Source organism: Streptococcus sp. W151 (assembly GCF_053010205.1).
The window spans coordinates 862,121-919,791 of sequence record NZ_JBRKNT010000001.1 but is presented as its reverse complement, the minus strand read 5'-3'; the positions used below and the strand labels follow the sequence as shown (position 1 = coordinate 919,791).

Here is a 57,671-nt window from a genome sequence, read left to right as displayed (position 1 = left end):
CGAAGATCACGAATTTATTGATCGTTGTATTGAATTGTCAGAAAGAGTAATTGAACGCTATTCTGTTGAAGTGACGGGTTTTTTAAACCCTCATCAGGTCGCTATTTTACGAAATGTTGCGGCTAGCTATCAATTACAGGTCTTTGCTTCCAGTGATGAGCAGAAAATGGAGTATGCCAAGGTCATTGTGGCTCCGGATTATTATCAATTGGATCCAAGTGACTTTGATCTGACCTTAATAGAGATGGTCTATGCTTCCAAATTTCATCACTTGACCCATTCCCAGGTTCTGGGGACCATTGTTCACCAATTAGGAGTGGAGCGCAAGTCTTTTGGAGATATTCTAACGAGTGAAGGAAAGATCCAAGTATTTGTTGAACAGCGTTTTGTTCCCTATTTCATGGATCACATCCAGATAATTTCTCGTGTCCCTGTTAAGCTTAGGGAAGTTCCTCTATCTGAACAGATTGTTATAGAGGAAGAAAGCCAGCAGCGAGATATTCTCGTGTCAAGTTTTCGGTTAGACAAGGTGATTGCTGGAACCTTCAGGCTCTCGCGCTCACAAGCCAGTCAGTTGATTAGTTCTGGCTTGGTGAAAGTTAATTATGCGACAACTTCCAATGTTAGCTATACTGTAAGTTTGAATGATTTAGTCAGTGTTCGACGCTTTGGGCGTCTTAAAATTGTTTCTGAAAATGGTATTTCAAAGAGTGGAAAATATAAAGTAACTGTTGAAGTACTCTTAAGTAAAAAATGAGGAGGAGTTATGGCTCTTACTGCTTTAGAAATTAAAGATAAAACTTTTGGCGTTAAATTTAGAGGGTATGATGCGAACGAAGTAGAAGAATTTCTAGATATCGTTGTTCGCGATTATGAAGATCTTGTTCGTTTAAATCATGATCAAGAAGCAAAAATTCAAGCTCTTGAAGAACGCTTAAACTATTTTGATGAAATGAAAGATTCATTGAGTCAATCTGTTTTGATTGCACAAGATACTGCTGAACGTGTAAAACAAGCAGCTAACGAACGTTCTGAAAATATTGTTCGTCAAGCTGAACAAGATGCACAACATTTAGTAGATGAAGCAAAACAAAAAGCAAATGAAATCCTTCGTCATGCAACGGATAACGCCAAGAAGGTTGCCGTTGAAACAGAGGAGTTGAAGAACAAGACACGCGTCTTCCATCAACGTTTGAAATCAACAATCGAAAGCCAATTGAGCATTATCGATACGCCTGAATGGGATGAAATTCTTCGCCCAACAGCTATGTATATTCAAACAAGTGATGAAGCTTTCCGTGAAATTGTTGAGAAAGCTTTGGGTGAATCTGTTCACCATCATCATGCAGAAGATGAGAACATTGATTTGACTCGTCAATTCTCTCCAGCTGAAATCGAAGAATTGCAAAAACGCATTGAAGCAGCTAACTTAGAATTGGGTGCGACACAAGCGTTTGAAGGTTTGAATGAAAAAGTTCAATCCGCTTTAGAAGAAGCAGAGCACGCTCGTTATGAAAATGAGGAAGTTGTTGCGGTTGAAGAAACTGTTCAACCTGAAGATAATACAAATCGTGAATCTGTCAATATTTTATAATTTTGTAAAAACAGGTCCATTAATGATAGGTCTAGCGAGCAGATGATGGTGGAAGATCTGAACTCCCTCTTAATGGATGATCCTTTTACAGTATTCGTTCTGAATCATTGAGTAAGAACGAACGTTTCCCTCGTTACGGGATGAGAGGAGAAAGTCGCTTGCGACTTCTCGAACAAAGGTGGTACCACGAGCAATCGTCCTTTTTAGGATGCTCGTGTTTTTTTTATAGCTTTTTAAATCAATAAGGAGACACAATGAAACTTAAAGAAACATTGAATCTTGGGAAAACAGCCTTTCCAATGCGGGCTGGTCTTCCAACGAAAGAACCTGTTTGGCAAAAAGAATGGGAAGATGCAAAATTGTATCAACGCCGTCAAGAGTTGAATGAAGGAAAACCGCATTTTACACTTCATGATGGCCCTCCATATGCTAACGGAAACATTCACGTAGGGCATGCCATGAACAAGATTTCAAAAGATATCATTGTTCGTTCTAAGTCTATGTCAGGATTTTACGCCCCTTATATCCCAGGTTGGGATACCCATGGTTTGCCAATTGAGCAAGTCTTGGCGAAACAAGGTGTGAAACGCAAAGAAATGGACTTGGTTGAGTACTTGAAACTCTGCCGTGAATACGCTCTTTCTCAAGTAGATAAACAACGCGAAGACTTCAAACGCTTAGGTGTTTCTGGGGACTGGAAAAATCCTTATGTCACCTTGACGCCTGACTATGAAGCAGCACAAATTCGTGTCTTCGGTGAAATGGCTAATAAAGGCTATATCTACCGCGGAGCGAAGCCAGTTTACTGGTCTTGGTCTTCTGAATCAGCCCTTGCTGAAGCAGAGATTGAATACCATGATTTGGTATCAACTTCTCTATACTATGCTAACAAAGTTAAAGATGGCAAAGGTATTCTAGATACAGACACTTACATCGTTGTCTGGACAACAACTCCATTTACTGTTACAGCTTCTCGCGGTTTGACTGTTGGTGCAGAGTTTGATTATGTCGTAGTGAAACCTGCTGGATCTGATCGTAAATATGTCGTAGCATCTGAGCTTTTGTCAAGCCTTTCTGAAAAATTTGGTTGGGAAAATGTTGAAGTCCTTGCTACTTACCAAGGGAAAGAATTGAACCATATTATCACAGAGCACCCATGGGATACGGAAGTTGATGAATTGGTGATCCTTGGTGAGCATGTAACCCTTGATTCAGGTACCGGTATCGTCCATACGGCTCCTGGTTTTGGTGAGGATGACTACAATGTAGGGATTGCAAATGGTCTCGAAGTAGCCGTTACGGTTAACGAACGCGGTATTATGATGGAGAATGCTGGACCTGACTTTGCAGGTCAGTTCTATGACAAGGTTGTTCCAACTGTTATTGAAAAACTTGGTGATTTGCTTCTTGCTCAAGAAGAAATCTCTCACTCCTACCCATTTGACTGGCGGACGAAAAAACCAATCATCTGGCGTGCCGTGCCACAATGGTTTGCTTCTGTATCAAAATTCCGCCAAGAAATCTTGGATGAAATTGAAAAAGTAAAATTCCACTCAGAATGGGGGAAAGTCCGTCTTTACAACATGATTCGTGACCGTGGTGACTGGGTCATCTCTCGTCAACGTGCATGGGGAGTTCCACTTCCAATCTTCTACGCTGAAGATGGTACACCAATCATGACAGCTGAAACCATCGAACATGTAGCGCAACTCTTTGAAGAGCACGGATCAATCGTTTGGTGGGAACGTGATGCCAAAGACCTCTTGCCAGAAGGATTTACCCATCCAGGTTCACCAAATGGTGAGTTCAAAAAAGAAACAGATATCATGGACGTCTGGTTCGACTCAGGTTCATCATGGAATGGGGTCGTGGTTAACCGTCCAGAACTCAAATACCCAGCAGATCTTTACCTAGAAGGTTCAGACCAATACCGTGGTTGGTTCAACTCATCACTCATCACATCTGTGGCGAACCATGGCGTAGCGCCTTATAAACAAATCTTGTCACAAGGTTTCGCCTTGGATGGTAAAGGTGAGAAGATGTCTAAATCTCTTGGGAATACCATTGCTCCAAGCGATGTTGAAAAGCAATTTGGTGCTGAAATCTTGCGTCTCTGGGTGACTAGTGTAGACTCAAGCAACGATGTGCGTATCTCAATGGATATCTTGAGTCAAGTCTCTGAAACTTATCGTAAGATCCGTAACACGCTTCGTTTCTTGATTGCTAACACATCTGACTTTAACCCAGCTGAGGATGCAGTCGCTTACGAAGAACTTCGTTCTGTTGATAAGTACATGACCATCCGCTTTAACCAACTTGTTAAGACGATTCGTGACGCTTATGCAAACTTCGAATTCTTGACGATTTATAAGGCTTTGGTTAACTTTATCAATGTTGATCTGTCAGCCTTCTACCTTGATTTTGCAAAAGATGTTGTCTACATCGAAGGTGCGAAATCTCTTGAACGCCGTCAGATGCAAACTGTCTTCTATGATATTTTGGTGAAAATCACTAAACTCTTGACGCCAATTCTTCCTCACACTGCTGAAGAAATCTGGTCATACCTTGAGTTTGAAGCAGAGGATTTTGTTCAATTATCAGAATTGCCAGAAGCAGAAACGTTTGTCAACCAAGAAGAAATCTTGGAAACTTGGTCAGCCTTCATGGACTTCCGTGGTCAAGCTCAAAAAGCCTTGGAAGAAGCACGTAATGAAAAAGTGATTGGTAAATCACTAGAAGCTCACTTGACAGTTTATCCAAATGAAGTGGTGAAAACACTTCTTGGAGCTGTTGATAGCAATGTCGCTCAACTCTTGATTGTTTCTGAGTTGACCATTGCAGAAGGACCAGCCCCAGAAGGTGCAGTGGCCTTCGAAGATGTTGCCTTCACTGTTGAACGTGCAGCTGGTGAAGTTTGTGACCGTTGCCGTCGTATCGATCCATCAACTGCAGAACGCCACTACCACGCAACCATCTGTGATCACTGTGCAAGCATTGTCGAAGAGAACTTTGCGGACGCAGTCGCAGAAGGATTTGAAGCAAAATAATAAGAAGTGAAAAATCGCAGGGAGAGAGTCTCCTTGCGACTTTTCAATAAAGAGGAAGTTATGTGGTACCAGAAAGAATTTAAGGAACTAGAACTGAAAGAGTTTTACGAGATCGTTCAGCTGCGATTAGAGACCTTTGTCGTGGAACAAACTAGGATCTACAATGATCTCGATGATGTTGATTATCGATCTATCCATCTTTTTCATCAAAATAGGGAAGGACGTGTGGATGCTTATGCTCGCATATTCGCAACGGGACTGACGATTCATTTTGGCAGAGTGGCTGTTTCCAAAGGTAGACGTGGTCAAGGACTGGGAAAAGACATGGTAGAGCAGATTTTGGACCTGTGTGAACAGAGATTTCCTGGACGGACCATTGAAATTGAGGCTCAAGAACAGGTGGTGGGCTTGTATGAAAAATTAGGTTTTCAAACGGTGAGCGAGCCCTTTATCTTGGCTTCTACCCCTCACGTAAAAATGATCTTTCAGAAATAAAGAATCCTTTCATCTCATAATCGAGGTGAAAGGATTTTTTTTGGAAAAAGATACCAAAGAAAAAAGCAAGGCAAATTGGCCTTACTTAGTAATTGGAAAGGAAATTTCGATTAGTTTATCAGAGTAGAGGGTTTTAATAGCGGATTGGTCAATGTTTTGAAGATCAATCTTACGTTTTAAAAAGAACTCACGAATTAATTCTACTTCAGTTTCACGAATAGCACGGTGTTTGTTACTGATCAATAATTCATAGTGAGTTGGGGCTTGTGTAAAAATAACATCAGTATTGCCCGCGGAATAAACCTCGACAAGCAAGGCGTCAGTGCTGGCAAGTTGGCTCTTGACCAGTGCAGCATGACTATTGGTGGTATTAATAAGCTTCATATGAGTTCCTCCTGACCTCTATCTTCATTTATTATAGCACTTTTTTTTATTTTGTGAAAGAAGTCCTTTAGTTTTTATGGGCAATTTTCCACTGTTCAATGCCCCATTTATGGCTGCCTCGTTTCAGTTTTTCAATCGCTTCCTCTACTGGGAACCAAGAGAGATTGTTAAAATCTTCCAGTGGTTTTTGAGTTTCTGTGTAGTCGACAACTTCATAAATATAGGCAGGATTGTAGTAGTAGGTATCCCGGTGGCTAGAATAAAAATACTCGTCTGCTTGGCCATAGTATTGCCCTAAAATAGCGGTAAAGCCTAATTCTTCGATCAGTTCCCGTTTCAGAGCTTGCAAGTGATCTTCACCCGCCTCGATTTCCCCGCCAGGTAAGAACCAAGCCCCATTTGGAGCTTGAACGAGGATGATCTGATCCTGGTCCTTATTGGGAATAACAGCGTAGACACCGTATCGGTTCACATACGCAACATCTTGTTTCTTTTCACCAAAACTTGGAATGGTCATGGTTTTCTCTTTTCTTATTTTTTCATCATTATATCATATTTTTTATCAAAAATCTGGAGGAACAAAAGAAAGAGACTGGATTTTCCAGTCTCTGAATGTACATTTACTGATTATGATTCTGAAGTCTGTTCAACTGGTTTGTGAGCAGACTTGATAGAGATTTTCCCATTGCTGGTCATGACGGCTTTGAGTTGTTTTTCACTTGGATGTTCCAGGTAATAATCGGTAATAGCATCTTCGATATGGTCTTGGATAGTACGACGGAGTGGGCGGGCCCCCATTTTTGGATCGTATCCCAGATCGACCAATTTTTCTTTCACCTTCTCTGTCACGTCCAGATGAATCTCATTTTGTGCGAGACGTTGATTGACTTCATCGAGCATGAGGGTAACGATTTGAAGTAAGTTTTCTTTTGATAGAGGTTGGAATTCAATGATGCCATCAAAACGGTTCATGAATTCGGGGCTAAAGAAGTTACCGAGTTCTCCAAGTACAGAGTTGGTGCGTCCTTCTCGAGCCGCTCCAAAACCAACATTGGCCTCAGCTTTGCCGGTTCCAGCATTAGAGGTCATGATGATAATGGTATCTTTAAAGCTGACCGTACGGCCTTGACCATCTGTCAGACGGCCATCATCCAAGACTTGCAGGAACATGTGCATGACGTCTGGATGGGCTTTTTCAACTTCATCTAGCAAAACGAGAGAGTATGGATTGCGGCGGACCTTTTCAGTTAGTTGTCCAGCTTCATCGTAGCCCACATAGCCCGGAGGAGCTCCGACTAGTTTCGCTACGCTGTGTTTTTCCATGTATTCGCTCATATCAAAGCGGATCATATTGTCTGCAGAACCAAAGAGTTCAATCGCCAATTGTTTAGACAATTCGGTCTTCCCGACACCGGTTGGTCCGACAAAAAGGAAGCTTCCGATTGGACGATTTGGCGATCCTAGGCCGACACGATTGCGTCGAATGGCTTTCGCAATTTTATCCACTGCATCATCTTGACCGATCACATGGGCTTTCAAATCAGAAGCCAGATTGATCAATTGAGACTGTTCCTTTTCTTTCAAATCACCAACAGGAATATTGGTCTTTTGTTCAACGATGTGCTCAATGGTTTTTTCGCTGATGACAGGAGTCTCCTGATTTGTGACATGTTGCCCTTGCATTTCCTTGTATTTCGCGATTTGGTCACGGAAGTAGGCTGCTTTTTCAAAGTCTTCTTCGCGGGTTGCTTGAGCTTTGAGGTTTTCAGCTTCAATCAAGCGCTGATCGATAACTTTTGGATCCACAAAGTTCAGAGTCAGGTTCATTTTAGACCCGGCTTCATCCAACAAATCAATGGCCTTGTCTGGTAGAAAGCGATCTTGGATGTAGCGGTTTGAAAGAATAGCTGCCGCTTCGATGGCCCCGTCTGTATAGTGAACGTGGTGGTAGTCTTCGTATTTTTTCTGGATGCCTTTGAGGATGGTGATGGTTTCTTCAACCGTTGGTTCATCGACCTTAACGGGTTGCATCCGACGTTCCAAGGCCGCATCTTTTTCAATAATGCGGTATTCATTGAGGGTAGTAGCACCGACCAATTGGAGTTCACCGCGCGCTAAGGCTGGTTTGAGGATATTTCCAGCGTCCATATTGCCTTCGCCAGCAGATCCTGCGCCAACAATTTCATGGATTTCGTCGATGAAAAGAATCACATCTTCACGTTGACGAATTTCATCCATTAATTTTTGCATGCGTTCTTCGAATTGACCACGAATACCTGTGCCTTGAACGAGGCTGACGACGTCTAGGCGGATGACTTCTTTTCCTTGCAATTTATGAGGAACGTCTCCATCGACGATTTTTTGGGCCAAGCCTTCCACAACGGCAGTTTTTCCGACCCCAGGTTCTCCGATCAGAACCGGATTGTTCTTGGTTCGACGGTTGAGAATTTCGATGACACGGATAATTTCTTCATCACGGCCGATGACAGGGTCAATATCCCCTTTGCGGGCAATTTCTGTGACATTGATGCCGAACTCTTCTAACAGTCCTTTAGGCTTTTGAGGGCGAGCTTGACGTGGGTCTTGACCGCCACCACGGTTATTGTTTTGACCGTAGCCGCCACCTCCATAGCTTCCTCCAGATTGAGTTGGAGGTGTTTGAGGTTCTTGCGGACTTTGGAAGTTTCCAAGGTTATTGAAAAAATCTTCGAAAGGGTCTCCGGTGAGTTGACTCCGTTGGGTCATACCTTTCAAGAAGCTGTTATTTGGGTCCGTTTTCATAATTTTATAGCAATTTTGACAGAGGTCTACTTGCTGCTGACGTCCATTTACATTTGTATATAAATGGATGGTTGATTCATTTATTTTACAATTTTGACAAAGCATATACATACCTCACAGTAGGGTTTTGATGGTTTTCCATCAAGAGACGAGCGCTATTTCTGAAAGGTCAAAAATAGTCAAAGTTTTTATAATTTCATTATATCAGTATTCTAGAAGTTTGCAAGAATTTGCTACGAAATGTCGCTTAGGAATACTGAAGAAAGCAAATCAATGGAAAAATGTGAATTTTTATTGGAAGAGCTTTCTCTTTTATGATAAAATAGGAGAGTAGAAAGTAAAGAGGAGAAATAAAATGGAATCACATTTAGTACGGATTATCAACCGTTTGGAGACGATGACAAAAGACGGTGGAAACTTAAAACGTAATTTTGAACGTGACGGTGTTGTTGTCGCTGAAGTAGCCTACAACCACAATGAAGAAGAAGGTTCAACCTTTACACTTCGTGATGTTGAAGCGCGTGAAACCTATACTTTTGACAGCATTGATTTAATTGCAATGGAAATTTATGAATTGCTTTACTAAGCAACTGAGTGGATGAGTTTGGGGTGGTCTCAAGCTCATTTTTTGTCCATCTGGCTATAGTTTGCGTCTATAAGAAATTCTAAATAGGAACAGTTAGGTTTGAGACTTGAAATCTGCTATAATAGAGAGGACTATTTTCATTACTTGACTAGAAAGAGAATTGACATGACGACAATCATTGATGGGAAGGCGCTCGCTACAAAATTACAGGGTGAGATTGCAGAGAAAACAGTACGATTAAAAGAAGAGACAGGGGTTGTACCTGGCCTTGTTGTAATCGTGGTAGGAGATAATCCAGCCAGCAAGATTTATGTAAGAAATAAAGAGCGTTCTGCTATTGCGGCAGGCTTTCGCAGTGAAGTGAGACAACTTCCTGAAAATATCAGCCAAGATGAATTATTAGAAGTGATCGAACACTACAATCAAGATCCTCTTTGGCATGGAATCTTAGTGCAGTTGCCACTGCCTAAGCATATCGATGCGGATGCGGTTCTTTTAGCGATTGATCCGACCAAGGATGTGGATGGCTTTCATCCATTGAATATGGGGCGTTTATGGGCTGGAAATCCTATTATGGTGCCATCGACGCCTGCTGGGATCATGGAGATGTTTAAAGAATATGGGATTGATCTAGAAGGGAAGCGTGCAGTCGTGATTGGTCGTTCCAATATCGTTGGAAAACCCATGGCGCAGTTGCTCCTCGCCAAAAATGCCACGGTAACCTTGACCCATTCCCGGACCCATCATCTGCCTAAAATCGCTAAAAGAGCGGATATCCTGGTTGTGGCGATCGGTCGTGCAAAATTTGTAACAGCAGACTTCGTGAAAGAAGGCGCAGTCGTCATTGACGTCGGGATGAATCGCGATGAGAATGGCAAATTGTGTGGGGATGTCGATTTTGACTCCGTTGCCCCTTTGGCCAGTCATATTACTCCGGTACCAGGAGGGGTTGGTCCTATGACCGTTACCATGTTGATGGAGCAGACCTACGAAGCAGCTGTTCGTACCTTAAAAAAATGAAAGTGTGAGCGAGATGAAGTTTGTCTTTGATTTAGATGGAACCTTGTCATTCGATGGTGTTACAATCGATGATGAAATTAAACAGGTCTTATTGAGAGCAGAAGAATTTGGTCATGAAGTCGCCTTTGCTTCTGCACGTTCTTATCGGGATTGCTTAGGCCTTTTAGGGGAGCAACTGAGCCATCAACTCGTGATTGGCTTAAATGGTGGGCTAGCTTATCGTCAGGGGCAACTGGTTTATGAGGATCAATTGGACAAGGATGTATATCGAGAAGTCCTTGGTTTTTGTCGCCATTACAATCTACCATTTTTTGTGGACGATACCTTTGATTATAGTGGTCAGATTTTGGAAAAGATTCCTTTTATTGCGAATGTGGATCCCCTCAAAAAAGCCCAGTATCGTTCTTTAGAGGACCTGACGAACCCGATTAAGATTGTGATCTATATGGGGGGCCATGAGGAATTGGTAGATGAGATCATCGAGCGAATTGAACAGACCAATAAGGCCCACATTCGTTATCATGCTCATGAAAAATGTATCTATCTCAATCCAGCAAACACTCATAAAGCGACAACAGTCGAAGAACTCTGTGGAGAAAATTTCGTGGCTTTTGGTAATGATCAAAACGATATTGAGCTCTTTGAAAAAGCTATTTATGCAGTTCAAATTGGCGATTTTCCATCCCTTCGGCCTTATGCTGATGATCAATTAGTGGCCAAGCAAAATCATCCACAAGCTGTTGCTGCTAAGATCTTGCAAGTCTTCGCAGAATTTAGAGGAAAATAAAAGAAGGAGGGGGAGTCGTGGCTTCTCCTTTTTCGCTAGAAATGAGGAAGGTATGAAAAGAGTTCAGAAAGAAGAGATCCAGCGCGTCATTGTGAAGCGCCCAATGACGTCATATAAGGGAGATTTTGGTCGTCTGCTCCTGATTGGAGGAACCTATCCCTATGGGGGAGCCATCATTATGGCAGCGATCGCTGCGGTTCATAGTGGGGCGGGGTTAGTCACTGTTGCAACAGATCCTGACAATCTGATGGCCCTTCATAGCCATCTTCCTGAAGCCATGGGCTTTGATCTAGCGGATCATGAACTCCTTTGTGAGCAATTGCAAAAAGCTAGCGTGATTTTAGTAGGGCCGGGCTTAAAGGAATCTAATGAAAACCAAGGAGTCTTACAAATGATTTTTGAGCAGGTCTCTAGGCATCAGGTTCTGATTTTAGATGGAGGTGCTATTAGTCTTTTTGCAACCTCTCAATTTGACTTGCCAGAAGCTCAGTTGGTCTTTACCCCTCATCAAAAAGAATGGGAAAAACTATCGGGACTTGATCTAGCAAGCCAGACAGAAGAAAAGAGCCAAAGAGCAGTACAGAACTTTCCTGAAGGGACTGTCATAGTAGAAAAGGGGCCTCACACACGAATTTGGACAAGTGGGCAAGAAGTGGGCTATCAGCTAGATGTTGGTGGTCCCTACCAAGCAACAGGTGGCATGGGGGATACCTTGGCAGGAATGATCGCGGGGTTTGCAGGTCAATTTCCACAGGTTGGACTCTATGAGCGCGTGGCAGTCGCGACCTACCTTCATTCAGCGATTGCTGAAGACTTGAGCAAGGAGGCTTATGTGGTTTTACCAACAACCATCAGCAAAGAAATTCCCAAGTGGATGAAGAAGTGGAGTGACAATTTAAACGAAAATGTTGAAAATGAAACGTTTTCATGATAGTATTTAAGAAAAGGAGGTGAAAAAATGAAAGAAAAGAAAAAATCCATTACCATGAAGGATGTTGCTTTAGAAGCTGGTGTCAGTGTTGGAACAGTTTCACGAGTTATTAACAAAGAACAAGGGATAAAAGAAGTTACCCTGAAGAAGGTTCAACAGGCCATTGAAAAATTATCATATGTTCCGGATCATTATGCGAGAGGAATGAAAAAAAATCGCACGGAGACAATAGCTTTAATCCTTCCCACCATTTGGCATCCCTTCTTTTCTGAATTTGCAATGTTTGTAGAACGAGAAGTTTCTCGACGAGGGAATAAGTTATTGGTTTCTTCTGTAGATGGTCTGAGCAAGGAACAAGAAGTACTCAGTATGCTACGACAAAATAAGGTAGATGGGATTGTTGCCATCACCTATAATCCGATTGAGGATTATATGAGTGTTGGTATTCCCTTTGTTAGTGTGGACCGGATTTACCCTGGTTTAGAGATTCCATGTGTTACTTCTGACAATGAGGCAGGAGGAAGAGAAGCAGCACGCCAATTAATAAACAAGGGTTGTCAACACATTGCTTTTGTTGGAAATCATAATGATACATTTAATGAAACGAAGAAAAGACGTCAATCATTTGAAAACTATGCTAAATCTTGTGAGCATCCATATAGCTTATTTGACTGGGATGAATCGGACTCAAATTTTCGTGGAGAACTGACAAAATTTTTAAAAGAAAACGTTCAAATCGATGGGATTTTTGCGATTAATGATTTTACAGCCTTGGATGCAATTGAAATCTTAGGTGAATTAAAACGAAGTGTTCCAAAAGATGTCCAAGTCATTGGTTATGACGGTATTCGGATGGCGCGGGATCGTAATTATATTATTTCTACAATTAAGCAACCTTTGGAAGAAATGGCAAAAGTAGCAGTCTCAGCTTTATTTAATATGATTGAGAGCAAACCGGTAGTTTTACAGACTATTTTACCAATTACGTATGTAGATGGAAAAACAACAAAAAAATAAAAAATAAGCTTGACAGAAAACGGTTACAATGATAAAATAAAATCAGTTAAAGCGATATTTTATTTTTTTAACAAAAAATTGAAACGTTTCATTTTTAGAATAGCTTGCCTATTCTTTAAAATACTCATATTTTTGAAACGTTTCAAAAAGGAGGAGAGCCATGAATAGTGGTGTGAAACAAGTTTCCCTTATAGAACGCATTAGAAAGCAGAAGTTGTTATTACTAATGTTGGTTCCAGGTTTAGTCTTAACCTTTATATTTAAATATATCCCCATGTATGGTGTATTGATTGCATTTAAAGACTATAATCCGTTAAAAGGAATAATGGGGAGTCAATGGATTGGATTTACTGAATTTACTAAATTTCTTTCCTCACCGAACTTTGGAATCCTATTAAACAATACTTTAAAATTGAGTATTTATGGATTACTTCTAGGTTTCTTGCCTCCTATCATTCTTTCGATTATGTTGAACCAATTGTTGAGTGAGAAAGCAAAGAAACGGATTCAATTGATCTTATATGCACCAAACTTCATCTCAGTTGTCGTGATTGTCGGGATGATCTTTCTCTTCTTTTCTGTTGGAGGTCCGATAAATAACTTCTTATCAATGTTTGGAATAAAGGCAAACTTTTTAACCGATCCGGATTTCTTCCGTCCACTTTACATTTTGAGTGGTATTTGGCAAGGAATGGGTTGGGCTTCAACCCTGTATACAGCGACCCTAGTCAATGTAGATCCAGCCTTGGTAGAAGCAGCAAAATTGGATGGCGCAAACATTTTCCAACGGATTTGGCATATTGATCTTCCTGCTCTTCGACCAATTATGGTGATTCAATTCGTCTTGGCAGCTGGAGGCATTATGAATGTCGGGTATGAAAAAGCCTTCTTGATGCAAACCTCATTGAACCTACCAGCATCTGAAATTATATCAACCTACGTTTATAAAGTCGGTTTGGTTTCAGGGAATTACTCGTATTCAACAGCAGTTGGCTTATTCAATGCCTTGATTAATGTCATCCTACTTGTTGCGGTAAACCAAGTGGTGAAACGAATGAATAATGGAGAAGGAATCTAAGGAGATGCTATGAAAGACTCAGCTATGTATACACAATTTGATAGAAGAATGCTTCTATTGAATAAAATTATTATTGGTTTTATTGTTTTAATTACATTGGTTCCAATGCTCTATATCTTGGTTGCTTCCTTTATGGATCCGAAAGCTCTAGTCAGTAAGGGAATTAGTTTTAATCCTTCAGATTGGACAGTGGAGGGCTATCAAAGGGTCTTCAGTGACAAATCCATTCTTCGGGGATTCTTAAATTCCTTACTTTATTCCTTTGGATTTGCCTTTCTTACGGTAATGGTTTCAGTATTTACTGCTTATCCGCTTGCTAAGAAAGACCTTGTTGGAAGAAGATGGATTAATTATTTCCTTATTTTCACGATGTTCTTTGGAGGTGGACTTGTTCCAACTTATCTTTTGGTCAAAGACTTAGGGATGATTAACACACCTTGGGCCATTATTATCCCAGGAGCCGTAAACGTATGGAACATCATTTTAGCTCGTGCGTATTTCCAAGGTTTACCAGAAGAATTAGTAGAAGCAGCTGTTATTGATGGAGCAAATGACTTACAAATTTTCTTCAAAATTATGTTGCCGTTGGCTAAACCAATTATGTTTGTTCTATTCCTTTATGCTTTTGTTGGCCAATGGAATTCATATTTCGATGCCATGATCTATATTAAAGATCCAAATCTAGAGCCTTTGCAACTTGTATTGAGAAAGATCTTGATTCAAAGCACACCTGCAAAGGATATGATTGGAGCTCAAGCTGCAATGAATGAAATGAAACGCTTGGCCGAAATGATTAAATACGCAACAATCGTTATTTCAAGTTTACCATTGATTGTAATGTACCCATTCTTCCAAAAATACTTTGATAAAGGAATTATGGCTGGTTCACTTAAAGGATAATTAAAAATATATAAATAATAAAAGGAGTTCAATTATGAATAAAAAAATTGTAACAAAAGGAATGTTGGTATTGGGGGCAAGCCTCGCTGTTCTTGCTGGATGTGGCTCAAAAAATGAAGCCTCTAGCCCAGACTATGAATTAAAAAATGTCAAATTCCCATTGAAGGATACGAAAACATTAAAATTCATGACGAGTAGTTCTACCTTAGCACCAAAAGATCCAAATGAAAAATTAATTTTGAAACGTTTGGAAAAAGAAACAGGCGTGCATATTGATTGGACAAACTACCAATCTGATTTTGCTGAAAAACGGAATTTGGATATTTCATCTGGAGATTTACCAGATGCTATTCATAATGATAATGCTTCAGATGTAGATTTGATGAACTGGGCTAAAAAAGGCGTGATTGTCCCAGTAGAAGATTTGATTGATAAATACATGCCTAATTTGAAGAAAGTTTTAGATGAAAAGCCTGAATACAAAGCTATGATGACAGCACCGGATGGACACATTTATTCATTCCCGTGGATTGAAGAATTGGGTCAAGGTAAAGAATCGATCCATAGCGTCAATGATATGGCTTGGATTAACAAAGAATGGTTGGATAAATTAGGTCTTAAAATGCCTCAAACAACAGACGAGTTAGTTGATGTCCTAGAAGCATTTAAAACAAAAGATCCAAACGGCAATGGTAAAGCAGATGAAATTCCGATTTCTTTCGTAAATGGTGCAGGAAACGAAGACTTTAAACTCTTGTTTGGTGCCTTTGGAGCAGGGGATAATGATGATCACCTTGTTGTAGGAAATGACGGGAAAGTGGACTTCACAGCAGATAATGATGACTACAAAGAAGCAATTAAATTTATGCGCAAATTGCAAGAAAAAGGTCTCATTGACAAAGAAGCTTTTGAACAAGATTGGAACACCTATCTTGCAAAAGGAAGTGAAAATAAATACGGTGTTTACTTTACTTGGGATAAGGCGAATGTTACCGGCGCAAACGATAAATACGATGTTTTGCCAGTGCTAGCAGGACCAAGTGGTAAGAAACATGTAGCACGTACGAATGGTATGGGATTCTCACGTGACCGTATGGTCATCACAAGTGCAAATAAAAACTTGGAATTGACTGCTAAATGGATCGATGCTCAATATGCTCCGCTTCAATCAGTTCAAAACAACTGGGGAACATATGGAGATAAGAAACAACAAAATATCTTCGAATTTGACAAGGCTTCAAATAGCTTGAAGCACTTGCCGCTAAACGGAACTTCTCCAGCAGAATTGCGTCAAAAGACAGAAGTTGGTGGACCACTTGCAATCTTGGATTCCTACTATGGAAAAGTTACAACGATGCCGGATGATGCTAAATGGCGTTTAGATCTTTTAAAAGAAACTTATGTTCCATACATGGATAACGACAACATTTATCCACGTGTCTTTATGAAGGAAGAAGATTTGGATAAGATTGCTCAAGTGGAAGCTGATATGAATGACTATATCTATCGCAAACGTGCAGAGTGGATTGTCAATGGTAAAATCGATCAAGAGTGGGATAGCTATAAGAAAGAATTGGAAAAATATGGTCTATCAGATTGGTTAGCAATTAAGCAAAAATACTATGATGAATACAAAAAGAGTGCCAAAAATTAGGATAATGTTATGAAATATTCAGTAGAAAATGCCAATCAATATGTAAAGGAACGAATGTCGGATGTTGATCAAACCTACAAACCGGACCACCATGTGACAGCTCCGATTGGTTGGATTAATGATCCAAATGGATTTGTCTATTTCCGAGGCGAGTACCATTTGTTTTACCAGTACTATCCATATGATAGTGTCTGGGGACCAATGCATTGGGGACATGCAAAAAGCAAGGACTTGGTCAACTGGGAACATCTCCCAGTTGCCTTAGCTCCTGATCAGGAATACGATCGCAATGGTTGTTTCTCTGGTTCTGCTATTGTGAAGGATGATCAACTTTGGCTCATGTATACTGGTCACATTGAGGAAGAAGATGGTGTACGCCAGGTTCAAAATATGGCTTATTCAGAGGATGGGATTCATTTCACAAAAATCAAGCAAAATCCAGTTGCGACAGGCGAAATGTTACCAGAAGAAGTTTCTTTCCGAGATTTTCGTGATCCAAAAGTGTTTGAAAAAGATGGGCGTTACTATTCAGTGGTTGCGAGTCAACACAAGGATAAGGTCGGTTGCATTGTATTACTGGGCTCTGATGATTTAGTTGATTGGCATTTTGAATCCATTTTCCTTAAGGGGGAAGCACATCAAGGACATGTATTTGAGTGTCCAGACTTCTTTGAACTAGATGGGAAAGAGTGCTTGATTGTTTCACCTATGCGATATGAAAGAGAGGGTGATTCTTTCCACAATATCAACTCTTCTGTATTATTTACAGGGAAAGTAGATTGGGATAGCAAGCAATTTATCCCAGATTCAGTCGAAGAAATTGATCATGGTCAGGACTTTTATGCTCCACAGACCTTGGTGGATGATCAAGGAAGACGGATTATGGTAGCTTGGATGCAAATGTGGGGGCGCAATATTCCTTCTCACGAATTGGGTCATAAATGGGCAGGAGCTATGACATTGCCAAGACAATTAGAGTTAATAGATGGAAAACTCTACCAACGAATTCTTCCGTCAACAGAAACTGCAATGACACCTGTCTATTTAAATGAACCAATAAGAGGATTTTCACGCTTTCAGGTTGAAGTCATTGAAGGAGTGCATTACCAACTTGGAACAACAGAAGATTTCTTATCTTTTGGATATGACGCTGATGCTGAGGAAGTCTATATTGATCGTAGTCACTTAAAACAAGCAATTTCAGGTGAAGAAACAATCTCAACATCTCGTCGTTTTGTTTCCTGTCGAGCTGAGAAATTGGATGTCGTCTTTGATTGTAACTCCATAGAGATTTTTGTAAATGATGGTCGTGAAGTATTGTCTGCAACTTATTACCTAACAGGTGAAAAGTATTTAACAAACGTTTCTTAGATATTTGAAGCTTTACAAAAACCTCCTAAAGAACAAAAAGACAAGTCGCAGGACTTGTCTTTTTGTTTTAGGATAGGATGGAAGCGAGGAGTCCTCCAAGAATGAGGATGATAGCCCCGCTCAGTCGGTTGGCCATTTGGGCGAAGGCGATCATTTCCATTCGATCAGATGCAGAGAGAACGGCGATATTTCCAGTTCCTCCCATAGAGTTAATGAAGGGGAGCCCCAGACGCTTCTTAGCTCCTTTATTGAGCAGTTAGAGAAGTGTGAAAAATAAGGAAGCTGGTCTAAAACAGACAAGTAGAAACTAGCTTGAATAAAATGAGGCTTGTAGAGAAAGGAAATTCATGATTTCGCTTTGTCTGCCAGCCTTTTTTGGTGTTTTTTGGTATAATTAAACTTGATCATATTCTGCAGAAAGGAGTTCCTATGTCCAACTATTTATCCGTATCAAGTTTGACCAAATACCTCAAGTTAAAATTTGATAAGGACCCCTATTTGGAGCGGGTCTATTTGACAGGCCAGGTCTCGAATTTTCGGAGGCGTCCCAATCACCAGTATTTCTCTCTAAAGGATGAAAAGGCTGTGATTCAGGTGACTGTTTGGGCTGGGATCTATAAGAGTTTTGGCTTTGAGCTAGAAGAAGGCATGAAAATCAATGTCATTGGTCGGATCCAACTCTATGAGCCAAGTGGGAGTTATTCCATTGTCATCGAAAAGGCGGAGCCAGATGGGGTAGGGGCCTTAGCCATCCAATTTGAGCAACTCAAGAAAAAGCTGACCGAAGAAGGGCTTTTTCAGGATCGGTGGAAGCAAGCTTTGCCACAATTCCCAAGAAAGATCGGGGTGGTCACTAGTCAAAGTGGGGCCGTGATTCGCGATATTATCACAACGGTGAGCCGTCGTTTTCCTGGTGTGGACATCGTGCTCTACCCGACCAAGGTCCAGGGAGAAGGCGCTGCAAGTGAGGTGGTTGCTAATATCCAGAAGGCCAATGCTCGGACGGACCTAGATGTCTTGATCATCGGTCGTGGGGGTGGTTCGATTGAAGACCTCTGGGCCTTTAATGAAGAGCCGGTTGTGCGGGCTATTTTTGAGTCTAGAATTCCCATTATTTCCAGTGTGGGACATGAGACAGACACGACTCTAGCAGATTTTGTAGCGGACCGACGAGCCGCTACTCCGACAGCAGCAGCTGAATTAGCTACTCCGGTGACGAAATTAGATCTCTTGTCGCATTTACAAAAGCAGGAGAATCGCATGGCAACAGCCATGTCCAATCGTTTGGCCTATAATCGTGAACGTTTGGCCAAATTAAGTCAATCGGTTATTTTTAGACAGCCCGAGAGACTCTATGATGGCTACCTGCAAAAGATTGACCAGTTGCAATTGCGATTGAAGCAAGGGATGCGCGAAGTTTATGGACAAGGGGACAATCAGCTACAAGGTCTGCGTCATCGCTTAGAAGCTATGTCTCCTTTGCATCGTATCGAGCGTTATCAAGACCGTGTTCTCCAAGATAAGAGGATCTTAACCAGTCGAATGGAACAAGTCCTAAAAGAGCAAAAGGTCAAGGTGCAAGGTTTATCAGAAGCCCTCTTGATGCTGGATACCAGTCGGATTATTGCGCGTGGTTATGCCATGGTCAAGCAAGACGATCAGGTCTTGGATTCGGTTGCGAAAGTAAAAGAAGGAGACCCGCTGTCACTCATTATGAGAGATGGCCAGTTAGAAGTAGAGGTAAAACATGTCGAAAGAAAAGAAATTTGAAGAAAATTTAGCAGATTTGGAAGCCATCGTTCAAAAATTGGAGAGTGGGGATGTGGCTCTTGAAGAAGCCATTACAGAATTCCAAAAAGGAATGAAGTTGTCAAAAGAATTGCAAGATACCTTGGATCAAGCAGAGAAAACCTTGGTTAAAGTCATGCAAGCAGATGGTACTGAAGTGGATCTAGCATGAGACAAGAAGAAAAACGACATAGAGTAGAGCAAGCGGTTCGCTCTTTTTATGAGGAAAAATCCATCGCCCCCCATTTAGTGGACTCGGTCCTTTATTCGATCCAAGCAGGTGGAAAACGCCTGCGCCCCTTGCTTCTTCTAGAATTGTTAGAAGCCTTCGGACAGGAATTGACAGAAGCCCATTTTCAGGTGGCAGGGGCTCTGGAAATGATCCACACAGGAAGCCTCATACACGATGATCTACCAGCTATGGACAATGACGATTATCGTCGGGGGCAATTGACCAATCATAAGAAATTTGGAGAAGATTTGGCAATTTTAGCAGGGGATGCGCTTTTTCTCGATCCTTTTGGGCTGATAGCTGCGAGTGACCTTTCAGATGCGGTCAAGGTCTCTTTGATCCTTGAATTGTCAGATGCTTCTGGTAGTCGCGGAATGGTAGCTGGCCAAGTCCTTGACATGGAAGGGGAGCACAAGCAGCTCACGCTAGCAGAATTGCAGACGATCCATGCCAATAAGACGGGACGACTCCTTTCTTATCCATTCATCGCAGCAACCTCGATTTTAGAGTTGCAAGCAGACATTGGTCAGCTTCTAGAAACAATTGGGAAAAAATTAGGCCTGGCTTTTCAAGTGCGGGATGATATTTTGGATTTGGTAGCTGATTTTGAAGCTCTGGGTAAGACTCCTCAAAAGGACTTAGTGGCAGAAAAATCAACCTATCCAGCCCTCTTGGGATTGGAAGAATCAAAAGCTTTGCTGGCAAGTGAATTAGATGCTTGCGAGTATTTGTTAGATCAGATTACAGTTGCTTGCGACTTTGATCCGCAAGCGATCAAGAAATTAATAGAAGGATTACGAATAGATGGCTAAGGAAAGAGTAGATGTATTAGCCTACAAACAAGGCCTATTTGACACCCGCGAACAAGCCAAAAGAGGGGTGATGGCCGGCCTCGTAGTTGCCGTTATCAATGGCGAGCGCTTCGATAAACCGGGGGAAAAAATTGATGAAGCAACCGAGTTGAAATTAAAGGGTGAAAAGCTCAAATATGTCAGCCGGGGCGGTCTTAAATTAGAAAAAGCACTGAACCAATTTGGTTTATCTGTAGAGGGTAAAATTACGATTGATATTGGAGCTTCTACAGGTGGCTTTACAGATGTCATGCTGCAAAACGGAGCCAGCCAGGTCTTTTCGGTGGATGTCGGGACCAATCAGTTGGCCTGGAAATTGCGCAATGATCCTCGGGTGGTCTCGATGGAGCAGTTCAATTTCCGCTATGCCGAGCCAGATGATTTTGAAGCGACACCGAGCTTTGCGAGTATCGATGTCAGCTTTATTTCCTTGGACTTGATTCTGCCAGCCCTTCACCGGATTTTGGCAGAAAATGGACAAGTCGTGGCCTTGGTGAAACCTCAGTTTGAGGCAGGACGCGAGCAGATCGGGAAAAATGGGATCATTAAGGATCCTAAGATTCATTTAGCCGTTCTTGAAAAGGTCGCTGCTTTTGCAGGGACACATGGCTTTGCGGTAATGGGAGTAGATTATTCCCCTATCCAAGGAGGCCATGGCAACATCGAATTTTTGATGTATCTAGAAAAAAAAGAAGAGAAAACAAAGCCAACTACAGAGCAGCTGGAGGCTGTTGTGGAGCTGGCACACAAGGAATTTAAACATGAAGAGTAAGAATATTAGATTAGAAAAAATTCGCCGCTTCATTCGCGATCATGAAGTGGGGACGCAAGAAGAGATCGTCGAACATTTGAAAGAAGAAGGCATCTCAGCAACCCAAGCGACGGTGTCACGGGATATCAAAGAATTGGGCATCGTAAAACGCCCTCTAAAAGACATGACCTATGTCTATGAATTGCCGCGTAAGCACCACCAAGGGATCGGGATGATCGAAAGCAATATCTTGTCTCATCGTCGGATGGGAGAATATGTCAATTTCACCATGGTTCCAGGTACGGCTCCTTTAGTCAAACGTCGCTTGCGAGAGATTTATAAGGATCATATCTTTAGTATTGTTGCAGATGATGATACAATCTTGCTGATCGCCTATTCAGCTCCAGAAGCAGAGAATATCCTCAAATCAATCTTTGGGTGGTAAGAGCCTATGCTATTAGAAATTTCGATTAAGAACTTTGCCATTATCGAAGAGATTTCCTTAAATTTTGAAAAGGGAATGACGGTACTGACAGGGGAAACAGGTGCAGGGAAATCCATCATTATCGATGCCATGAACATGATGCTGGGAAGCCGTGCAACGACGGATGTCATTCGACACGGAGCCCCAAAAGCAGAAATCGAAGGTCTCTTCACCGTTGAGAACAATCGCCACTTGACGGCTCTCTTTGAAGAACAAGGACTAGAGTGGACCGATGAATTGATCATTCGCCGAGAGATCTTGCAAAATGGACGAAGTGTCAGCCGGATCAATGGTCAGATGGTGAATTTATCGGTCTTAAAGGCAGTCGGCCAACATTTGGTGGACATTCATGGCCAGCATGATCAGGAAGAACTTATGCGGCCCCAACTGCATATCGCTATGCTGGATGAATTTGGAGATGCAGCCTTTTTCCAAACCAAAGACGCGTATCGTCAAACCTTTGAAGACTACAAACGCCTGCGCAAACAAGTAGTGGAACTCCAGCGCAACCAGCAGGAAAATAAGGCCCGTATTGAGATGTTGGAGTTTCAAATTGCAGAGATTGAGGCAGCTGCCTTGGAAGTGGATGAGGACCTGCGTCTGGAGCAAGAACGCCAACGTCTGCTCAATCACAAGATGATTGCTGATACCCTAACCAATGCCTATACCATGCTGGATGCAGAAGAGTTTTCGAGCCTCTCCAATGTTCGCTCAGCCATGAATGATCTGGAGAGCATCGAGGAATATGATCCCAGCTACAAAGAGCTCTCAAGCCAGTTATCGGAAACCTTCTATGCCCTCGAGGACATTACCAAGCGCTTAGAAGATGTGGTCGATGGTCTGGAGTTTGATGGTAATCGCCTCATGCAGGTGGAATCGCGTTTGGATTTGATCCACTCCATCACGCGCAAGTATGGTGGCCAAGTCAAGGACGTTTTGGAGTACCTGGCACAAATCACCAAAGAATATAACCTCCTCACCGGAAGTGACCTCTCGTCTGAGGACTTGGAAAAAGAACTCAAACGTTTGGAAAAGAGTTTGGTCACCTTGGCTCAAGATTTGAGTGATCAGCGGCATGCCCTGGCCCAAGCTTTGGAAAATGAAATCCAGCAAGAATTGGCAGATCTCTACATGGACAAGGCGCGTTTCCAAGTACGTTTTAGCAAGGCTAAGTTTAATCGTGAGGGAAATGAAGCTGTCGAATTTTATATTTCGACCAACCCAGGTGAGGACTTTAAACCCCTTGTCAAGGTAGCATCCGGCGGAGAATTGTCACGCTTGATGTTGGCCATTAAGTCGGCTTTTTCTCGAAAAGAAGGAAAAACCAGTATTGTCTTTGACGAGGTAGATACAGGAGTCTCTGGGCGCGTGGCTCAAGCCATCGCAGCGAAAATTCATAAGATTGGTCAAAATGGCCAAGTGCTTGCCATTTCTCACCTGCCTCAAGTCATCGCTGCAGCAGATTATCAATTCTATATTGAGAAAATCAGTGATGAACACTCAACCGTATCCACAGTACGTTTGCTCAATAGAGAAGAACGAATCGAAGAAATTGCCAAGATGCTCGCAGGAGAGGATTTAACGGAGGCTGCCCGTCAACAAGCAGAGCAACTTCTCAAGCGTTAAGAGAAAGAAGGTTTGAAACAATGTCAACATACTTTGTAGTCGGAGATATTCACGGGAAAGCACAAATGCTAGAAGAGCTCATGACAGAGTGGGATGGAAAAGCTCAATTGGTCTTTTTAGGGGATTTGATGGATCGAGGCGAAAACAGCAAACGATCGATTGAAATCGTAAAAGACTACGTAGACCATCACGGAGCTGTTTGCCTTTCCGGGAATCACGAGTACATGTTTTTAGCTTGGTTGGACAATCCAGAAGAGCGTTATGACCACTACCGAAGAAATGGTGGCGATACGACCATCAACTCTTTGTTAGGACGGCCACTCGATGCTCCTGTAGATGGCATTGCGGATGCGCAAGCAGTAGAAAATGCCGTTCCTGACTTGGTGGCCTTCATCCGCAGTCTGCCCTTTGACTACGAGACAGAGACCTATTATTTTGTCCATGCTGGTGTGGATCTAACCCTTGAAAATTGGCGGGAAACCAGTGATTACCAAAAAGTCTGGATCCGAAAACCATTCCATGAAGCGGAGAATCATACAGGCAAATGGATCGTCTTTGGCCATACACCGATTTATGGACTGCTCAATGAGCCGGTCGGTACCGAAAATCTTTGGATTTCAGATCAGAAAATGGGCGTTGATGGAGGCGCTGTCTATGGTGGAGTCCTCCATGGATTGCTCTTGGATGATCAAGGTATCGTCCATGACCATGTCCTTCATAATACAGGTTTTTCTGCCGCAGACGACTGAGGAAGCAGGAATGGATATCTTTCACTGCAAAACCCCGTGTTTTTTGATATAATGAAAGCAAAACATTCTTAGGAAGAGTATAGAAATATATGGCAAATATTAAAATAGTTACAGACTCATCTATTACAATTGAGCCTGAAGTAGTTAAAGAATATGGCATCACCATTGTGCCACTTTCTGTTATGGTGGATGGAGTCCTTTATTCTGACAGTGAGTTGGGTGAAGGGGACTTCTTGCGCTTAATGCAGTCTAGCAAAAATCTTCCAAAGACCAGCCAACCACCCGTTGGAGTTTTTGCGGAAATTTATGAAAAGTTAGCAGCAGACGGAGCTCATATCGTTTCGATTCATATGTCTCATGCCTTGTCAGGAACAGTAGAGGCGGCACGTCAAGGAGCAACCTTGTCAGGAGCAGAAGTGACTGTGATTGATAGTGGCTTTACAGACCAAGCCATGAAGTTCCAAGTCGTTGAAGCAGCCAAGTTGGCCAAAGAAGGAGCTGATTTAGACACTGTCTTGGCCCGCATTGAAGAAGTTAAAGAAAAGACAGAGTTGTATATCGGCGTTTCTACCTTGGAAAATCTGGTGAAAGGTGGTCGCATTGGCCGTGTAACAGGCCTTTTGAGCTCCCTTCTCAATATCCGTGTCGTGATGCAAATGAAGGACCATCAGTTAGAACCGATCGTCAAAGGGCGTGGGAACAAGACCTTTAAGAAGTGGGTGGATGAATTGGTAGAAAAACTATCCCACAAGAAAGTAGCTGAGATCGGAATCTCTTATGCAGGAACACCAGAGTGGGCCAATGAAATGAAAGCTCAATTGCAATCGCTCGTTGAAAATGCGATCCCAGTTCTCGAAACTGGATCGATTATCCAAACCCATACAGGTGAGAATGCATTTGCAGTTTTGGTGCGCTACGAATAAGCTGAATAAATGTTTGAAAAAACAGGTTTAGTACTTGACCTAAAGGCTTTTTTTAGATATTATAGTACTGTTAAGGCGTAAAGCCTAAAAAAAATTGGAGGATTTGTTAAATGGCTAACAAACAAGATTTGATCGCAAAAGTGGCAGAAGCTACAGAATTGACTAAAAAAGATTCAGCAGCAGCTGTAGATGCTGTATTTGCAGCAGTTTCAGAATACCTTTCAAAAGGTGAAAAAGTTCAATTGATCGGTTTTGGTAACTTCGAAGTTCGTGAACGTGCAGCTCGTAAAGGTCGCAACCCACAAACTGGTAAAGAAATTGAAATCGCAGCTTCTAAAGTTCCAGCGTTCAAAGCTGGTAAAGCTCTTAAAGAAGCAGTTAAATAATTGCATTTTGAAAAGCCATCCTAGATTTCTAGGGTGGTTTTTTTGTTGGACAGCTCTACAGGATAAGGATATAATAGGAAAAAAAAGAGAGAGAAAAGACCATGCGATTCATTTTAGGACTCTTTGCCTTGTTGTTTATCCGGCCTATTTTCTATCTACTGAAAGGGCTGTGGTTTGTACTGGAATTTTGCTTTATGATCCTCGTGGTTAAGATGATCCTAGGAACCGTACGCTGGATGACCAGTTGGATGGGCTGAGCGGGGAGAGAGGAATTTATTAAATGTTACGTTACGTAGTAGAATTAAGTTTGATGCTTAATTCTTTTTTTATAAAAAATTTCACTAAATAAGAATTATTTTCAAAAAATACTTTTTTTTTTAGCAACCATAGTATAATACTGTGGAGCATGAAAGTAAAGTAGGAAAGGGAGCAATTAAGAAAAGTTTATATTGGTTGTCTGTATTACTATATGTAATTTGGAAATGTTCAAATTAATACTTGTATATAAGATATTTTGGTAACCATGTAGGACATATATTATATAATCAATAGAATTTAGTTAGTTCTAAATGTATAAAATAGGAGAAAAGTAAGATGAAAACAAAAACTTTGGCACTTTTTAGCGGAATTGTTGGTTTAGTTGGTGGTATTTTACTATTAGTTGGGCCATTCTTTATTCTTGGTACTGCAGCTGCTACAGCTAGTTCAGATGCAACTGCTGGATCAATTCTTTTATTAAATGCTTTGAAAATTGCAAATCTAGTATTGGGAATTATTGCAATTGTTTATTACAAAGGTGATGAGCGAGTAGGTGTTGCTCCTTCAGTGCTACTGATTGTAGGTGGATCTGTTGCGATTATCCCATTCTTAGGATGGATTGGTGGTATCATCGTATTGATTGGTGGTTCATTATTCCTCGGTTCTCTTAAAAAATTTAAAACTAATTAATTAGTTTTATTTTTGAGATAAAAAGTCGTATATAGACACGTGAATCAATGTCCGCTGGACATGAACTTGCTTCTCCGTTTTCAGGCTCGTGAAAAAAATGTCCCCCGGACATTTTTTTAATTAAAAGCATTCTAAATAGTGATTTATTTTGAAACATGCTATAATAGGAGTAACGAATCGATTAAATCATATTGGAAAGGGGGAATCATAGTGAACGCATTGCATCGTCATGAACAAGAGCGCGTGGAAGAAGTCTTGCAAAATTTGCGTGCTAAGGGCATTCGGATTACTGATACCCGCAGAGCAGTTCTTTCCTATTTAGTGGCGAGTCATGAACATCCAAGCGCTGAGAAGATCTATCGCGATTTATTGCCTCAGTTTCCAAGCATGAGTTTAGCAACTGTCTACAACAATATCAAGTTTTTGATTGATGAGGGTGTCGTTTCTGAGATTAAGGTTCGCAATGATACCACGACCTATTTTGATTTCATGGGGCATGACCATTTGAATGTGGTGTGTGAAAAATGTGGCCGTATCGCAGATGTGGACATTGAAGTTCCAGATCTTCGCGAAGAAGCAGCCAGTCAAAGTGGTTACCAGATCACCAAGACCCAGATGACCGTCTATGGTATTTGCCCAGACTGTCAAAAACAATGATAAAGACATTCCATTAGAGCCGTCAGGCTCTTTTTTGTGAGAAATTGCACTTTTCTATGGTCGCCACTAGATTTTTTACTGAAAATCTAGTAGAATAAAATAGATAAACGGGGGAAACCTCGGAGAATAAAAAGGAGATCCATCTAATGGTAAAATTGGTTTTTGCTCGCCACGGTGAGTCTGAATGGAACAAAGCTAACCTTTTCACTGGTTGGGCTGATGTTGATTTGTCTGAAAAAGGTACACAACAAGCGATCGACGCTGGTAAATTGATCAAAGAAGCTGGTATCGAATTTGACCAAGCTTATACTTCAGTATTGAAACGTGCGATCAAAACTACTAACTTGGCTCTTGAAGCTTCTGACCAATTGTGGGTTCCAGTTGAAAAATCATGGCGCTTGAACGAACGTCACTACGGTGGTTTGACTGGTAAAAACAAAGCAGAAGCTGCTGAACAATTTGGTGATGAACAAGTTCACATCTGGCGTCGTTCTTACGATGTATTGCCTCCTGCAATGGACCGTGATGATGAACACTCAGCACACACTGACCGTCGTTACGCTTCACTTGACGATTCAGTGATCCCAGATGCTGAAAACTTGAAAGTTACTTTGGAACGTGCCCTTCCATTCTGGGAAGATAAAATCGCTCCAGCTCTTAAAGACGGTAAAAACGTATTCGTAGGAGCACACGGTAACTCAATCCGTGCCCTTGTTAAACACATCAAACAATTGTCAGACGACGAAATCATGGATGTGGAAATCCCTAACTTCCCACCATTGGTATTCGAATTTGACGAAAAATTGAACGTTGTAAAAGAATACTATCTTGGAAAATAAAAATATCCAGTGGATATTTTTATCCCGAGCCTGAAAACGCAAAAGCGAGGCTTATCCAGTGGATATTTTTATCCCGAGCCTAGAAACGCCAAAGTGAGGCAATTCTATCGGGATTTGTTATCCATACAAAAAGCTGACTTCGGTCAGCTTTTTTGCTTGCCTTCCTTAGATCCTAGCTGGTTTTTGGTTTTCAGGGACTCCTAAAAATGATATAATGAAGTGTTATTACATAAGGTTTCATTAGCCTTGAAAGGAAAAGAAAATGACAAAATCATTCTACATCACAACCCCTATCTATTACCCATCTGGTAAATTGCATATTGGTTCAGCTTATACAACTATTGCCTGTGACGTCTTGGCGCGTTACAAACGCATGATGAACTACGATGTCTTCTACCTGACTGGTCTCGATGAGCATGGTCAAAAGATCCAGCAAAAAGCAGAAGAAGCTGGGATTACGCCACAAGCTTATGTAGATGGGATGGCAGTTGGAGTGAAAGAACTCTGGCAATTACTCGATATCTCATACGATAAATTCATCCGTACAACAGACGATTTCCATGAAAAAGTGGTAGCCCAAGTCTTCGAACGCTTGCTGGCGCAAGATGACATCTATCTGGGTGAATACTCTGGTTGGTACTCCGTCTCTGATGAAGAGTTCTTTACAGAAAGCCAATTGGCTGAGGTTTACCGTGATGAGAATGGCAAGGTCATCGGTGGGGTAGCCCCATCAGGCCATGAAGTAGAATGGGTTTCTGAAGAATCTTATTTCCTACGCCTCAGTAAATACCAAGACCGCTTGGTCGAATTTTTCAAATCCCAACCGGATTTCATCACTCCAGATGGCCGTCTTAATGAAATGTTGAAAAATTTTATCGAGCCTGGTTTGGAAGATTTGGCGGTATCTCGGACCACCTTTACTTGGGGAGTTCCAGTCCCATCCAATCCAAAACACGTAGTCTATGTATGGATTGACGCCCTGCTCAACTATGTGACGGCACTTGGTTATGGTCAAGATGAACATGGTAATTTTGACAAATTCTGGAACGGAACGGTCTTCCACATGGTTGGAAAAGATATCCTTCGTTTCCACTCGATCTACTGGCCAATCCTTCTTATGATGTTGGATATCAAATTGCCAGAACGATTGATTGCCCATGGTTGGTTTGTCATGAAAGACGGCAAGATGTCTAAGTCTAAAGGGAATGTCATCTACCCAGAAATGTTGGTGGAACGCTTCGGCTTGGATCCACTTCGTTACTACCTCATGCGTAGCCTTCCAGTTGGTTCTGATGGGACTTTTACACCAGAAGACTACGTGGCACGCATCAACTATGAATTGGCCAATGACCTTGGAAACCTCCTTAACCGGACGGTAGCCATGATCAACAAGTACTTTGGTGGTCAAGTTCCTGCTTATGTCGAAAATGTTACCGCATTTGATGCTGATTTGGCTAAGGTAGTTGAAGAAAACATCGCTGAATACCACAAGCAAATGAACGCGGTTGATTACCCACGCGCTTTGGAGGCGGTTTGGAACATCATCTCTCGTACCAACAAGTACATCGATGAGACAGCTCCTTGGGTCCTCGCTAAAGAAGACGGTGACAAGGAACAATTGGCAGCGGTCATGGCTCACTTGGCAGCTAGTCTTCGTGTCGTGGCTCATTTGATCCAACCATTCATGATGAACACCTCAAATGCCATCATGGAGCAACTTGGCTTGGGCTTGGACTTCGATCTTGAAAACTTGACTCTAGCAGGCTTCCCTGAAAATGTCACAGTGGTTGCCAAAGGAACTCCAATCTTCCCACGTCTCGATATGGAAGAAGAAATTGCCTACATCCAATCGCAAATGACTGCTGGAAAACCACAAGAAAAAGAATGGATTCCAGAAGAAGTTGAACTCAAGTCTGAAAAAGATGAGATCAAATTTGAAGACTTTGACAAGGTTGAAATCCGTGTAGCAGAAGTCAAAGAAGTGGAACGCGTCGAAGGATCAGACAAATTGCTTCGCTTCCGCCTAGATGCAGGAGATGGCGAAGACCGTCAAATCCTCTCTGGTATCGCGAAATTCTATCCAAATGAACAAGAATTGGTCGGCAAGAAACTTCAAATCGTGGCCAACCTCAAACCACGTAAGATGATGAAAAAATACGTCAGCCAAGGCATGATTCTTTCCGCAGAACATGGAGATCAATTAACGGTCCTAACTGTTGATCCATCTGTACCAAATGGAAGCATCATCGGCTAAATGATAGACAAAGAAAAAGCTCTCCTGGAAGGGAGGGCTTTTGTTGTGACGATATAGTTCCCATCATTGAGTTTTACAAGGATGGTATTTGAGTCCTATTAGTAATGAATATTAATGGAGACTTCCGCAGTGAGAAAAGAGTCTGAAACGGTATCATTTCAGACTTTCGGGAGATTTGAGACAGTAGGCTCAAATCTTAGGTATGGAATCCCAAAGGGATTCGCTACCGTCCGTCCTCACCTAAGGAAAGTCTCCAATTATATTTTTAAATATATGTCCTATTCATCCGGCCGGTATTCTAGGATATCTCCTGGCTGGCAGTCGAGTTCTTTGCAGATGGCTTCTAGAGTGGTGAAGCGGATGGCTTTGGCCTTGCCGGTTTTGAGGATGGAGAGGTTGGCTGTGGTGATGCCGATTTTGTCGGCTAGCTCGTTGGATTTCATCTTTCGCTTGGCCAGCATGACATCTAGATTGACGATAATCATGGCACCCTCCTTAAATGGTTAGCTCATTTTCTTCAGCAATCTCAATACCTCTCTCTAAAATCTTGCCAGAGACCCAGACGATTGGAACGGCAAGGAGAAGCCCTGTGTTAAAGGTAAATTGGAAAGTGAAGGGAAGGAGATAAGCATTTCCACTGGTTTCAAGTGTGCCAGACATAAAGGACAAGACCAAGAGAATCTTCCAAGCTCGGTTGCAAAGATTAATGTTGGAGTGAGAAAAGATCTTTTCTTGGTAGAGATTTTGGAGGAAGCTGCGAATGGTGAGGAGAAGGTAAATATAGATAGCGCTTGAGGCTAGTGGGAAGAGCAGCTGCCAGAGAGGTTGTGGATGTTGGGGAAAGAGCTGGATGCCATTCGCATCAAAGGACAAGCGACCTGATTGAATGAGATCTTTGAAAAGGCCCATGCGGGAAAGCAGATGGACGACTAATGCAGCCACGGTCATAAAGCCACAGAAGTAAATGAAAGCCGTTAAGACTTCAATGACATTTTTTAAGGTTTTTGAGTTTTTCATCGCAAGCCTCCTTGAAGTTTATTTATTTTTCACTTATAGTATACTCCTTATAAAAAATTAGTTAATAAAAAAGTATCGAAAAACGATAAAAAAATAACGATAAACAAAATATTGTTTTTGAAAAACAGGTATTTTCTACTAAAACTAGTCAGTTCAAACCTGGAAAACCACTACATAGAGGGGAATTTTACTATACTTTCGATTTAGGGTATACTAGTGTAAAGATCTTATTCCATGGAGGTAGTAAAATGAATCTTAAGTGGAAGAAAAAATACCTGGGGCCGATTTTGGGACTTGTTGGAGCAGCTGTTCTGATCGGAGGAGTCTATCTCTACTCTAGCTCCAACATCCAACCAGACCATCAAAAGGAATTTAAGCAGACTAGCAAGAAGGTCACCAAGCCAAAGGAAAAAGCTATTGATTTGAGTGGTGACTATGTCTCTAATGAACGGGATGAAGCCAAAATCGAGAAAAAAGGCAAGGCCTGGAAGATCGATTACCAAACGGCTGACGGCAAGGTATCCGCTGAATTTAGTACGGATTGGAAGGTCGAAGGGTCTAATAAAGTTTCGACAGGCAAGATGAAAAAGTCCGATGGCAATACAGACTTTACAGTCACTGTTCGTGTCTTCAAATACAAGACGGATAAGAAACCTTTGATTACGGTCACCATGTCTGACAAAAATCCCGACCACGAGATGGTCTTTGCCAATCGGGAGGATTTTTTCAAATCGACAGATCCAAATGATGTCGTCCTTGATGGCAATCTCTCACCGTTTGAAGGTGCTTATTCCAATGATACCTATGAAAAGGAAATCGCCGATTCCGGTTTTAAACTTTATGGCTATACTCCAGAAGAATATTACCAAAACAAGACCAATGCCTTTCCAAGTATTGTAAATGGGGAGACTGGCTGGACTTTCTGGAGTGGAGGCACTCGGGCAAGTTACTTGTTCAATAAAGAAAAAGAGCCCAAGAAGCGAAAAGGCTATTATGAAGTTTATTTCACAGGGGCAAATGGGACTGCAATCCAAGGGCAAGAGCAAACCTTGTACTTGATCCCAGCAGGTGTGACAGGTCCGGATGGAGTGGCTTCTCAAGAACGTCGGATTCTCTTTGGTGACGTGGCCTACCGAGATTACCACCTAGAGTGGTGGAAAGCTTATCCGCAACCGAAAAAAGAGAAAGACTTGGATATTGCGGCCATTAACGGAGGCGACTTCTCAAGCTTAGCTGGAACTTGGCGCAATGGCAAGGGTGCTGAAATCGTCATCCAAGCAGACGGAAAAGTTAAGGGCCAAGGTAGCCTCAAGGCTGTTGCGGACTCGGATAAGAAGAGCAAGATCCCTTATGTTGAGATGAAGATGGGTGAGACTGGTGCTGCGATTGGACTTCTGAAAATCGGTTTCCAAAATCCAGATGGAGACCAGTCTGATACCAGCAAGCCACGTCTAGTGGTCACTCAATCTGCAGGCAACTACCCGGCTGATCAATATTTCTACCGTCAATAAAAGAGAGTGGGATAGAAATCGGTCATTCGTTAGAATTTGATTTCGTCGTCCCACCTCCGCACAGTTGAGTAGGGCTGTAAAAGCTCATAAAATCAGCGTAGTAGAGCCCACTCAACTACTGCGTCTTGCTCGACAATCCAAAGACAATTGAGAGGTTAGGACTTTTGTCCCAGCCTCTTTTTTACTGCAAGGAAGGCTCCTAGAGTATCGTAAAATACTAAGTCCCGATCATTAAAAGGAAAAAAATGTAAAAAAAGGCTTGACAAAGTAACTCATTAGCAGTATTATTAACTAGTTAATTAACTGATTAATAAACTGGTTAATAAATCGAAATAGAGGTGAAGGATAATGAAGAGAAAAATGAAGGTGCTGGGACTCTTGTTCCTCAGTTTCTTTCTGCTGACAGCTTGTGCTAGTCAAGGAAATGCAAAAAAGCCCCCTTCTAGAAAAGGCCTTAAAATTGTCACGAGTTTTTATCCAATCTATGCCCTGGTCAAGGAAATCTCTGGAGACCAAAATGACATCTGGATGGTTCAGTCAGGTGCAGGGATTCATGATTACGAACCCTCAACCAAGGAAGTGGCACAGATCTATGATGCAGATATATTTGTCTACCATTCTCAGACCCTGGAATCATGGGCCGGTCGTTTAGATCCTAACCTACAAGGTTCCAAGTTGCAGGTGATCGAAGGTAGCCAAGGAATGACCCTCGATAAGGTGGCTGGCTTAGAGGATGTCGAGGCCGGTCAGGGAAAGGAAGCCAAGCACTTGTATGATCCGCATACCTGGTTGGACCCTGCGAAAATCGCAGAAGAAGGAAAGATCATCGCTCAACGCTTGGGAGAGATTGATCCCAAGAATAGGAAGCTCTATCAGGCCAATGCTCAACAGCTTGAAAAGCGCTGTGAGGAACTAGTAGCCCACTACCAGCCTATCTTTGACAAGGCCAAGCAAAAGACCTTTGTAACCCAGCACACGGCCTTTTCTTATCTGGCCAAACGCTTTGGACTCAAGCAGTTAGGGATTGCAGGGATTTCCCCTGAGCAAGAACCAACCGCCCGGCAATTGGCGGAGATCCAGCAGTTTGTCAAAGATTATCAGGTGAAAACGATCTTTGTGGAGAAGCATACGTCATCAAAGGTGGCAGATAGTATTGCCAAAGCAACAGGGGCGCGTGTCAAGGTATTGGATCCTCTGGAAGCCGATCCGCAAAACGATAAAGATCTATTAGAAAATTTAGAAGGAAATATGGCGAGTTTAGCCAAAGAATTAGAGGAGTAAATCAAGAATGAAGAAAAAGGGAACGATTGGAATTGTAGCGACTTTGGGACTGGGACTCTGTGCCTATGCACTCAGTCAGCATCCACAAGCCAAGGAAGAGAAAAAGAATCAGATTCAGTATCTACACGCAGAAAAGAAACCGTCATCGACTGCTTCCAGTAAAAAGGAAGACAGCATCCAAGCAGTCAATGCCAAGGAAAAAACGCAGGCGGAGCAGATTGTCATCAAAATTACGGATGAAGGCTTTGTCACTTCTCATGGGGATCATTTTCATTACTATAGTGGCAAGGTTCCGTTTGATGCAATCTTCAGTGAGGAGTTAATTTTGCGAGATCCCACCTATCAGCTCCAAGAAGCTGATATTGTCAGCAAAGTCAAGGATGGCTATATCATTAAACGCGCCGGTAAATACTATCTCTACTTAAAGGATGCTCAGCATACGGTTAATGTGCGCTCGATCGAAGAGATCGCTCAACAACAAAAAGGCGGCGCTAAAGAAGAAGGAGAAACGGGATCGGTACAGGCAGGCTCCTCGCACAAAGGGGTAAAAACCCGAGATTTTCGTCAGCCAAGTCAAGCGCTAAAAGAGGGGAAGACCCTTGAAACGCTGACTGCTAAGAACCATTCAGGAGGAGGCTATCGTACGGACGATGGGTATGTCTTTAGCCCTGGAGATGTTATTTCAGATACAGGGGATGGCTTCATTGTGCCCCATGGCGGACATTACCATTATATTCCAAAGAGTGCCTTATCTGCTGGCGAGTTAGCAGCAGCCCTTTCGGCCTTAGGTGGTCAAGCTGGCCATCAGGCTGGAGGCTCGTACTTAGCTAGCCCAAGTGTAGAAGCAGGTAAGAATCAAGGGACTCCAAATCAAGCCTCTCCAAACTTAGGAAAACAAGCTAGCAACCAGGTGTCACCAAGTCCAACCAATTCCCATGTGACACCAACGACTTCTAAACCGGCTACTTCAAAACCGAGTCCAACGCTCAGCAATCTAATGGAAGAATTGCAGAAAACTCCTCTGACTTCTCGTCATGTGGAATCGGATGGGTCTGTCTTTGATCCGAGTAAGATTACCAAGTGGACCGATCAAGGAATTGTCTACCCTCACGGGGATCATTTCCACTTTATCCCTTACAGCTCCCTATCTCCTTTAGAACGTGAGCTGGCACGGCAATTCCAACTGCTTCGGGCCCAAGGTGCTACTACACCTGCTGAAATAAGTCCAAACCGGCCTTCAAGTCCAAGTACAAAACCAATTGACCATAGTCACGAGCATGAACATGGAGATAGTCACGAGCATGAACATGGGGATAGTCATGATCACGAGCACGAAGAGGAGCACGATCATGGTTTCCATGCAGACATGGTCATCAGTAAGGACGAGGACGGTTACATGGTCGCTCATGGCAACCACGCTCATTATTTCTACAAGAAGGACCTCTCTCCTCAAGAGATTGCAGCAGCAGAGGCAACTCTGGCAGGTAAGAAAGAAGAGGACAAGGGACAGCCACTGACAGATGATGTCGCCAGTTATTCTCGCGATGCCTCAGATGAGGAAAAGATCCAGTACATCAGCAAGACCTACGGTGTCCCCCGTGAGGCCATTAAGATTTCCAATGGTTTCTTTGTCTTTAACAATCCAGACCAAGAATACGACCCAACTCACATCCACCCTTATGCAGTACGGAAGGAACACGTTCGGATTCCACTTGAGACGGGCAATCCTGAACTAGACTTTATCAATGAACTCTATGCAACAGCCCTTCGCTCGGGGATTTCTCCTTATAGCCTCCAGATTGAAAATGGTCAGTTTGTCATCCCACATGGCGATCACAACCACTACATCAAGGTGCGATCAGCGGGACTAGCAGACTATTTAGCCCATCGCCTTCCTACCATCCAATCGCCTTACAAAAAAGGAGACTTGAATAAAAAAGCAGTAGAGGACAGGGTCAACCAACTTTTAGCAGAAAGCAGGACTCTTTACGCTTCTGATCCATTGCAGCAACGACGGATTGAGCTCATCTTGGGCCACTTCTTGGAAAATGTCAAGAGTTTCCCAAGCAACTCGACGGAAGGCTACCTGGCCAGTCTCAACCAGGTTGACCAGCAATACATCCATGCGACTCAAGCGATCAAACCAAAAGAAGAGACAGCCCTCGATCGTCGATACCAGGAATTGCTGGAACAAGTGCGCTTGCTAGACACAGAAGCCTTCCAACTGAAGAAGGAAGGGTTGGTCTCACAACTGCAGGAAGCCTATGCTGCCAAGGACAGCAAGCGTTTAGAGCAGGAAGGGAAGCTATTAGAAGCTGTTCAGGAGATGCAAGATCGGACGGGTGTGACATCGGTCGACTATCTCAAGTACTTCTACCAAAGCTTGAGCGATGCGCGCTTGACACCAGAAATGCGCACCAAGGCGGCAGATCTAGCTTTGAAACTCTATCGGGCCCAAGCCTTTGAAGAAGCCTGGGATGCTAAGGCTCACTTTATGGAACTCTACCAAACCAAGCAGGCAATTGACCAGCTCTTCTCTCAAGAGAAAGGCCAAACCTATCCTATTGAAAAAACAGTTTTGGATCAAAAAGGAAGTCAGTCCCCATCTTATAACTTAGCGGTCTATGATTTCCTCAAGGGCTTATATGGAGAGTTGGACAAGGCGACAGAATCCCGTCAACGAACTAGCATCCTGACAGGGCTCTTAGAGCAAATCCAGTCGCTCTTGCCACAAGTCGAAGACCAGGCCAAACGAACTGCCTTTGAAGCAAGTTTGGCTCAACTTGGAAATGAGACGGATCCAGACAAGGCTATTGCAAGTGGACAAGCTCTGTTACGCGAAATCAGTGACACCATTGAAAAGAAAAAACAAAAGCAAACAGAAGAGCCTAAGATTGGGGATGTCGCCCTTTATCAACAGCTCTATAACCAATTGATGGCGCTTCACCAACAATTGCAGGAAAAGGGGGCTAGTGATGCTGTATTTGATCGCTTAGAAGCTCTCTTTGACCAATTGGCTAATCCAAAGAGTGACAAGGCAGCCTTACTACAGGCTATCCAAGCCTTTCAGGCAGAGTTAGCAGCGGTGCCATCTGCAAGCGAAGTGACCGAACCAGCTAGCACGGTCGAAACGCCTGTAGCTACAGAAACTCCGGTAGAAAAAGAAGCAGCAGCTTCAGCAGGGAACAACACTACCACAACTGAGACAGAAACAGAGCCTGCAAGCCCAGCTTCCATAGAAGAAGGCACACTAGATGCTCCATCTTCTCAGGACCAATAGAAAATAGAAAAGCATCTGAAAACTTTCAGATGCTTTTTGAGTTCTAGTGAATAGAAGAGGTGGGATCTTTTTTCAGTTGTTGAGTCTCACTCCTTGTGCTCAAGGAGCAGAGGTGAGGAGGACTCGACTGCTTTTTTGCGCTTGAAAAATGCAGTCATTTGAACCAGAATACGGGGAACCGTCTGCCATTTTTTCCAAGCTTGGACACGGGTATCGAGGAGTTGCTTGGCTAGACGTTCCAGCATTTCCCTTTCTGTAGGATCTAGGTCTTGAGCATTTTGAAAGATCTCTTTGATCTTGGAGAAATTTTTCAAGTTCCTCAAATCATTGATTGAAGTAATGCCTGCATCTAAGAAGAGGCCGAAGAAGGTATCAAAGAACTTCTTTCGATCATCCGCCGATGTTTCGCGAACCCACTGCTTCAAGGTCTCGTCGGTCTGCTGGCTATCGGGACTGGTTTGATCCAGGGTCACAAATTTATCTTTCTCAATCATCCAAGTAAAAGCGTCATGCTGGACAAAGCCACCAAAAGCTCGGCTTTTTACGATTGTAGCAGGCTCAGGGACTTCTAGCATCATGCCGACGATGGAACCTTGAGGAACAAAGCGAAGAATGTTTGGGGACGTCCGCTGGTAGCCTTCGGTCTCGATAATGGCCCTGTTGAGGCCAGGAGCATCGTAGCTGTAGATGGCATCGACCCGTTCAAACAGATGATTTGGAAGGTAAGAGCAGGCATAGGTTGCGAGATTGCCCCCTTTGGAGTGACCGGCTACTAAGAAGCGCCCTTTAGGAAATTCCTTCATGACGTTTTGCAGGTAGCTGGCTGCGCGCCTCTGAGCTGGGACATGGTCCATATAGGTCATGTGGAAGTCTTCCTTCCAGCCGATCAAGGTGTCATCCGTCCCTCTGAAGACAACTAAATAAACATCCATGGTAAGACGATAGGTCATAGCCGCAAATTGTTTTTGCACATCCTGATCGTACTCGTCGACATAGTTGAGGAGTTTGATGTTTTTAAAACGCTTTGAACTAGCTAAGTCATCGACTAATTGCAGGTGTTGGTCTGTCACGATGAAATCGGTGGTTCGATCGACTAGCTCTGCTGCATCAGATAAGCGGACTTCAATATTGGTCGTATCCCCTTGGGGCACGATCCGATCAAAAGGAAGATAGGTCAGCTCTGTCAGTGCCAGGACATCCAGTTCATTGAAAGGACGGTCGTATATGGAATCGTAGGTCACTTCTTTTAGGTAATCAAAAATAGTTGACATCTGTGCCTCCCGTGTCTTATTTCTTTCAGTATAGCACAAAAATGGATGGAGAAAAAGCGCCTTCCATCAAGACAGTAGGAGTGAGATCTTCTTTCCCTCTGAAACAGTCTTTTTCTCTGCTTCTTAATCTGTTATAATAGGAAGAAGAAAAAAGAAGGAAAGAAAGCCATGCATAAAATTCTTTTAGTGGAAGATGATGAAATTATTCGTCAACAGGTCAAACAATTATTGGAACAATGGGGCTATGAAGTAGTCGCAGTAGAGGATTTTATGGATGTCCTTGGGATCTTTGTCGAAACCGACCCCCACTTGATCCTCATGGATATTGGATTGCCTCTCTACAATGGGTACCACTGGTGCCAGGAGATTCGCAAGGTTTCAAAGGTTCCGATTATGTTTCTTTCCTCACGGGATCAAGCCATGGATATTGTCATGGCCATCAATATGGGTGGAGACGACTTTGTCACCAAGCCTTTTGATCAAAATGTGCTCCTTGCTAAGGTCCAAGGACTCTTGCGCCGCTCTTATGAATTTGGGACAGATCAAAATCTGCTGGAACACCGGGGAGCCATCCTCAATCTCAAGTCCACGGACTTGGTGTATGAAGGGGAAGTCATCAAGTTGACCAAGAATGAATTTCAGATCCTGCGCGTCCTGTTTGAGCATGCGGGCAGTATCGTGGCGCGCGATGATATGATGAAAGAGCTCTGGAATAGCGACTTCTTTATTGATGACAATACCTTGTCTGTCAATGTGGCCCGGCTACGCAAGAAACTAGAAGAGGCTGGCTTGTCAAACTTCATTGAAACCAAGAAAGGCATCGGTTATGGGTTGATCCATGAATAAATATGGAAACATCTTTTGGCAGTATGTGGTATCCCGCAGGCGCCTGCTCTATCTAGTGGTCATCTTTTTGATGGTCGATTTGGTCTTTGCCATTCTCTTTCCAGAGACGGGGACGGTTTTCCTCTATGCGACTCTGATGCTAGGATTTTTTACCCTCTGTATCTTGATCTGGGATTTCGCTATGACCTTTCAGGAGTACCGCAAAGCCTTGCTGTATGAGGAAATAGAGCTTGCCTCACCACTGGAACATCTCCTTTATGAAAAATATACAGAAGAACAACAGGCGCGCCTGGAGCAAGGCAAAGTAGCCCAGGCCAAGTTCAATGACCTGATGGATTACTACACCCTCTGGGTTCACCAGATTAAGACGCCCATTGCAGCTAGCCAGCTCTTGGTCCAAGATGTCGAGACACCTATTGTCAAGCAGCAGATGGAGCAGGAGCTTTTCAAGATTGACTCCTATGCCAATCTGGTTCTGCAGTACCTGCGGCTGGAGAGTTTTCATGACGATCTGGTCTTAAAGCGCGTGTCGCTAGAGGACTTGGTCAAAGAAGTGGTCCGCAAATATGCCCTCTTTTTTATCCAAAAGAACTTGACAGTGAACCTGCATGATTTGGATGTCGCCGTCATTACCGATCGAAAGTGGCTCTTGGTCATCATCGAGCAACTCTTGTCCAATAGCCTCAAGTACACCAGTACAGGTGGAATTGAGATCTATTTCAAAGACCAGACCCTCTATATAAAAGACAGCGGGATTGGAATCAAAAATAGCGATGTCCTCCGCGTATTTGAGCGGGGCTTCTCCGGTTACAATGGCCACATGACCCAGCAATCCTCAGGTCTGGGGCTCTATCTGTCTAAGAAAATCGCAGAGCAATTAGGCCACAAGATTAGCCTCCACTCAGAGGTTGGCCAAGGCACAACCGTCGCTATTCGCTTTGAAGAGAAGAAGTTGGTCATGGATTAGTTTTTTCCATCTTACAAAAATGTAAGAAATAAACGGTAAAATGAAAGGTTAGGTTATGGTAGCCGCCTTTTATTTTTTATACAATAGTCTCATCAAATGAAGGAGGTCAAGAAAATGAAACTCTTGAAATGGATGAAACAACCCAAAAAGATTAAGAAACCAAATGAGCAAACCGATCTGGAAAAGACGGAATTTGGTCTCCAAGTCCTGCAACAAACCCAAGAATTTTTCTTGATCTACTAGTAAAAGGAGAAAAGTATGTCATTGCTAGACGTTCAACACATCAAAAAAATCTACAAAACCCGCTTTCAAGGGACGCAAGTTGAAGCCCTAAAGGACATTCATTTTACCGTGGAAAATGGCGAATACGTCGCCATCATGGGGGAATCAGGGTCCGGGAAATCGACCCTCCTCAATATCCTAGCCATGCTGGATCAGCCGACCGAAGGACGAGTCTACCTCAACGGCACTGATACTTCGACCATCAAGAACAAGGATGCGTCCAGCTTCCGTCGCGAAAAACTAGGCTTTGTCTTTCAAGACTTTAACCTGCTGGATACCTTGTCTGTCAAGGACAATATCCTCCTCCCTCTAGTCCTTTCTCGCAGACCCGTCAAGGAAATGATGACGAAGGTAGATAGCGTGAGTCGGGAATTGGGCATTCACCAGCTTCTTGAAAAATACCCTTACGAAATCTCTGGTGGGCAAAAACAACGGGTGGCCGTAGCACGGGCTATCATCACCTCACCTGAAATCCTCCTTGCCGATGAGCCAACAGGGGCGTTGGATTCCAAGTCTTCGGCTGCGTTGCTCGACGTCTTTGAAGATATCAATAGCATGGGTCAAACCATTCTCATGGTAACCCACTCGACCGCCGCGGCAGCTCGGGCCAAGCGCGTGCTCTTTATCAAGGACGGAATTCTTTACAACCAGATCTTCCGTGGGGAAAAGACAGAGCGTCAGATGTTCCAAGAAATCTCGGATACCTTGACGGTCATGGCAAGTGAGGTGGAGTAGATGTTACGATTAACCACTAAATTAGCTTGCTCCAATCTGATCAAGAACCGCAAGCTCTATTATCCCTTTGCGATTGCGGTCATTCTCGCAGTGACCATCGCCTACCTCTTTGACTCCCTGACCTTTAATCCCCACATTTCTCAGCTTCGAGGGGGATCTCCCATGCTCTTCACCCTTGGCTTGGGACTGTTCGTGGTCAATGTTGCGGGGGCTATCATCGTGCTCTATGCCAATAGCTTTGTCATGAAAAACCGCTCCAAGGAGCTGGGAATCTACAGCATGCTCGGCCTTGAAAAGCGCCATCTCATCAGTATGATTTTCAAGGAGCTCTTGATTTTTGGTTTTGTGACTATCTCAAGCGGTGTCTTGATCGGAGCCCTCTTTGACAAGCTGATCTTTGCCTTTCTCTTGAAACTGATGAAGATGAAGGTCCAGCTGGTATCCACCTTCCAACCTATGATTGTAGTCTTGGTCTTTGTCACCTTTGGTCTCATCTTTGCCCTCTTGGTTCTTCTCAACGCTTGGCGCATTCTTCGATTGAATGCTCTGCAATTGACGCGTGAAAAGGCCAGTGGTGAAAAGAAAGCCCGCTTCTTGTGGCCCCAAACCATCCTGGGCTTAGCCTCTCTCGGTTTTGGCTACTACCTAGCTTTGTCTGTCAAAGACCCCATGTCTGCGATTTTGATCTTCTTTTTAGCCGTTGTCTTGGTTATGATTGGGACCTACTTGCTCTTTAATGCAGGGATCACCGTCTTCTTGCACCTACTCAAGAAAAAGAAGGGGTATTATTACCAACCCAACAACATGATTTCGGTCTCTAACCTCATCTATCGCATGAAGAAAAATGCGGTGGGGCTTGCGACTATAGCCATCCTCTCAACCATGGTATTGGTAACGATCTCTGCTGCCACTAACATCTATGTTGGTGGTGAAATGTTCAAGAAAATCATGCCTCCACATGATTTCTCTGTTCAAGGAAAAGGGGTAGATCTGGAGCTAATCAATCAGAAATTTGATGAATTTGCCTCTGAGCACCAGCTTGAGATCAAGAATCGCGACCTGATGACCTATGCCAACTTTGGGGTTAAATCACAAAAGGGTACGGATTTCACCGTCTATCCAGCTGATGAACGCAGCGTCACTCCTAAAACCGTCTTTATGGTCTTTGATGCAGCTAGCTATGAGCAGATGACAGGGGAACACGTCGATCTGACCGGCAATCAAGTCCTTCTCTTTGCCCACAACAAGGCTCTTAAAGGGCAAAAGCAGTTGACCATCAATGGGCAAGACTTCCAAGTCAAGGAAGAAGTGAGCAAGGATTTTATCACCGATCATGTTCCAAATCAGTTTAATATGCTGACGGAGGATTTCAATTACCTGGTCGTGCCAGACCTTTCAGCCTTTGTCGCTCAGTTTCCGGATCTTGCCATCTATACCAATATCTATGGTGGCTTCAATGTCAATGTTGGTGAAGACCAGCAGCTCAAACTGGCAGCCAGCTATGACAAGATGATCGATGAATTGAGTAGCCAACAGGCCCAAGGAACATATATCTATGGGGGTAACCGTGCCACTGATGACGCGGAGGTAAATAGTCTCTTTGGTGGCATCTTCTTTATCGGGATTTTCTTGTCACTGATCTTTATGGTCGGAACGGTCATCGTCATCTACTACAAGCAAATCTCGGAAGGTTATGAAGACCGTGACCGCTTCGTCATCCTCCAACAGGTGGGGCTTGATGAAAACGAGGTCAAACGGACCATCAACCGTCAAGTGCGGACCGTCTTCTTCCTTCCCCTCGTCTTTGCCTTTGTCCACCTGGCCTTTGCCTACCATATGATTCGCCTGATTCTCAAAGTCCTCGGTGTCATCAATAGTGGCCAAGTCCTCGTCGTGACCCTCAGTGTCTGTGCTGTCTTTCTCATCACCTACCTGATCGTCTTTTGGATCACCTCTCGGAGTTACCGCAAGATTGTGCAGATTTAGGAAAAAGAAGCTCAAAACTCCCGAGTTCCTGAAACAATCGTGTTTCAGGAACTTTTCTCACGGCGGAAAGTTTCAATATAGATTATGAATAATTAGAAATCATATTGATTTTTTGCACAATAGCCCAACTTAGCTTATTCAAAGAAAAAAATTGTAAACTTTTTAAGCTCGCTCATGGCGGGCTTTTTGTTCAAAATCCGATCGCAATTGTCTTTTGGTTGTTTAAAGGAATACACAAAAAAAGACCGAACCAGTAGAGTTCAGTCGTTGTTCGATTTCTATTAAAGTGATGTTAGGAAAGTCAATCCACCTAGGATGACACCTGCCGAATTCGGAATAATCAAAATCCAGTCTTTTTTAGGTTCCTTTGTCCAACCATATATGACCCAAATCAAGCAAGATATAGCTGCTGACAAGGGTTGGAAAGGTTGGGCCTTGTTTCCCTGTAAATTAGCAATAATTTGTGGAATGTAAGCAATGAAAACGATAATACCAATAAAGGCACCGATCGAGCCAACGATTTGGTTTATTTTTTGTTTATTCATCTATTTCTACCTCTAATCGTCATTTTACCATAAGAACAGGTCTTGAGCAATAAACTTGCACAAGATTTCGCTTGAAAACTATTACATTTTGAAAAAACTAGACAATGTGTCTTTTTTAAAATCTTAGAAACAAGAAAAAATCATGGTTAAGAAATGGTTTTTTGTGCCCTTCAAAATCACAAGATTGTGACACTTTACAGTTTGGTAACAGTTGATAAAAGACTTGAATTTTAAGAGGGGAAGAGGTAGAATAGTGCGTACTTAAAAAATGAAAGGCATCATGAAAATGAATGAAAAACAAATGAAAATCCTTGGTTGGGTTGCAACCTTTATGTCTGTTATGATGTATGTCTCTTACTTCCCACAAATTATGGATAATCTCGCTGGTCACAAAGGAAACTTTGTTCAACCCCTTGTCGCAGCCATCAACTGTAGTCTTTGGGTCTACTACGGACTCTTCAAAAAAGAACGTGATATCCCACTTGCTGCAGCCAATGCTCCAGGGATCGTCTTTGGTTTGATCACTGCCATCACAGCCTTGTAATCAAGAAAAGAAGCTGGACAAAAAGTCTAGCTTTTTTTGATGAAAGGAAGCTTTTCCATGGTATAATGGGAGGACTATTTAGAGAGAAGAACTAAAGGAGACAAGAGTGGATCAAAAACATCACTGCCAAGTCCTATGGGCGAAAAATAAATACCTGGTGCTGAGTCGTTCGAGTAATATCTACAAGGAAATCCGAGAATACCCCAAACAAGACCAGGTGGAGGTCAGCTATGTCGAGGGCCTGATCCAGCAAGCGCTAGCCTTGCCGGAAAATCGTGGCCAAGTCTCCAATGCCTTCCAGCATATCTGGGGCTATTTCAAAAAGCAGGCGACTGCAGAGGAAAAGGCAGACTTTATGTTGCTACTTGAGAAGTATCAGCATGGACAAGCCCAGCAAGAGGATCTTATCAAGGGAATCCAGACCCTCCTTGAGCGCTACCCTAATCGCTACTTACAAGATTCGACGCTGCTAGGAGGGCAATAGATGAGACTCTGGCACCAAGACTTGATTCCCAAACTCCCTCGTCCCCAGCTCCTGGGCCAACACCGGGAATGCTGCGCCCTAAGGGGTAATGGCTGGGGCAAGAAGCACGCGACGGTCAACTATGTCTTTGACTACTCGCCCTATCGCCTCTATGCCTATCACCGCCTGATCATGGAGGAGATGACCGCTCGTGGCTACAAGGTCAGTCCAGTGGTGGGAGCCGACCTACCGAGGCAAGACCTGCCCAGCCTATCCAGAACTGGAAGAGGAAGCTTTGAGCACCCCTATCTATCCCGAGCACCGGGTTACTTACCTTCGTGAATGCCTGGAGAATCTAGCAGAAAAAGGGATTCAACTAGACTAATCATTGATTAAGTAAAAATGTAAGCTAAACCATTCGTACTCAAATTATTACGAATGGTTTTTAGTATCTAAAATATGATAAAATAGAAAGGATAATAGATTAATTAAGGAAAGTAAAAATGGCAAGTAAAGAAAATGCAGAGCGCAAGGAGCTTCACCGTAAAATTTGGGCGATTGCAGACGCTGTTCGTGGAGCAGTAGACGGTTGGGATTTCAAGCAGTACATACTTGGAATTCTATTTTATCGCTTTATTTCTGAGCATATGGCTGATTATTTTGATCATGCCGAGCACGAGGCTGGAGATTTAGAATTTCGTTATGCTGATTTGAGTGACCAAGAAGCTGAGCGAGATTTCAAACCAGGGACAGTTGAGGATAAGGGATTTTTTATCCTTCCTAGTCAATTGTTTGAGAATGTCGTCAAAAATGCTTCACAAAATGAAAATTTAAACGAAGATTTAGCCAATATTTTCCAAGATATTGAGAAATCAGCGATTGGATTCAAGTCTGAGGATGATATCAAAGGATTATTTGATAATTTGGACACACGAAGTAACATCCTTGGTGGTACTGTCCCAGAAAAAAATAAACGTCTTTCTGATATTCTTAATGGTATCAATAGCATTAACTTTGGCAACTTTGAGGAAAATGACATTGATGCCTTTGGAGATGCCTATGAGTTCTTGATTTCAAACTATGCGAGTAATGCTGGTAAAAGTGGTGGTGAATTCTTCACACCTCAGACAGTTTCTAAATTACTGGCTCGTTTGGTTATGGTTGGTAAGGCGAAAATTAACAAGGTCTACGATCCAACATGTGGGTCGGGTTCGCTCTTGCTTCAGATGAAAAAGCAATACGAAGACCATATCTTGGAGTATGGTTTCTTTGGTCAAGAAATCAATATGACCAACTATAACTTGGCCCGTATGAATATGTTCTTGCACAATATCAACTACAATAACTTCGATATCAAGCGAGGAGACACCCTTTTAAATCCTCAGCATTTGGATGAAAAACCATTTGATGCGATTGTTTCTAACCCTCCTTACTCTGTCAAATGGGTAGGAGATGGAGACCCAACTCTCATAAACGATGACCGTTTTGCGCCAGCAGGGAAACTAGCTCCTAAGTCAAAAGCTGACTTTGCCTTTATCATGCATAGTCTCAATCATTTGTCTAACAAAGGTCGAGCAGCTATTGTCTGTTTCCCAGGTATTTTCTATCGTGGTGGTGCTGAGAAGACCATTCGTCAGTATCTAGTTGATAACAACTTTGTTGAAGCAGTGATTGCTCTGCCTGATAATCTCTTCTTCGGAACCCCTATTGCAACTACGATTTTAGTGTTGGCGAAGAATAAGCTAGAAAATAAAACCCTCTTTATCGATGCGAGTAAGGAATTCAAAAAAGAGACCAATAACAATGTCTTAACGGATGACAATATCGATCATATCGTTGAATTATTTACTAATTATCAAAGTGTGGACTACAAATCAGCTCTTGTTGATAATGAAGTGATTGGTTCAGAGCAGGATTATAACCTTTCCGTATCTACCTATGTCGAACAAGAAGATACACGTGAGAAGATTGATATAGATGTTCTCAATAAAGAAATCGCTGAGACTGTTGCCAGAATTGACCACTTGCGTGCAGAGATAGATAAAATTGTAGAGGAACTAGGAGGTAAATCATGAATATCCTAGAAGAAATCCAGAGCTGCCCCGTTGAGTGGAAAGAGTTGGGAGTAGTTTGTTCTGTTAATAAAGGTAAGCAGCTAAACAAGAATCTGTTGATAGATGATGGATTATATCCTGCGTATAATGGAGGACAAACTTATTCAGGAAGAACTAATGATTACAATGTCGAAGCTAATACAATTATTGTAAGTCAAGGTGGTGCTTCTGCAGGTTTTGTCAATTTTGTAGAGACTAAATTTTGGGCTAATGCTCACTGCTATTATATACTTCCCGATGAAACTCAAGTGAAAAATAGATTTGTATATCATTTTTTAAAAATGAATCAAAAATATCTTATGGATTTTCAACACGGCGCCGGTATACCTGCGTTAAAATCTGATAAATTAACTAAACTATTAATTCCCGTCCCTCCTATAAAAATTCAAGAAAAAATCGTGCAAATACTTGACAAAATGACAGAGTATGTTACAGAATTGACCTCAGAATTGACCTCAGAATTGACCTCACGTAAAAAGCAATACTCTTTTTATCGAGATAAACTCTTATCATTTGAAGATGAAGTTTATCAGGTTGAGTGGAAGACGCTAGGGGAAGTAGCTAAATTTAATTATGGCTATACTGATAAAGCAAAAGAGACGGGAGATATTAGATTTATTCGAATTACTGATATTGATGAAAATGGCTATCTCAAGTCGAATGATAAAAAATATATTTCCTTAACCGAAGAATCTAGAAACTATCTAGTAAAACATGGTGACTTATTGATGGCTAGAACGGGTGCTACATATGGGAAAACTCTATTTATTGATACTGATGAAACTAGCGCGTATGCCTCTTTCTTAATAAAAATTACTCCATCAGAGAAGTTGAATTCGAGATACTATTGGCACTTTTCAAAGAGTGAATTGTACTGGAAACAGGCTAATAATTTGGTTTCAAAGGCAGGTCAGCCCCAGTTTAATGCGAATAGTTTGAAAAATGTAAAAATCCCAATACCTTCTCTAGAAATCCAGTCTCGTATTGTTCAAGTTCTGGACAACTTTGATATGGTTTGTAACGACTTAAATATCGGACTGCCTAAGGAGATTGAACTGCGTCAAAAACAGTACGAATATTTCCGAGATAAACTCTTGACATTCGTCGCCGAAGGCGAGTACACTGACAGTACAGTACAGACAAGACATCATTAGGCTCTTGAACTGGGTATTTGGACCAATTCGAGTGGAGTTGGGTAGTATTTGTGAATTTGTAAGAGGAAATGGTCTTCAGAAGAAAGATTTTACCCAAGTTGGAAGATCTGTTATCCACTATGGACAAATTTACACTAAATATGATTTTACAGTAGTTCACACTTTCTCCAAAACTAGTGAAATGGTGTTTAAAAAGTTAAAAAAAGCCCAACCAAATGATTTGGTAATGGCAACTACATCTGAGAATGTTGAAGATGTCGGGAAAGCAATTGTTTGGGAAGGAAAAGAAGAGATTGGAATTTCTGGAGATAGTTATATCATTCGTACAAGTCAAAATTCACGGTACTTGAATTATTGGCTAAGATCGATTTCGTTTCAATCTCAAAAGGAAAGAAAAGTGACTGGGACAAAAGTTGTTCGAATCAATTCTAAGGATATGGAAAAATTTCAAATTGTAGTTCCATCCATTACAGAACAAGAAAGTATTGTCTCCATTCTTGACCATTTCAACACCTTAACCAATTCTCTTTCTGAAGGTCTGCCAAAAGAAATAGAACTAAGACAGAAACAGTATGAATACTGGCGAGAACAATTATTAAACTTTACTAGATAAAGTCTTTAATCATTTTGAGAAAGAATCTCAATTAAAACAAAAAGGAAGCATGCTATGGTTGACTATTCAAAAATACATGAAGTAATTGCGGAAACAAATGAAGGGATTCTCTTGGCTGAGTATCAACCAGAGTATCGCACGGATAGAGAATATCAGACAGAGGCTGATTTAGAAAATCAGTTGATTTCTGACTTGTCGAATCATCTCAATTATGAGCGCTTAACTATTCATACACCTGAAGAGCTCTTAGCAAATGCCAAGGTGCAAATAGAAAAACTTAATAAGGTGACTTTTTCGGATGCTGAGTGGGATCGCTTTGTGCTAGAGTATTTAGACTGTCCCAATGAAGGATTAGTTGAAAAAACTCGAAAAATTCAAGAGAATTATATCTATGACTTTGTCTTCGATGATGGACGGATTAAGAATATCTTTATCATTGACAAGAAGAATATTCATAACAATAGCATGCAGGTCATCAATCAGGTAACCCAAGTGGGTAGTCATATCAACCGTTATGATGTTACTATTTTAGTGAATGGTCTGCCGTTAGTTCAGATTGAATTAAAGAGACGAGGGGTTAGTCTTAAAAAAGCTTTTGAACAAATCCATAGATATAGCAAGGAAAGCTTCAATAGCGAAAATTCTTTGTATAAGTATATTCAGATTTTTGTTATTTCCAATGGGACTTATACACGCTACTTTGCCAACACGACAGCTCAAAATAAAAATCATTATGAGTTCACCTGTGAATGGGCAGACAGAAAAAATAAAATCATTCATGACCTCGAGGACTTTACTGTTACCTTTTTGAGCAAACGAGTTCTCTTGGAAGTCTTGACCAAGTATTGTGTGTTTGATGCTGATAATACATTACTCATCATGCGCCCATATCAGATAGCAGCAACAGAGAGTATTTTACGAAAGATTCATTCCACGAATGAAATGAAGAATTTTGGTACTATCAATGCCTGTGGTTATATCTGGCATACGACGGGTTCTGGAAAAACATTGACTAGTTTTAAAACTGCTCGATTGGCCACAGAGTTGGACTATATTGATAAAGTCATTTTTGTGGTGGATAGAAAAGACCTAGACTATCAAACCATGAAGGAATATCAAAAATTCCAACCAAATTCAGTCAATGGTAGTAACAATACAAAAGAACTCCAACGTAGTATTGAAGAAAATGATGATCGAATTGTTGTCACAACTATTCAAAAGTTAAATAAATTTATAACAGCAAATCCAAATCATGAGATCTATAGTAAGAAATGTGTCTTGATTTTTGACGAGTGCCATCGCTCTCAGTTTGGGAAAGCACAAAAACGGCTTAAAAAAGCTTTTAGACAGTATGCCTTATTTGGGTTTACAGGGACTCCGATTTTCCCAGAAAATAGCTTAACGGGAGAAACAACACAAGAGGTTTTTGGAGAGCAACTTCATAACTACGTTATCACAGATGCTATTCGGGACAAAAAGGTCCTGAAGTTCAAGGTTGACTATAACTATATCAAACCTGAAATCAATAAGTATAGAGAAGCGGAAAAAGCGGTAGGCCGAGAGCTTGATGAGAAGAAGCTCAAAAAGATGGAGAAGGAACTCCTTTTGCATCCAGAACGGATAGCAACTATCACAGAGTACCTTTTGAGAGTTTATAATGATAAGACGCATCGGAGTATATATTACACTCATAAACAAAAGAAGATGCAAGGTTTTAATGCTATGTTAGCAGTACAAAGTATTGAAGCTGCGAAATTATACTATGAAGAACTTCAACGACAACAAGCAGAATTACCAGAGTCTAAGCGTTTGAAGGTCGCAACGATCTTTAGCTTTGCGCCTAACGAAGAGCAGTCAGCTTATGGTGAGATTCAAGATGAAGAGCTAGATCCTCAAGATGCAGCTATGCCTCTTTCATCTAAAGAGTTTCTTTCTAAAGCAATTTACGACTATAATCAAATGTTCAAGACCAACTTTTCGACTGATGGGAAAGAGTTTCAAAATTACTATCGTGACCTTTCTAAACGAGTTAAATCTAAGGAAGTGGATTTACTAATTGTCGTTGGTATGTTCTTGACAGGATTTGATGCTCCAACCATGAATACTCTCTTTGTAGATAAAAATCTTCGTTATCATGGATTGATTCAGGCATTCTCGAGAACCAATCGAATTTTTAACGAGGTTAAACCTTTTGGTAATATCGTTTGTTTCCGTGATTTAGAAAAGGCTACGCAAGAAGCTATCAAAACCTTTGGGGATACCAATAAACTTGATATTATCTTAGAAAAAAGTTTTAGCGAATACATGGATGGTTTCGTGGATCAGGTAACGAGTATTAAGGTCAAAGGTTATACAGAAGTCTGTCAGGAAATTCTGGAAAGATTCCCTAATCCACAAGAAATTGAAACAGAACATGATAAAAAAGAATTTGTTAAGTTATTTGGTGAGTTTCTGAAGCTTGATAATGTCCTTCGAAATTATGATGAGTTTCAAGAAATCGATAAACCTATCTCGGAAGGTTATCTCCAAGATTTAAGGAGTTCTTATGTAGAAATTCGAGATGAATTCTTAAACCTTAAAAATTACGAAAGAACAAAAGACTTAGGTGTTGACCTTTCAGATATTGAATTTGAGATTGAACTCTTAAAAACAGATGAGATTAATCTAGACTATATCCTTGCTTTGATTGTCGAAAAATCGAAGAACTCTGAGTCTAAGGAAACAATGAAAGCTGAAGTTAGCCGTGTCATCCGCTCAAGTATTGATATTCGTGCTAAGGAAGAGTTGGTAATTGGTTTTATTAATGATACTGATTTAGCGAGTTTGAAAGATCATGATGAGATTATCAATGCATTCTACGCTTATGGTAAAGAACGTAAAGCAGTCGCTATTCGTGAATTGGCAGAGTCTGAAAAGCTTGTGAAAGATTATCAGTTATTTATTGATAGATCTATTCAACGTGGTTATGCTGAGAATAGTGGAGCTGACTTGGATTCGATTATTCCACCGACTTCTCGTAGACAAGGAGCTCGTGAACGTAAGAAACAAGAAGTTTTACAAAAGATACAAACATTAGTAGAAGTATACTCAGATATTTGATCGTTAATCTATGAAAAATAACCTAATAGAAAGATCGATTCAACATTAACAAAGTTTGGGCTTGATAATTAAGAATCTTATTGATAAGTGGATAGGAAAAACAGAAGAGGTTTAACTATTCCCTAAATTTTTTTCGAATTATAAAAGTAGAGGGACCTCTCCTCTATTTTTTATCGAAAAGGAGCAGGGATGCAGAAAAGACACGCGCATGTATCGCCGACCTTGGACATCATGGCCAAGAAGATTTTTAGTTTGCCAGAGGTGACGGCAGCATTTATTCGAGATATTTTAGAGCTGGATGTGGCGGACGCTCAGATTGTGGAGGGAAGCCAGCCTCACAGCATGGCCTATGAGGAGGATGACTTGTTCTCCACTGCGGTGGATGTGAGAGCCAAGCTTCATGATGGGACCGAGGTGATCATCGAGATCCAGATTCGCAAGCAGCAGTATTTTTTGAATCGGTTCCATTATTATCTGGCCAATCAGCTGGTGGAGAATGTACAAAAACTGCGACAGCAAGGACAGACACATAAGATGTACGAGCAGATGGAGCCCGTCTATGGGATTGCGATTTTGGAGAAGTCGCTCTTACTGGACGAAGAGGCTGCCATCAATAAATACTGGCTGACCAATAGCCGGTCTGGCAAGCAACTCAAGGCCTATTATAAAAATGGTAAGCACCAAAATCTTCTGCAGGTTGCCTTTTTAGAGCTAGACAAGTATAATAAAGATGAGAATCTGACAGATGCAGGTAGACAGTGGTTGGAGTTTTTTGGGAATCTTCCCTTTACAAAAGTTCCCAGTCAGGCTGTAGCCCACGCAGATTCATTACTAGATTCATCTAGCTGGACCAAGGAGGAGAAGACCATGATAGACGAGCGAATTCGGATTCAAGAAAATTATGATATGACCCTGGAGACGGCTATTGATGAAGCGCGTGAAGAAGGGCGCAAACAGTTAATCTGCGAAATGGTCTCACGAGGGATGACGCCTGAGCTTGTCTCAGAAATGACGGGCTTGTCGCTGGAAGAAATCAAATCTATGTTAGGGTAAGATTGGGCTGGACCAAGGAGGAGAAGATCATGATAGACGAGCGAATTCGGATTCAAGAAAATTATGATATGACCATGGAGACAGCCATAGACGAAGCACGCGAAGAAGGTCTAGAGCAAGGGCGTAAACAGTTAATCCGCGAAATGGTCTCACGCGGGACGACGCCTGATCTTGTCTCAGAGATGACGGGCTTGTCCATTGAAGAAATTGAGACTCTTCTTTCCTAAGTCGTTAACGGAGGCATCGCCTCTTTTCTTTTTTGAAAAACTTGAAAATTTTCCCGTTTTTTTCAATCCGCCTTTCTAGAATTGTGGTAGAATAGAGTCAACAAAGAGCTATCCTCACCAACAGTGTGATCGATACTAGAAAAGAGGATTCTGATGACAAGAAAAATTGGTATTATTGGTTTGGGGCATGTGGGTGCGACCTTGGCCCACAGCATGATTTTGAAACACACCTGTGATCACTTGGTCTTGATTGATACCAATGAGAAAAAGGTCAAGGCAGATGCCTTGGATTTCTGTGATACAGTTGCCAATACGGGGTATCCGGTTCATATCACGGTTAATGACTACGCGGCTTTAAAAGATGCGGATGTTGTGGTGTCGACTCTTGGAAATATCGAGTTGCAGGCTAATAACACAGATGACCGTTTTGCGGAGCTTCCTTTTACTAGCAAGCAAGTGGTGCAAGTAGCGCGTGATTTGAAGGCTTCTGGCTTTAGCGGGGTCTTATTGGTAGTGACCAATCCGGTCGATGCAGTCACTCAACTCTACCAACAATACACCGGCCTTCCAAAAGAGCAGGTGATTGGGACGGGGACCTTGCTGGATACAGCTCGCATGAAGCGCGCCGTCGCAGATCGCTTGCAAGTGAATCCTGCTAGTGTATCAGGCTATAACCTTGGTGAGCATGGAAATTCTCAATTTGTTGCTTGGAGTCAGGTCCGTGTCAAAGGACACGCTATTACCGATCTCTTCTCTCAAGAAGAGCTTGATGCCATCAACTACGAGTCCTTGCGTGGTGGTCATACTGTCTTTTTTGGCAAATTCTATACCAATTTTGGAATTGCTGCAGCAGCCCAACGCTTAGCAGAAGCTGTGATCAATGATAGCCACGAAGAAATGCCTGTATCTAATTATCGCCCAGAATACGGAACCTATCTTGGCTACCCAGCGATTGTAGGTCGAAAAGGAATTATCGAACGATTGGACCTGCATTTGACAGAAGAAGAAAAAGAAAAATTACTCCATTCAGCCGAAACCATCAAGGAAAACACACGAAAAGGATTGGAGCATGCCTAAAAGAGAGGAGGCTGGGACAAAAATCGGTCATTCGTTAGAATTTGATTTCGTCGTCCCACCTCCGCACAATTGAGTAGGGCTGTAAAAGCTGATGAAATCAGCGTAGTAGAGCCCACTCAACCACTGCGTCTTGCTCGACAATCCAAAGACAATTGAGAGGCTAGGACTTTTGTCCCAGCCTCTTTTCTGCAATTTTTTCGAATGGCAGGAGTGAGGGGATTCCCTACACGAAATCATTGGATATGCTCGTAGAGTCCGTTGAGATTTTAGAAGGAGACCAAACATGTGAGCAGGGGTTTTTAGCATCTATCCTCTTAAAACTCGCTTAGTAAATGTAATAAGAGTTAGTAAATCACAAGTTGTAGTCCTTGAAATTACATTTCGATCCTGTATAATAGCTATTGTAACAAATAATCATACAACGGAAAGAGGAAACATCTATGAAAAACATTTTATTTATCGTCGGATCCCTCCGCCAAGGATCTTTCAACCACCAAATGGCTCAGAAAGCAGAAAGCCTTCTTGAAGGAAAAGCAACAGTAACTTACTTGGACTACAAGGACATCCCTATGATGAACCAAGATTTGGAAACACCTACCTTGCCAGCAGTTCAAGCGGCGCGTGATGCGGTCCTTGCTGCGGATGCCATCTGGATCTTCTCACCAGTTTATAACTTTGCCATTCCAGGCGTGGTGAAAAACTTAATCGACTGGCTCAGCCGTGCGCTTGACCTATCAGAAACTCGTGGTCCATCTGCCCTTCAAGACAAGATCGTAACAGTCTCTTCAGTCGCCAATGCAGGACACGAGCCAATGTTTGCAGCCTACCAAGCCCTCTTGCCATTCGTTCGTACCCAAGTAGTGGGGGACTTCACTGGAACAACCGTTAACCCAGAAGCCTGGGCAACAGGTGAATTGGTCTTGACAGACGAAGCAGTCGCAGGATTGGAAAAACAAGCCCAAGCCCTATTGGAAGCATAAGAAAAGCTGAAACTTAGGTTCCAGCTAGAATGTTGGCGAACTACTTTTTACATAAACTATACTATATAGATAAAACTTCAAAATAATGACTACTATTTTTAGTCATTTAAAGAGATTTAAAACTTTCCGCTGTGAGAAAAGTGCCTGAAACGCAGTTGTTTCAGGCACTCGGAATTATTGAGACCTTAGGCTCAATAATTAGTCATGGAACTTCTATGAAGTTCGCTGACGTCCGTACTCACCTAAGGAAAGTTTTTTAGAAGATTTTATCCTCAAAAGTTGAGACAGAAGTCTCAGCTTTTTTAAATACTAAACAATTGTCCGAAGAAGTAAGTCACACCCATGGTGAGAAGGCCAATGATCAGGTTGCGAAGCATGGCCTGCTTGGTTGGAGCTTTTCCCAGTTTCGCACTGGTATAGCCAGTGAAGATCAAGGATAGTCCAACAACGAAGACTGTCACTGGAATGCGATAGGCAACTGGAAAGAGAATGATAGAGAGCATTGGAGGAAGGGAACCAACAGAAAAAGCAAGGAAGCTAGATGCAGCAGCATGCCAAGGATTGGTAAACTCCTCATATTCGATACCATATTTCTCTTCGACCAGGGCTTTGAGGGGGTGTTTGAGAAAGGCGCGCTCTGTCAAAATCTTTGCAGAAGTTTCGCATTCTCCATTTTGAAGATAAGCATGGTAGAGAGATTCTCTAGCTAACTTTGGATCGCGATCCAACAAGGCTTGCTCACGGTTAACAGCGGCTTCTTCTGTGTCTTTTTGTGTGGAAACGGAGACATACTCACCTCCCGCCATCGAAAAGGCACCTGCCAGAATAGCTGATAAGCCAGAAAGAAAAATAATCCAGATGTTTGGTGTGGCACTGGCTACCCCGATAACCACCCCAGCAATAGAAATGATCCCATCATTAGCTCCGAGAACAGCAGCTCTCAAGATATTCAAGCGGTCGTTAAATGATTCATCTACTCCATGTTTTGTTTCAGTCATACTTGTCTCCTTATTTCTTATTTAGAATGATTATAATTAAATCTAAAAAAGAAAGCAAGGATTTTAACTCAAATGATAAAAGTTCGACAATTTAATGGAATCTTTTAGTTGTAAAATTTGACATTACAAGCAAAATGGAGAGAGAATTTGGCATACCCCTATCCTATCAAGCTTTATTTAGCAGAAGTGGCATAATTTTTGAGGATCCTGATGGCATTCTAACGCGAGTGCGGAAAGGATAACAAAAAACAGCAGGCTTCCTGCTGTTTTTTGACGAGATAAATTAGTTCGTTTCATTATCTTTTCCCACCACCCAAAATAAGAGAAGGAGTTGGAAAATACCTAAGGCAAATAAGGCCATGAAACCGTTGCGACTTCCTTTCGCTGTGGCTTGGGTGAAATCCAGCTTTTGATTGGCTTGGCTCATGGCAACGATCAAGGAAGCCAGAGTTGTTCCAACAGCACCTGCAAATTGTTGCAAGGTATTAAAGATCGCATTGGCATCGGGTTGCTCATCCAGCGCTAGTTGTTTCTGTCCGTTGGTCATGATATTGCCGAAGGCAAGTCCCATACCGGTCATGAAGAGCATGTAAAAGATGAGAATCAAGCCATTTGTCAGCTTTAGGCCCAAGAGGGTGAAGTGAAAATGGGCCAGAAGGATGAAAGCAGCTCCAAGGAGGATCGGTTTGCGGGCCCCCAGTTTATCTAGAATCAGACCGGAGAAGGGAGCAAAACCAGCTCCAATGATGGCCCCTGGAAGCAGCATCAAGGCTGCAAGCGTAGTGCTTGAGTGGTTGACCAATTGGACATAATTAGGAAGAAGAAAACTCATGGCAAGAGAGCCTAATTGAAAGGTGAAGAAGGCTAGAATATGGCCAGTGAGACGATGATTTTTCAAAATAGAAAGATTGATAACGGGATTCTCTAACTGATTGGACCGCCAGACCAAAAGGACCAGTCCCAAGGTTCCGATCACCAGCCAACCAAGCACAGAAAAACTGAAGAACGCATGATCCGCTAGGCCATGAATACCTAGAATCAACCCTATGAAAAGGGAAATGATGGCAAGAAGGCTCACGATATCAAAGGTTTCCCGCTTGACTTTACTGATTTGCTCAATGGAGCGAAGTCCTGCAACTAGTGAAGCCAGAAGGATCGGGAATTGAACTAAAAAGATGGACCGCCAGCCGAAGCTAGCTGTTAAGAGTCCCCCGACAGTAGGCCCAATAGCGGGTGCAATGGCTGTAATCAAGGTCCCCACTCCCATCATGAGACCGATCTTGCGTTTTGGGACCTGCTCTAAAATGATATTAAACATCAGAGGAAGGGCAAAACCAACCCCCATTCCTTGGACCAATCGCCCCAGGACTACAAAGCCAAAACTTGGAGCTAGGAAGTCAATGAGAACACCTAAAACAGATAGGAGATTTCCAACTAAAAAGATGGACTTCATTTTAAAGGAACGCTTGAGGTAGGCAGATAAGGGGACTACACA

At 42.3% G+C, this 57,671-nt stretch carries 53 protein-coding genes and 2 pseudogenes (2 of these 55 running past the window's edge); 45 read left to right on the top strand and 10 right to left on the bottom strand.

Annotated features, from left to right (window positions below; genetic code table 11):
* The 4 genes from ACVC7Q_RS04435 to ACVC7Q_RS04420 form a co-directional block, all read left to right on the top strand.
* Positions 1-757 carry the 3' portion of a YlmH family RNA-binding protein gene (locus tag ACVC7Q_RS04435; protein ID WP_447264985.1) on the top strand. Its footprint begins 35 nt before the window's first position, so only the last 757 of its 792 coding nucleotides appear in the window; the start codon falls outside the window, past its left edge; its stop codon occupies positions 755-757.
* Between the two features lie 9 nt (positions 758-766).
* Positions 767-1,594 carry a DivIVA domain-containing protein gene (locus ACVC7Q_RS04430; protein WP_447264984.1) on the top strand — a complete coding sequence of 276 codons (828 nt, stop codon included), beginning with the start codon at positions 767-769 and terminating at the stop codon, positions 1,592-1,594.
* A 254-nt stretch (positions 1,595-1,848) separates the two neighbouring features.
* On the top strand, positions 1,849-4,641 hold the full coding sequence (gene ileS / locus ACVC7Q_RS04425) for an isoleucine--tRNA ligase (protein ID WP_447264983.1): 2,793 nt from the start codon (positions 1,849-1,851) through the stop codon (positions 4,639-4,641).
* Between the two features lie 60 nt (positions 4,642-4,701).
* The gene (locus ACVC7Q_RS04420; RefSeq protein WP_447264982.1) at positions 4,702-5,136 is read left to right on the top strand and encodes a GNAT family N-acetyltransferase; all 435 of its coding nucleotides are present in this window, start codon (positions 4,702-4,704) and stop codon (positions 5,134-5,136) included.
* An 81-nt stretch (positions 5,137-5,217) separates the two neighbouring features.
* Here the strand turns inward: ACVC7Q_RS04420 and ACVC7Q_RS04415 are convergent, their stop codons facing one another.
* The 3 genes from ACVC7Q_RS04415 to ACVC7Q_RS04405 all read right to left on the bottom strand — a co-directional run bounded on the left by ACVC7Q_RS04415 (position 5,218) and on the right by ACVC7Q_RS04405 (position 8,406).
* Positions 5,218-5,520, bottom strand: coding sequence for a DUF1827 family protein (locus tag ACVC7Q_RS04415; protein ID WP_302693027.1), 303 nt, complete (start codon positions 5,518-5,520; stop codon positions 5,218-5,220).
* Positions 5,521-5,587: 67 nt separating this feature from the next.
* Positions 5,588-6,037, bottom strand: a complete 450-nt coding sequence (locus tag ACVC7Q_RS04410) for an NUDIX hydrolase (RefSeq protein ID WP_049514229.1) — start codon at positions 6,035-6,037, stop codon at positions 5,588-5,590.
* A 110-nt stretch (positions 6,038-6,147) separates the two neighbouring features.
* The gene (locus ACVC7Q_RS04405) at positions 6,148-8,406 is read right to left on the bottom strand and encodes an AAA family ATPase (RefSeq protein WP_447264981.1); all 2,259 of its coding nucleotides are present in this window, start codon (positions 8,404-8,406) and stop codon (positions 6,148-6,150) included.
* Positions 8,407-8,656: 250 nt separating this feature from the next.
* Between ACVC7Q_RS04405 and ACVC7Q_RS04400 the strand changes: the two genes are divergently transcribed.
* The 9 genes from ACVC7Q_RS04400 (at position 8,657) to ACVC7Q_RS04360 (ending at position 17,645) form a co-directional block, all read left to right on the top strand.
* Positions 8,657-8,887, top strand: coding sequence for a DUF1797 family protein (locus tag ACVC7Q_RS04400; RefSeq protein WP_003005989.1), 231 nt, complete (start codon positions 8,657-8,659; stop codon positions 8,885-8,887).
* Between the two features lie 165 nt (positions 8,888-9,052).
* Positions 9,053-9,907 (top strand): bifunctional methylenetetrahydrofolate dehydrogenase/methenyltetrahydrofolate cyclohydrolase, encoded by an 855-nt coding sequence (locus tag ACVC7Q_RS04395; RefSeq protein WP_447264980.1) that lies wholly within the window; start codon positions 9,053-9,055, stop codon positions 9,905-9,907.
* A gap of 13 nt (positions 9,908-9,920) precedes the next feature.
* Complete coding sequence (locus ACVC7Q_RS04390; protein WP_447264979.1) at positions 9,921-10,694, top strand: HAD-IIB family hydrolase; 774 nt, start codon at positions 9,921-9,923, stop codon at positions 10,692-10,694.
* Between the two features lie 52 nt (positions 10,695-10,746).
* Positions 10,747-11,625: an NAD(P)H-hydrate dehydratase gene (locus ACVC7Q_RS04385; protein WP_447264978.1), complete on the top strand. Its 879-nt coding sequence runs from the start codon at positions 10,747-10,749 to the stop codon at positions 11,623-11,625.
* 27 nt (positions 11,626-11,652) lie between these two features.
* On the top strand, positions 11,653-12,642 hold the full coding sequence (locus ACVC7Q_RS04380) for a LacI family DNA-binding transcriptional regulator (RefSeq protein WP_447264977.1): 990 nt from the start codon (positions 11,653-11,655) through the stop codon (positions 12,640-12,642).
* Positions 12,643-12,802: 160 nt separating this feature from the next.
* On the top strand, positions 12,803-13,720 hold the full coding sequence (locus tag ACVC7Q_RS04375) for an ABC transporter permease (RefSeq protein WP_447264976.1): 918 nt from the start codon (positions 12,803-12,805) through the stop codon (positions 13,718-13,720).
* Positions 13,721-13,729: 9 nt separating this feature from the next.
* Positions 13,730-14,620: a carbohydrate ABC transporter permease gene (locus tag ACVC7Q_RS04370; RefSeq protein ID WP_447264975.1), complete on the top strand. Its 891-nt coding sequence runs from the start codon at positions 13,730-13,732 to the stop codon at positions 14,618-14,620.
* A 34-nt stretch (positions 14,621-14,654) separates the two neighbouring features.
* On the top strand, positions 14,655-16,274 hold the full coding sequence (locus ACVC7Q_RS04365) for an ABC transporter substrate-binding protein (protein WP_447264974.1): 1,620 nt from the start codon (positions 14,655-14,657) through the stop codon (positions 16,272-16,274).
* Positions 16,275-16,283: 9 nt separating this feature from the next.
* Positions 16,284-17,645 (top strand): glycoside hydrolase family 32 protein, encoded by a 1,362-nt coding sequence (locus ACVC7Q_RS04360; protein ID WP_447264973.1) that lies wholly within the window; start codon positions 16,284-16,286, stop codon positions 17,643-17,645.
* 67 nt (positions 17,646-17,712) lie between these two features.
* Here ACVC7Q_RS04360 and ACVC7Q_RS04355 read toward each other — a convergent pair.
* Positions 17,713-17,856: pseudogene (locus ACVC7Q_RS04355) on the bottom strand (2-hydroxycarboxylate transporter family protein); the annotation flags it as partial.
* 218 nt (positions 17,857-18,074) lie between these two features.
* On the opposite strand from ACVC7Q_RS04355, the gene xseA reads away from it, so the two are divergent.
* From xseA to metG, 13 genes are all read left to right on the top strand, one after another.
* Entirely contained in the window at positions 18,075-19,415 is a 1,341-nt protein-coding gene (xseA, locus tag ACVC7Q_RS04350; protein ID WP_447264972.1) for an exodeoxyribonuclease VII large subunit, read from the top strand.
* Positions 19,393-19,605: an exodeoxyribonuclease VII small subunit gene (locus ACVC7Q_RS04345; RefSeq protein WP_447264971.1), complete on the top strand. Its 213-nt coding sequence runs from the start codon at positions 19,393-19,395 to the stop codon at positions 19,603-19,605. The genes xseA and ACVC7Q_RS04345 overlap by 23 nt, the downstream gene beginning before the upstream one ends.
* A complete protein-coding gene (locus ACVC7Q_RS04340) occupies positions 19,602-20,477 on the top strand; it encodes a polyprenyl synthetase family protein (RefSeq protein WP_447264970.1) in 876 nt (291 codons plus the stop codon). Before ACVC7Q_RS04345 ends, ACVC7Q_RS04340 begins: the two co-directional genes overlap by 4 nt.
* A complete protein-coding gene (locus ACVC7Q_RS04335; RefSeq protein ID WP_049503544.1) occupies positions 20,470-21,288 on the top strand; it encodes a TlyA family RNA methyltransferase in 819 nt (272 codons plus the stop codon). Before ACVC7Q_RS04340 ends, ACVC7Q_RS04335 begins: the two co-directional genes overlap by 8 nt.
* Complete coding sequence (locus ACVC7Q_RS04330) at positions 21,278-21,712, top strand: arginine repressor (RefSeq protein ID WP_003012247.1); 435 nt, start codon at positions 21,278-21,280, stop codon at positions 21,710-21,712. Before ACVC7Q_RS04335 ends, ACVC7Q_RS04330 begins: the two co-directional genes overlap by 11 nt.
* 6 nt (positions 21,713-21,718) lie before the next feature.
* Positions 21,719-23,377 (top strand): DNA repair protein RecN, encoded by a 1,659-nt coding sequence (gene recN / locus ACVC7Q_RS04325; protein WP_414376194.1) that lies wholly within the window; start codon positions 21,719-21,721, stop codon positions 23,375-23,377.
* A 20-nt stretch (positions 23,378-23,397) separates the two neighbouring features.
* Positions 23,398-24,126: a metallophosphoesterase gene (locus tag ACVC7Q_RS04320; RefSeq protein ID WP_014712998.1), complete on the top strand. Its 729-nt coding sequence runs from the start codon at positions 23,398-23,400 to the stop codon at positions 24,124-24,126.
* 89 nt (positions 24,127-24,215) lie between these two features.
* The gene (locus ACVC7Q_RS04315) at positions 24,216-25,049 is read left to right on the top strand and encodes a DegV family protein (RefSeq protein WP_447264969.1); all 834 of its coding nucleotides are present in this window, start codon (positions 24,216-24,218) and stop codon (positions 25,047-25,049) included.
* A gap of 110 nt (positions 25,050-25,159) precedes the next feature.
* Positions 25,160-25,435, top strand: coding sequence for an HU family DNA-binding protein (locus tag ACVC7Q_RS04310; protein WP_003017594.1), 276 nt, complete (start codon positions 25,160-25,162; stop codon positions 25,433-25,435).
* A gap of 594 nt (positions 25,436-26,029) precedes the next feature.
* Complete coding sequence (locus ACVC7Q_RS04305) at positions 26,030-26,383, top strand: hypothetical protein (protein WP_049487504.1); 354 nt, start codon at positions 26,030-26,032, stop codon at positions 26,381-26,383.
* Between the two features lie 210 nt (positions 26,384-26,593).
* Positions 26,594-27,040, top strand: coding sequence for a Fur family transcriptional regulator (locus ACVC7Q_RS04300; RefSeq protein WP_447264968.1), 447 nt, complete (start codon positions 26,594-26,596; stop codon positions 27,038-27,040).
* A gap of 146 nt (positions 27,041-27,186) precedes the next feature.
* Positions 27,187-27,879, top strand: coding sequence for a phosphoglycerate mutase (locus ACVC7Q_RS04295; RefSeq protein ID WP_003012031.1), 693 nt, complete (start codon positions 27,187-27,189; stop codon positions 27,877-27,879).
* A 262-nt stretch (positions 27,880-28,141) separates the two neighbouring features.
* The gene (metG, locus tag ACVC7Q_RS04290; RefSeq protein ID WP_447264967.1) at positions 28,142-30,133 is read left to right on the top strand and encodes a methionine--tRNA ligase; all 1,992 of its coding nucleotides are present in this window, start codon (positions 28,142-28,144) and stop codon (positions 30,131-30,133) included.
* A 278-nt stretch (positions 30,134-30,411) separates the two neighbouring features.
* Here metG and ACVC7Q_RS04285 read toward each other — a convergent pair whose 3' ends face one another.
* Both ACVC7Q_RS04285 and ACVC7Q_RS04280 read right to left on the bottom strand, forming a co-directional pair.
* Entirely contained in the window at positions 30,412-30,618 is a 207-nt protein-coding gene (locus tag ACVC7Q_RS04285; protein WP_003006064.1) for a helix-turn-helix domain-containing protein, read from the bottom strand.
* Positions 30,619-30,628: 10 nt separating this feature from the next.
* Positions 30,629-31,150, bottom strand: a complete 522-nt coding sequence (locus ACVC7Q_RS04280) for a DUF2975 domain-containing protein (protein ID WP_049489026.1) — start codon at positions 31,148-31,150, stop codon at positions 30,629-30,631.
* Between the two features lie 248 nt (positions 31,151-31,398).
* Here ACVC7Q_RS04280 and ACVC7Q_RS04275 point away from each other — a divergent pair, with 248 nt between their 5' ends.
* From ACVC7Q_RS04275 to ACVC7Q_RS04265, 3 genes are all read left to right on the top strand, one after another.
* Positions 31,399-32,661, top strand: a complete 1,263-nt coding sequence (locus ACVC7Q_RS04275; RefSeq protein WP_447264966.1) for a DUF6287 domain-containing protein — start codon at positions 31,399-31,401, stop codon at positions 32,659-32,661.
* Positions 32,662-33,009: 348 nt separating this feature from the next.
* A complete protein-coding gene (locus ACVC7Q_RS04270) occupies positions 33,010-33,942 on the top strand; it encodes a metal ABC transporter solute-binding protein, Zn/Mn family (RefSeq protein ID WP_447264965.1) in 933 nt (310 codons plus the stop codon).
* Between the two features lie 7 nt (positions 33,943-33,949).
* On the top strand, positions 33,950-37,222 hold the full coding sequence (locus ACVC7Q_RS04265) for a pneumococcal-type histidine triad protein (RefSeq protein ID WP_447264964.1): 3,273 nt from the start codon (positions 33,950-33,952) through the stop codon (positions 37,220-37,222).
* 86 nt (positions 37,223-37,308) lie between these two features.
* Here ACVC7Q_RS04265 and ACVC7Q_RS04260 read toward each other — a convergent pair whose 3' ends face one another.
* The gene (locus tag ACVC7Q_RS04260; RefSeq protein ID WP_447264963.1) at positions 37,309-38,493 is read right to left on the bottom strand and encodes a DUF2974 domain-containing protein; all 1,185 of its coding nucleotides are present in this window, start codon (positions 38,491-38,493) and stop codon (positions 37,309-37,311) included.
* 168 nt (positions 38,494-38,661) lie between these two features.
* On the opposite strand from ACVC7Q_RS04260, the gene ACVC7Q_RS04255 reads away from it, so the two are divergent.
* The 5 genes from ACVC7Q_RS04255 to ACVC7Q_RS04235 all read left to right on the top strand — a co-directional run bounded on the left by ACVC7Q_RS04255 (position 38,662) and on the right by ACVC7Q_RS04235 (position 43,309).
* The gene (locus ACVC7Q_RS04255) at positions 38,662-39,339 is read left to right on the top strand and encodes a response regulator transcription factor (protein WP_447264962.1); all 678 of its coding nucleotides are present in this window, start codon (positions 38,662-38,664) and stop codon (positions 39,337-39,339) included.
* Positions 39,332-40,306 carry a sensor histidine kinase gene (locus ACVC7Q_RS04250; protein WP_447264961.1) on the top strand — a complete coding sequence of 325 codons (975 nt, stop codon included), beginning with the start codon at positions 39,332-39,334 and terminating at the stop codon, positions 40,304-40,306. Before ACVC7Q_RS04255 ends, ACVC7Q_RS04250 begins: the two co-directional genes overlap by 8 nt.
* A 114-nt stretch (positions 40,307-40,420) precedes the next feature.
* Entirely contained in the window at positions 40,421-40,549 is a 129-nt protein-coding gene (locus ACVC7Q_RS04245) for a hypothetical protein (protein WP_004219855.1), read from the top strand.
* Between the two features lie 15 nt (positions 40,550-40,564).
* Positions 40,565-41,323, top strand: coding sequence for an ABC transporter ATP-binding protein (locus tag ACVC7Q_RS04240; RefSeq protein WP_302990885.1), 759 nt, complete (start codon positions 40,565-40,567; stop codon positions 41,321-41,323).
* The gene (locus ACVC7Q_RS04235; RefSeq protein WP_447264960.1) at positions 41,324-43,309 is read left to right on the top strand and encodes an FtsX-like permease family protein; all 1,986 of its coding nucleotides are present in this window, start codon (positions 41,324-41,326) and stop codon (positions 43,307-43,309) included.
* A gap of 281 nt (positions 43,310-43,590) precedes the next feature.
* On the opposite strand, the gene ACVC7Q_RS04230 is transcribed toward ACVC7Q_RS04235, so the two are convergent.
* Positions 43,591-43,854 (bottom strand): SemiSWEET family transporter, encoded by a 264-nt coding sequence (locus ACVC7Q_RS04230; protein ID WP_003012241.1) that lies wholly within the window; start codon positions 43,852-43,854, stop codon positions 43,591-43,593.
* A gap of 286 nt (positions 43,855-44,140) precedes the next feature.
* On the opposite strand from ACVC7Q_RS04230, the gene ACVC7Q_RS04225 reads away from it, so the two are divergent.
* From ACVC7Q_RS04225 to ACVC7Q_RS04175, 11 genes and pseudogenes are all read left to right on the top strand, one after another.
* Positions 44,141-44,398 (top strand): SemiSWEET family transporter, encoded by a 258-nt coding sequence (locus tag ACVC7Q_RS04225; protein WP_447265037.1) that lies wholly within the window; start codon positions 44,141-44,143, stop codon positions 44,396-44,398.
* A 106-nt stretch (positions 44,399-44,504) separates the two neighbouring features.
* The gene (locus ACVC7Q_RS04220) at positions 44,505-44,882 is read left to right on the top strand and encodes a YbgA family protein (protein WP_447264959.1); all 378 of its coding nucleotides are present in this window, start codon (positions 44,505-44,507) and stop codon (positions 44,880-44,882) included.
* Positions 44,883-45,246: pseudogene (locus ACVC7Q_RS04215) on the top strand (TIGR02328 family protein).
* Positions 45,247-45,364: 118 nt separating this feature from the next.
* Complete coding sequence (locus ACVC7Q_RS04210) at positions 45,365-46,936, top strand: type I restriction-modification system subunit M (protein WP_447264958.1); 1,572 nt, start codon at positions 45,365-45,367, stop codon at positions 46,934-46,936.
* Positions 46,933-48,129: a restriction endonuclease subunit S gene (locus ACVC7Q_RS04205; RefSeq protein ID WP_447264957.1), complete on the top strand. Its 1,197-nt coding sequence runs from the start codon at positions 46,933-46,935 to the stop codon at positions 48,127-48,129. Before ACVC7Q_RS04210 ends, ACVC7Q_RS04205 begins: the two co-directional genes overlap by 4 nt.
* A 4-nt stretch (positions 48,130-48,133) precedes the next feature.
* A complete protein-coding gene (locus tag ACVC7Q_RS04200; RefSeq protein ID WP_447264956.1) occupies positions 48,134-48,742 on the top strand; it encodes a restriction endonuclease subunit S in 609 nt (202 codons plus the stop codon).
* Positions 48,743-48,796: 54 nt separating this feature from the next.
* On the top strand, positions 48,797-51,841 hold the full coding sequence (locus tag ACVC7Q_RS04195; protein WP_447264955.1) for a type I restriction endonuclease subunit R: 3,045 nt from the start codon (positions 48,797-48,799) through the stop codon (positions 51,839-51,841).
* A 189-nt stretch (positions 51,842-52,030) separates the two neighbouring features.
* Entirely contained in the window at positions 52,031-52,894 is an 864-nt protein-coding gene (locus ACVC7Q_RS04190) for an Rpn family recombination-promoting nuclease/putative transposase (RefSeq protein ID WP_447264954.1), read from the top strand.
* A 29-nt stretch (positions 52,895-52,923) separates the two neighbouring features.
* Positions 52,924-53,121, top strand: coding sequence for a transposase (locus ACVC7Q_RS04185; protein WP_447264953.1), 198 nt, complete (start codon positions 52,924-52,926; stop codon positions 53,119-53,121).
* A 153-nt stretch (positions 53,122-53,274) separates the two neighbouring features.
* The gene (locus tag ACVC7Q_RS04180) at positions 53,275-54,198 is read left to right on the top strand and encodes an L-lactate dehydrogenase (protein ID WP_447264952.1); all 924 of its coding nucleotides are present in this window, start codon (positions 53,275-53,277) and stop codon (positions 54,196-54,198) included.
* Between the two features lie 440 nt (positions 54,199-54,638).
* Positions 54,639-55,178 (top strand): NADPH-dependent FMN reductase, encoded by a 540-nt coding sequence (locus tag ACVC7Q_RS04175; RefSeq protein WP_447264951.1) that lies wholly within the window; start codon positions 54,639-54,641, stop codon positions 55,176-55,178.
* Positions 55,179-55,480: 302 nt separating this feature from the next.
* Here the strand turns inward: ACVC7Q_RS04175 and ACVC7Q_RS04170 are convergent, their stop codons facing one another.
* Together ACVC7Q_RS04170 and ACVC7Q_RS04165 are read right to left on the bottom strand one after the other, a co-directional pair.
* Complete coding sequence (locus tag ACVC7Q_RS04170) at positions 55,481-56,176, bottom strand: VIT1/CCC1 transporter family protein (RefSeq protein ID WP_447264950.1); 696 nt, start codon at positions 56,174-56,176, stop codon at positions 55,481-55,483.
* A 283-nt stretch (positions 56,177-56,459) separates the two neighbouring features.
* Positions 56,460-57,671, bottom strand: partial view of an MFS transporter gene (locus ACVC7Q_RS04165; RefSeq protein WP_447264949.1) — the 3' portion only. The gene runs 183 nt beyond the window's last position; only the last 1,212 of its 1,395 coding nucleotides appear in the window; its start codon lies beyond the right edge, outside the window — the gene reads right to left on this strand; it ends in the stop codon at positions 56,460-56,462.

Coding starts and splice junctions, on each gene's coding strand:
- xseA (WP_447264972.1), top strand. CDS start 18,075: ATGTCCAACTATTTATCCGTATCAAGTTTGACCAAATACCTCAAGTTA.
- ACVC7Q_RS04210 (WP_447264958.1), top strand. CDS start 45,365: ATGGCAAGTAAAGAAAATGCAGAGCGCAAGGAGCTTCACCGTAAAATT.
- ACVC7Q_RS04285 (WP_003006064.1), bottom strand. CDS start 30,618: ATGATTATCGTCAATCTAGATGTCATGCTGGCCAAGCGAAAGATGAAA.
- ACVC7Q_RS04245 (WP_004219855.1), top strand. CDS start 40,421: ATGAAACTCTTGAAATGGATGAAACAACCCAAAAAGATTAAGAAACCA.
- ACVC7Q_RS04385 (WP_447264978.1), top strand. CDS start 10,747: ATGAAAAGAGTTCAGAAAGAAGAGATCCAGCGCGTCATTGTGAAGCGC.
- ACVC7Q_RS04170 (WP_447264950.1), bottom strand. CDS start 56,176: ATGACTGAAACAAAACATGGAGTAGATGAATCATTTAACGACCGCTTG.
- ileS (WP_447264983.1), top strand. CDS start 1,849: ATGAAACTTAAAGAAACATTGAATCTTGGGAAAACAGCCTTTCCAATG.
- ACVC7Q_RS04415 (WP_302693027.1), bottom strand. CDS start 5,520: ATGAAGCTTATTAATACCACCAATAGTCATGCTGCACTGGTCAAGAGC.
- ACVC7Q_RS04250 (WP_447264961.1), top strand. CDS start 39,332: ATGAATAAATATGGAAACATCTTTTGGCAGTATGTGGTATCCCGCAGG.
- ACVC7Q_RS04180 (WP_447264952.1), top strand. CDS start 53,275: ATGACAAGAAAAATTGGTATTATTGGTTTGGGGCATGTGGGTGCGACC.
- ACVC7Q_RS04225 (WP_447265037.1), top strand. CDS start 44,141: ATGAATGAAAAACAAATGAAAATCCTTGGTTGGGTTGCAACCTTTATG.
- ACVC7Q_RS04235 (WP_447264960.1), top strand. CDS start 41,324: ATGTTACGATTAACCACTAAATTAGCTTGCTCCAATCTGATCAAGAAC.
- ACVC7Q_RS04380 (WP_447264977.1), top strand. CDS start 11,653: ATGAAAGAAAAGAAAAAATCCATTACCATGAAGGATGTTGCTTTAGAA.
- ACVC7Q_RS04175 (WP_447264951.1), top strand. CDS start 54,639: ATGAAAAACATTTTATTTATCGTCGGATCCCTCCGCCAAGGATCTTTC.
- ACVC7Q_RS04340 (WP_447264970.1), top strand. CDS start 19,602: ATGAGACAAGAAGAAAAACGACATAGAGTAGAGCAAGCGGTTCGCTCT.
- ACVC7Q_RS04185 (WP_447264953.1), top strand. CDS start 52,924: ATGATAGACGAGCGAATTCGGATTCAAGAAAATTATGATATGACCATG.
- ACVC7Q_RS04255 (WP_447264962.1), top strand. CDS start 38,662: ATGCATAAAATTCTTTTAGTGGAAGATGATGAAATTATTCGTCAACAG.
- ACVC7Q_RS04275 (WP_447264966.1), top strand. CDS start 31,399: ATGAATCTTAAGTGGAAGAAAAAATACCTGGGGCCGATTTTGGGACTT.
- ACVC7Q_RS04315 (WP_447264969.1), top strand. CDS start 24,216: ATGGCAAATATTAAAATAGTTACAGACTCATCTATTACAATTGAGCCT.
- ACVC7Q_RS04400 (WP_003005989.1), top strand. CDS start 8,657: ATGGAATCACATTTAGTACGGATTATCAACCGTTTGGAGACGATGACA.
- ACVC7Q_RS04420 (WP_447264982.1), top strand. CDS start 4,702: ATGTGGTACCAGAAAGAATTTAAGGAACTAGAACTGAAAGAGTTTTAC.
- ACVC7Q_RS04405 (WP_447264981.1), bottom strand. CDS start 8,406: ATGCTTTGTCAAAATTGTAAAATAAATGAATCAACCATCCATTTATAT.
- ACVC7Q_RS04330 (WP_003012247.1), top strand. CDS start 21,278: ATGAAGAGTAAGAATATTAGATTAGAAAAAATTCGCCGCTTCATTCGC.
- ACVC7Q_RS04370 (WP_447264975.1), top strand. CDS start 13,730: ATGAAAGACTCAGCTATGTATACACAATTTGATAGAAGAATGCTTCTA.
- ACVC7Q_RS04365 (WP_447264974.1), top strand. CDS start 14,655: ATGAATAAAAAAATTGTAACAAAAGGAATGTTGGTATTGGGGGCAAGC.
- ACVC7Q_RS04395 (WP_447264980.1), top strand. CDS start 9,053: ATGACGACAATCATTGATGGGAAGGCGCTCGCTACAAAATTACAGGGT.
- ACVC7Q_RS04240 (WP_302990885.1), top strand. CDS start 40,565: ATGTCATTGCTAGACGTTCAACACATCAAAAAAATCTACAAAACCCGC.
- ACVC7Q_RS04320 (WP_014712998.1), top strand. CDS start 23,398: ATGTCAACATACTTTGTAGTCGGAGATATTCACGGGAAAGCACAAATG.
- metG (WP_447264967.1), top strand. CDS start 28,142: ATGACAAAATCATTCTACATCACAACCCCTATCTATTACCCATCTGGT.
- ACVC7Q_RS04360 (WP_447264973.1), top strand. CDS start 16,284: ATGAAATATTCAGTAGAAAATGCCAATCAATATGTAAAGGAACGAATG.
- ACVC7Q_RS04205 (WP_447264957.1), top strand. CDS start 46,933: ATGAATATCCTAGAAGAAATCCAGAGCTGCCCCGTTGAGTGGAAAGAG.
- ACVC7Q_RS04295 (WP_003012031.1), top strand. CDS start 27,187: ATGGTAAAATTGGTTTTTGCTCGCCACGGTGAGTCTGAATGGAACAAA.
- ACVC7Q_RS04375 (WP_447264976.1), top strand. CDS start 12,803: ATGAATAGTGGTGTGAAACAAGTTTCCCTTATAGAACGCATTAGAAAG.
- ACVC7Q_RS04430 (WP_447264984.1), top strand. CDS start 767: ATGGCTCTTACTGCTTTAGAAATTAAAGATAAAACTTTTGGCGTTAAA.
- ACVC7Q_RS04270 (WP_447264965.1), top strand. CDS start 33,010: ATGAAGAGAAAAATGAAGGTGCTGGGACTCTTGTTCCTCAGTTTCTTT.
- ACVC7Q_RS04390 (WP_447264979.1), top strand. CDS start 9,921: ATGAAGTTTGTCTTTGATTTAGATGGAACCTTGTCATTCGATGGTGTT.
- ACVC7Q_RS04260 (WP_447264963.1), bottom strand. CDS start 38,493: ATGTCAACTATTTTTGATTACCTAAAAGAAGTGACCTACGATTCCATA.
- ACVC7Q_RS04195 (WP_447264955.1), top strand. CDS start 48,797: ATGGTTGACTATTCAAAAATACATGAAGTAATTGCGGAAACAAATGAA.
- ACVC7Q_RS04305 (WP_049487504.1), top strand. CDS start 26,030: ATGAAAACAAAAACTTTGGCACTTTTTAGCGGAATTGTTGGTTTAGTT.
- ACVC7Q_RS04410 (WP_049514229.1), bottom strand. CDS start 6,037: ATGACCATTCCAAGTTTTGGTGAAAAGAAACAAGATGTTGCGTATGTG.
- recN (WP_414376194.1), top strand. CDS start 21,719: ATGCTATTAGAAATTTCGATTAAGAACTTTGCCATTATCGAAGAGATT.
- ACVC7Q_RS04230 (WP_003012241.1), bottom strand. CDS start 43,854: ATGAATAAACAAAAAATAAACCAAATCGTTGGCTCGATCGGTGCCTTT.
- ACVC7Q_RS04310 (WP_003017594.1), top strand. CDS start 25,160: ATGGCTAACAAACAAGATTTGATCGCAAAAGTGGCAGAAGCTACAGAA.
- ACVC7Q_RS04265 (WP_447264964.1), top strand. CDS start 33,950: ATGAAGAAAAAGGGAACGATTGGAATTGTAGCGACTTTGGGACTGGGA.
- ACVC7Q_RS04280 (WP_049489026.1), bottom strand. CDS start 31,150: ATGAAAAACTCAAAAACCTTAAAAAATGTCATTGAAGTCTTAACGGCT.
- ACVC7Q_RS04190 (WP_447264954.1), top strand. CDS start 52,031: ATGCAGAAAAGACACGCGCATGTATCGCCGACCTTGGACATCATGGCC.
- ACVC7Q_RS04335 (WP_049503544.1), top strand. CDS start 20,470: ATGGCTAAGGAAAGAGTAGATGTATTAGCCTACAAACAAGGCCTATTT.
- ACVC7Q_RS04345 (WP_447264971.1), top strand. CDS start 19,393: ATGTCGAAAGAAAAGAAATTTGAAGAAAATTTAGCAGATTTGGAAGCC.